The organism is Duganella sp. (assembly GCF_039595735.1).
GTDB lineage: Bacteria > Pseudomonadota > Gammaproteobacteria > Burkholderiales > Burkholderiaceae_D > Rugamonas.
Genome location: NZ_JBCNLB010000013.1, coordinates 115,343 through 161,362 on the forward strand (window position 1 = coordinate 115,343; position 46,020 = coordinate 161,362).

The 46,020-nt window shown below is 63.8% G+C and carries 38 protein-coding genes (1 of these 38 running past the window's edge); 16 read left to right on the forward strand and 22 right to left on the reverse strand.

What is annotated here, in order from left to right; translation table 11 throughout:
* On the reverse strand, positions 1-93 hold the start of the coding sequence (kduI, locus tag ABDW57_RS19920) for a 5-dehydro-4-deoxy-D-glucuronate isomerase (protein ID WP_343731922.1). 756 nt of this gene lie to the left of the window's left edge; only the first 93 of its 849 coding nucleotides appear in the window; the start codon lies at positions 91-93; its stop codon lies beyond the left edge, outside the window.
* Positions 94-303: 210 nt separating this feature from the next.
* Between kduI and ABDW57_RS19925 the strand changes: the two genes are divergently transcribed.
* The gene (locus ABDW57_RS19925; RefSeq protein ID WP_343731923.1) at positions 304-1,371 is read left to right on the forward strand and encodes a LacI family DNA-binding transcriptional regulator; all 1,068 of its coding nucleotides are present in this window, start codon (positions 304-306) and stop codon (positions 1,369-1,371) included.
* A 171-nt stretch (positions 1,372-1,542) separates the two neighbouring features.
* On the opposite strand, the gene ABDW57_RS19930 is transcribed toward ABDW57_RS19925, so the two are convergent.
* Positions 1,543-2,520, reverse strand: a complete 978-nt coding sequence (locus tag ABDW57_RS19930; RefSeq protein ID WP_343731924.1) for a DJ-1/PfpI family protein — start codon at positions 2,518-2,520, stop codon at positions 1,543-1,545.
* A gap of 133 nt (positions 2,521-2,653) precedes the next feature.
* On the opposite strand from ABDW57_RS19930, the gene ABDW57_RS19935 reads away from it, so the two are divergent.
* Positions 2,654-3,760: an S-(hydroxymethyl)glutathione dehydrogenase/class III alcohol dehydrogenase gene (locus ABDW57_RS19935; protein WP_343731925.1), complete on the forward strand. Its 1,107-nt coding sequence runs from the start codon at positions 2,654-2,656 to the stop codon at positions 3,758-3,760.
* A 10-nt stretch (positions 3,761-3,770) separates the two neighbouring features.
* Here ABDW57_RS19935 and ABDW57_RS19940 read toward each other — a convergent pair whose 3' ends face one another.
* Complete coding sequence (locus ABDW57_RS19940) at positions 3,771-4,109, reverse strand: hypothetical protein (protein ID WP_343731926.1); 339 nt, start codon at positions 4,107-4,109, stop codon at positions 3,771-3,773.
* A 112-nt stretch (positions 4,110-4,221) separates the two neighbouring features.
* Here ABDW57_RS19940 and ABDW57_RS19945 point away from each other — a divergent pair, with 112 nt between their 5' ends.
* Both ABDW57_RS19945 and ABDW57_RS19950 read left to right on the forward strand, forming a co-directional pair.
* On the forward strand, positions 4,222-4,728 hold the full coding sequence (locus tag ABDW57_RS19945) for a hypothetical protein (protein WP_343731927.1): 507 nt from the start codon (positions 4,222-4,224) through the stop codon (positions 4,726-4,728).
* Positions 4,728-5,000: a hypothetical protein gene (locus tag ABDW57_RS19950; RefSeq protein ID WP_343731928.1), complete on the forward strand. Its 273-nt coding sequence runs from the start codon at positions 4,728-4,730 to the stop codon at positions 4,998-5,000. The genes ABDW57_RS19945 and ABDW57_RS19950 overlap by 1 nt, the downstream gene beginning before the upstream one ends.
* Here ABDW57_RS19950 and ABDW57_RS19955 read toward each other — a convergent pair.
* The gene (locus ABDW57_RS19955; protein ID WP_343731929.1) at positions 4,997-5,656 is read right to left on the reverse strand and encodes a DUF2459 domain-containing protein; all 660 of its coding nucleotides are present in this window, start codon (positions 5,654-5,656) and stop codon (positions 4,997-4,999) included. The genes ABDW57_RS19950 and ABDW57_RS19955 overlap by 4 nt on opposite strands.
* Positions 5,657-5,695: 39 nt before the next feature.
* Positions 5,696-7,696, reverse strand: a complete 2,001-nt coding sequence (locus tag ABDW57_RS19960; protein ID WP_343731930.1) for a glycoside hydrolase 43 family protein — start codon at positions 7,694-7,696, stop codon at positions 5,696-5,698.
* A 337-nt stretch (positions 7,697-8,033) separates the two neighbouring features.
* Here ABDW57_RS19960 and ABDW57_RS19965 point away from each other — a divergent pair, with 337 nt between their 5' ends.
* On the forward strand, positions 8,034-11,186 hold the full coding sequence (locus tag ABDW57_RS19965) for a TonB-dependent receptor (RefSeq protein ID WP_343731931.1): 3,153 nt from the start codon (positions 8,034-8,036) through the stop codon (positions 11,184-11,186).
* Here the strand turns inward: ABDW57_RS19965 and galB are convergent.
* On the reverse strand, positions 11,183-13,843 hold the full coding sequence (galB, locus tag ABDW57_RS19970) for a beta-galactosidase GalB (protein ID WP_343731932.1): 2,661 nt from the start codon (positions 13,841-13,843) through the stop codon (positions 11,183-11,185). The genes ABDW57_RS19965 and galB overlap by 4 nt on opposite strands.
* Positions 13,844-13,932: 89 nt before the next feature.
* Between galB and ABDW57_RS19975 the strand changes: the two genes are divergently transcribed.
* The gene (locus ABDW57_RS19975) at positions 13,933-14,928 is read left to right on the forward strand and encodes a LacI family DNA-binding transcriptional regulator (RefSeq protein WP_343731933.1); all 996 of its coding nucleotides are present in this window, start codon (positions 13,933-13,935) and stop codon (positions 14,926-14,928) included.
* On the opposite strand, the gene ABDW57_RS19980 is transcribed toward ABDW57_RS19975, so the two are convergent.
* The 5 genes from ABDW57_RS19980 to ABDW57_RS20000 all read right to left on the reverse strand — a co-directional run bounded on the left by ABDW57_RS19980 (position 14,925) and on the right by ABDW57_RS20000 (position 23,341).
* Entirely contained in the window at positions 14,925-16,451 is a 1,527-nt protein-coding gene (locus ABDW57_RS19980; protein WP_343731934.1) for a cryptochrome/photolyase family protein, read from the reverse strand. The genes ABDW57_RS19975 and ABDW57_RS19980 overlap by 4 nt on opposite strands.
* A gap of 20 nt (positions 16,452-16,471) precedes the next feature.
* Entirely contained in the window at positions 16,472-18,619 is a 2,148-nt protein-coding gene (locus ABDW57_RS19985) for a TonB-dependent receptor (RefSeq protein ID WP_343731935.1), read from the reverse strand.
* 62 nt (positions 18,620-18,681) lie between these two features.
* Positions 18,682-19,956, reverse strand: coding sequence for a M20/M25/M40 family metallo-hydrolase (locus ABDW57_RS19990; RefSeq protein ID WP_343731936.1), 1,275 nt, complete (start codon positions 19,954-19,956; stop codon positions 18,682-18,684).
* Positions 19,953-22,181, reverse strand: a complete 2,229-nt coding sequence (locus ABDW57_RS19995) for an ATP-binding protein (RefSeq protein ID WP_343731937.1) — start codon at positions 22,179-22,181, stop codon at positions 19,953-19,955. Before ABDW57_RS19995 ends, ABDW57_RS19990 begins: the two co-directional genes overlap by 4 nt.
* Positions 22,182-22,189: 8 nt before the next feature.
* Positions 22,190-23,341: an aminotransferase class I/II-fold pyridoxal phosphate-dependent enzyme gene (locus tag ABDW57_RS20000; protein WP_343731938.1), complete on the reverse strand. Its 1,152-nt coding sequence runs from the start codon at positions 23,339-23,341 to the stop codon at positions 22,190-22,192.
* A 115-nt stretch (positions 23,342-23,456) separates the two neighbouring features.
* Between ABDW57_RS20000 and ABDW57_RS20005 the strand changes: the two genes are divergently transcribed.
* Positions 23,457-24,620, forward strand: coding sequence for a branched-chain amino acid ABC transporter substrate-binding protein (locus ABDW57_RS20005; RefSeq protein WP_343731939.1), 1,164 nt, complete (start codon positions 23,457-23,459; stop codon positions 24,618-24,620).
* 39 nt (positions 24,621-24,659) lie between these two features.
* Here the strand turns inward: ABDW57_RS20005 and ABDW57_RS20010 are convergent, their stop codons facing one another.
* Positions 24,660-26,918: an outer membrane beta-barrel family protein gene (locus ABDW57_RS20010; RefSeq protein WP_343731940.1), complete on the reverse strand. Its 2,259-nt coding sequence runs from the start codon at positions 26,916-26,918 to the stop codon at positions 24,660-24,662.
* Between the two features lie 116 nt (positions 26,919-27,034).
* Between ABDW57_RS20010 and ABDW57_RS20015 the strand changes: the two genes are divergently transcribed.
* The 5 genes from ABDW57_RS20015 (at position 27,035) to ABDW57_RS20035 (ending at position 30,713) form a co-directional block, all read left to right on the forward strand.
* Entirely contained in the window at positions 27,035-27,424 is a 390-nt protein-coding gene (locus ABDW57_RS20015) for an OsmC family protein (RefSeq protein WP_343731941.1), read from the forward strand.
* A 103-nt stretch (positions 27,425-27,527) separates the two neighbouring features.
* Positions 27,528-27,818 carry a DUF6036 family nucleotidyltransferase gene (locus tag ABDW57_RS20020; RefSeq protein WP_343731942.1) on the forward strand — a complete coding sequence of 97 codons (291 nt, stop codon included), beginning with the start codon at positions 27,528-27,530 and terminating at the stop codon, positions 27,816-27,818.
* A gap of 4 nt (positions 27,819-27,822) precedes the next feature.
* On the forward strand, positions 27,823-28,182 hold the full coding sequence (locus ABDW57_RS20025) for a hypothetical protein (protein ID WP_343731943.1): 360 nt from the start codon (positions 27,823-27,825) through the stop codon (positions 28,180-28,182).
* 90 nt (positions 28,183-28,272) lie between these two features.
* Positions 28,273-29,313: a choice-of-anchor J domain-containing protein gene (locus ABDW57_RS20030; RefSeq protein ID WP_343731944.1), complete on the forward strand. Its 1,041-nt coding sequence runs from the start codon at positions 28,273-28,275 to the stop codon at positions 29,311-29,313.
* Positions 29,310-30,713 (forward strand): PA domain-containing protein, encoded by a 1,404-nt coding sequence (locus ABDW57_RS20035; protein ID WP_343731945.1) that lies wholly within the window; start codon positions 29,310-29,312, stop codon positions 30,711-30,713. The genes ABDW57_RS20030 and ABDW57_RS20035 overlap by 4 nt, the downstream gene beginning before the upstream one ends.
* A 16-nt stretch (positions 30,714-30,729) precedes the next feature.
* Here ABDW57_RS20035 and ABDW57_RS20040 read toward each other — a convergent pair whose 3' ends face one another.
* On the reverse strand, positions 30,730-31,065 hold the full coding sequence (locus ABDW57_RS20040; protein ID WP_343731946.1) for a PilZ domain-containing protein: 336 nt from the start codon (positions 31,063-31,065) through the stop codon (positions 30,730-30,732).
* Positions 31,066-31,174: 109 nt separating this feature from the next.
* Between ABDW57_RS20040 and ABDW57_RS20045 the strand changes: the two genes are divergently transcribed.
* The gene (locus ABDW57_RS20045) at positions 31,175-32,503 is read left to right on the forward strand and encodes an ATP-dependent DNA helicase RecQ (protein WP_343731947.1); all 1,329 of its coding nucleotides are present in this window, start codon (positions 31,175-31,177) and stop codon (positions 32,501-32,503) included.
* Here ABDW57_RS20045 and ABDW57_RS20050 read toward each other — a convergent pair.
* Positions 32,408-33,550, reverse strand: coding sequence for an esterase-like activity of phytase family protein (locus ABDW57_RS20050; RefSeq protein ID WP_343731948.1), 1,143 nt, complete (start codon positions 33,548-33,550; stop codon positions 32,408-32,410). The two genes, ABDW57_RS20045 and ABDW57_RS20050, sit on opposite strands and share 96 nt — an antisense overlap.
* A gap of 17 nt (positions 33,551-33,567) precedes the next feature.
* Positions 33,568-33,993 carry a transcriptional repressor gene (locus tag ABDW57_RS20055; protein ID WP_343731949.1) on the reverse strand — a complete coding sequence of 142 codons (426 nt, stop codon included), beginning with the start codon at positions 33,991-33,993 and terminating at the stop codon, positions 33,568-33,570.
* 100 nt (positions 33,994-34,093) lie between these two features.
* On the opposite strand from ABDW57_RS20055, the gene ABDW57_RS20060 reads away from it, so the two are divergent.
* Positions 34,094-34,366, forward strand: a complete 273-nt coding sequence (locus tag ABDW57_RS20060) for a hypothetical protein (RefSeq protein ID WP_343731950.1) — start codon at positions 34,094-34,096, stop codon at positions 34,364-34,366.
* Positions 34,367-34,460: 94 nt separating this feature from the next.
* Entirely contained in the window at positions 34,461-36,404 is a 1,944-nt protein-coding gene (locus ABDW57_RS20065; RefSeq protein ID WP_343731951.1) for a TonB-dependent receptor, read from the forward strand.
* On the opposite strand, the gene ABDW57_RS20070 is transcribed toward ABDW57_RS20065, so the two are convergent.
* From ABDW57_RS20070 to ABDW57_RS20095, 6 genes are all read right to left on the reverse strand, one after another.
* Complete coding sequence (locus ABDW57_RS20070; protein ID WP_343731952.1) at positions 36,401-37,108, reverse strand: ABC transporter ATP-binding protein; 708 nt, start codon at positions 37,106-37,108, stop codon at positions 36,401-36,403. The two genes, ABDW57_RS20065 and ABDW57_RS20070, sit on opposite strands and share 4 nt — an antisense overlap.
* Positions 37,105-38,040, reverse strand: a complete 936-nt coding sequence (locus ABDW57_RS20075; protein ID WP_343731953.1) for an ABC transporter permease — start codon at positions 38,038-38,040, stop codon at positions 37,105-37,107. The genes ABDW57_RS20070 and ABDW57_RS20075 overlap by 4 nt, the downstream gene beginning before the upstream one ends.
* Before the next feature lie 11 nt (positions 38,041-38,051).
* On the reverse strand, positions 38,052-39,038 hold the full coding sequence (locus tag ABDW57_RS20080; protein WP_343731954.1) for an aliphatic sulfonate ABC transporter substrate-binding protein: 987 nt from the start codon (positions 39,036-39,038) through the stop codon (positions 38,052-38,054).
* Between the two features lie 94 nt (positions 39,039-39,132).
* Complete coding sequence (gene hmpA, locus ABDW57_RS20085; RefSeq protein ID WP_343731955.1) at positions 39,133-40,314, reverse strand: NO-inducible flavohemoprotein; 1,182 nt, start codon at positions 40,312-40,314, stop codon at positions 39,133-39,135.
* Between the two features lie 100 nt (positions 40,315-40,414).
* Positions 40,415-42,664, reverse strand: a complete 2,250-nt coding sequence (locus ABDW57_RS20090; RefSeq protein ID WP_343731956.1) for a TonB-dependent receptor — start codon at positions 42,662-42,664, stop codon at positions 40,415-40,417.
* A gap of 69 nt (positions 42,665-42,733) precedes the next feature.
* Positions 42,734-43,093 (reverse strand): DUF2946 domain-containing protein, encoded by a 360-nt coding sequence (locus tag ABDW57_RS20095; RefSeq protein WP_343731957.1) that lies wholly within the window; start codon positions 43,091-43,093, stop codon positions 42,734-42,736.
* A gap of 92 nt (positions 43,094-43,185) precedes the next feature.
* Here ABDW57_RS20095 and ABDW57_RS20100 point away from each other — a divergent pair, with 92 nt between their 5' ends.
* Complete coding sequence (locus tag ABDW57_RS20100) at positions 43,186-45,240, forward strand: TonB-dependent siderophore receptor (protein WP_343731958.1); 2,055 nt, start codon at positions 43,186-43,188, stop codon at positions 45,238-45,240.
* A 40-nt stretch (positions 45,241-45,280) separates the two neighbouring features.
* Here ABDW57_RS20100 and ABDW57_RS20105 read toward each other — a convergent pair whose 3' ends face one another.
* Positions 45,281-45,892: a hypothetical protein gene (locus tag ABDW57_RS20105; RefSeq protein ID WP_343731959.1), complete on the reverse strand. Its 612-nt coding sequence runs from the start codon at positions 45,890-45,892 to the stop codon at positions 45,281-45,283.
* Between the last annotated feature and the right edge of the window lie 128 nt (positions 45,893-46,020).

Below are 46,020 nucleotides of genomic sequence, written 5' to 3' on the forward strand. Positions count from 1 at the left end.
CAGGCCGGTGACGAGGTAACGCTCGCGCAGATCGTCGTTGCTGGCCTGCGCCATCATGTCGGGATGCGTGGCGTAGTAGGTTTTGTCAAACATGGAAGCGTCTCCGTGATTTGTTATCGATCACATTCTAACAGAACTTATTCGCGAAAAGCAAAGCGCTTTGTGTTGCGTGCCCTTTAGGTAAAGATGTAGGAAAACTTCACGTTTTTTTGCCGAGTGGCGCCATCTAGGGTAGGATGGCAAAAAATTTAATCGATAACATGGCGTGTTTCGCGCAGAGCACAGCCATTGGAGAGCTTAACAATGCCACGAGTTCCGAACAACAAGAGCGCGCCGGAGGAGCCACTGCGGCCGGCCTCCAGCGTCACCCTGTACGATGTTGCCGAGCGCGCCAAGGTGTCGGGGATGACGGTGTCGCGCGTCATCAACGGCAACGCCCACGTCAGCGACAAGACGCGCGAAAAAGTGATGCGCGCGATTGATGAATTGGGCTACAAGGTCAACGTCGCCGCCCGCGCCGCCCGCGTTGGCACGCTGCGGGTTGGTCTGTTGTACAGCAACCCGAGCGCGGCCTTCCTGAGTGCCTTTCTGGTTGGCGCCATGGGCCAATGCAACCGCAGCGGCGCGGAACTGATACTGGAACATTGCGTCGATCTGAAATCCCAGCGCAAGGCGATCGAGCGTCTGATCAGCGTGGGTGCGGACGGCATCCTGGTGCCGCCGCCGTTATGCGACTCGCGCTCCGCGCTCAAACACCTGAAAGAAATCGGCATGCCGACGGTGGCGGTGGCGACTGCGAAACCTTCACCGCAGGCTTCGGCCGTGCGCATCGACGACTATGACGGTGCGCGCGCGATGACGAAGTACCTGCTGTCGGAAGGGCACACCGACATCGCCTTCATCAAGGGCGACCCTGAGCACACCCCGGCGCAATTGCGCTACCAGGCCTTCATCGACACCATGCGCGAAGCGGGCCTGCAAGTGCCGGCCGAGCGCATTGCCCAGGGCATGTTCACCTATCGATCCGGCCTGCTGGCGGCGCGCGAGCTGCTGGGCCAGAAAACCCGCCCGAGCGCCATCTTCGCCAGCAATGACGACATGGCCGCCGCCGCCATCGCCGTCGCCCATGGCCTGCACTTGCAGGTGCCGGAAGATGTGGCCATCGCCGGCTTCGACGATACGCCGGTGGCCGTCACGGTCTGGCCGGAGCTGACCACCATCCACCAGCCGATTGCCGAGATGGGCCGGGCGGCGGTGGAACTGGTGATCGATCACGTCAAGGAGCGCCGCGCCGGCCACGACGTCCCGCCCAAGCATCAGCTGATGCCGTACCGCCTGGAAGTACGCGAATCCACTGCGGCCACCGAGTAGGCCAGGGATTGCAGTGTTGACATTGAAAATCGCTGTGCTAGAATTGACTTAGTTATCGATAACAATGCGATTTTTCCAGTGGCGCATGTGGTGTCGGTAACAGTCTCCCGTATGGAGTTCCTCATTCCATGTGGTTAAGCCGAGGCGGCCGACGGGCCACTCGGCATTTTTTTAGTCCACGCCAGTGGTGGCGAAACGTTCGCGGTACAGCCTGGGCGTGATGCCCAGTTTTTTCATGAAGACGCGGCGCATATGGACTTCATCGCTGAAGCCGGCGCGGGCGGCCACGGTTTTCAGTGGCAGCGCCAGATCGGCCAGCAGGGCGGTGCCGCGTTCGAAACGGCATTGTTCAATGAATTCCTGCGTACTCAGGCCCACTTCCTGCTGAAACACGCGGGTGAAGTGGCGCTCGCTCATCATGGCTTTTTGCGCCAGTTGCGCCACCGTCAGGCGCTGATGCAGGTTATCCAGTATCCAGTTTTGCAGCGCGCGGATGTTGGGGCGGGTGGTGCGTTCGCTCAGCAGATGGGCGCTGAATTGCGACTGGCCGCCGGGCCGCTTGAGGAATACCACCATCTCGGTTGCCACTTCCAGCGCCAGCTCGCGGCCATAGTCTTCTTCCACCAGTGCCAGCGCCAGGTCGATGCCGGCGGTGACGCCAGCCGAGGTCCAGACATTCTCGCAGCGGACGAAAATGGCGTCCGCATCGACCTCGATCGCGGGGTATTCAGCCTGCAGGCGTGCGGCCACGCTCCAGTGGGTGGCGGCGCGCTTGCCATCGAGGACGCCGGCGGCGGCCAGGAAGAAGGCGCCGGAACACAGCGCGGTCAGGCGTGCGATGCGCGCCGCCACCGCGGCAACCCAGTCGGTGATGGCGGCGCTTTCGATCAACGCTGCCTGGATGTGGCGCGCGCCAACGATGATAGCGTTGTCGGGCAGGGACAAGGTGCTCAGGGCCTTGGTGGCGTCCAGCGACATCAGGGTATCGGACTGCACCGGCCCGGTCTTGTGCGAGGCGATGCGCACGTCGTAGCCGCTGCCTTTGCCGCGCCGCTGCAAGTGCAGATTGGCGTATTCAAACACCGACATCGGGCCGACCGCTTCCATCGCTTTGAATCCGGGATAGACCACGATATCGACTGTTTTCATGAGGTGTGCGGGCAGGGCAGGGAAAAATCCGGCCATTATTGTATCAATTCCAGCCATTCTCTGCCGGCTGTGGCCACGCGGCGCGCGCGCGTGGCCACAATGGCGGCTTTCATTGCTACCGGAATCTGACACCATGAAAACCAAAGCCGCAGTTGCATGGCGCGCCGGCGCGCCGCTGACCATCGAGGAAGTTGACCTGCAAGGCCCGCGCGCGGGCGAGGTGCTGGTCGAACTGAAGGCCACCGGCATCTGCCACACCGATTACTACACCCTGTCCGGCGCCGATCCGGAAGGTTTGTTCCCGGCGATTCTGGGCCATGAAGGCGCTGGCGTGGTGGTCGACGTCGGCCCCGGCGTCACCACGCTGAGGAAAGACGACCACGTGATTCCGCTGTACACGCCGGAATGCCGCCAGTGCAAATTCTGCCTGTCGCGCAAGACCAATCTGTGCCAGGCGATACGCGCCACCCAGGGCAAAGGCCTGATGCCGGACGCCACCAGCCGCTTCTCGCTCGACGGCAAACCGCTGTTCCATTACATGGGCACGTCGACCTTCTCGAACTATATTGTGGTGCCCGAAATCGCGCTGGCCAGGATCCGTCCGGACGCGCCGTTCGATAAAGTTTGCTACATCGGTTGCGGCGTGACCACCGGCGTCGGCGCGGTGCTGTTCTCGGCCAAGGTGGAAGCGGGCGCCAACGTGGTGGTGTTCGGCCTGGGCGGCATAGGCCTGAACGTCATCCAGGCGGCCAGAATGGTGGGCGCCGACAAGATCATCGGCATCGACATCAACCCGGCGCGCCAGGAAATCGGCCGCAAATTCGGCATGACCCATTTCATCAACCCGAACGAGGTCGAGAACGTGGTGGACGCGATCGTGCAGCTGACCGACGGCGGCGCCGACTACAGCTTCGAGTGCGTCGGCAACACCACCCTGATGCGCCAGGCGCTGGAGTGCACGCACAAGGGCTGGGGCCAGTCCTTCATCATCGGCGTGGCGGCGGCCGGCCAGGAAATCTCGACCCGTCCGTTCCAGCTGGTGACGGGACGCGAGTGGAAGGGGTCGGCGTTCGGCGGTGCCCGCGGACGCACTGACGTACCCAAAATCGTCGACTGGTACATGGAAGGCAAGTTGAATATCGACGACCTGATCACGCACCGCCTCAAGCTGGAAGACATCAATGAAGGCTTCGACCTGATGAAGCGCGGCGAGTCGATCCGCTCGGTGGTGCTGTACTAAGCTGCGCGGCTCAGACCAGCCAGGCTGGCAGTTGCCCCAGATGGTTGGCGACCGCGCTGCGGCGCTTGCCGTCTGGCCCGAGGCCAAAGCAGTCGATCGCGTTCTGGTAGAACAACCGGTCCAGCCCCATGCCGGCCAGCGCATGGGCGACTTGCTCCGGATAGCGCTGCCACTGGCCGTCGACCACGTTCATGAACCAGTCGGAACCGTACATGATGCGTTGGTTGAAGGCAGCGGCATCGCCAAAGCGCGCAGCCGCTTGCGCCAGCCGGACCACCGGTTTGCAGGCGTCGAGGTCCTGGCCGCACTTGCGCAGACCATCCCATTTGCCAACATCGCCATAGATCACGTATAGCCTGCTTCACAATCTCGACTACTTCGCCGTCTGACTTGATGTCCGCCAGCGGATTGTAAGCGACCAGCGACAGCAGGGAGCCGTTCGACAGCTGCGAGATGCGGCGGTGTACCGCCACCTGATCCCGCAACGTCGAACGGGTTGCATCATAGGGGATATTGAAATCGACCATGGCGTCAAACACGGCGTTCACGCCGGGCATGCCTTGCTGGTAGGTCTTGAGGTTCACCCAGCGGTCATTGTGCCTGCAGGCGATAAAACTCAGCAGGCGTGCCCCCAGGCTGATGCGCTTGCCATCGTTTTCTTGCAGGTTCCGCAGTGCGCTGTCGGCCTGCTGGCGGGTGTACTATCGAGCGGTGCCAGATTGGCGCTGATTTGCTCCAGTTCTTTCAGTTCGTCGCCAGCGGTCAATGTCTTATTGCTGATGCTGCGTATCGCCGGCTTCAACAGCCTCAGCAGATTAGCGACGGGGCCGACCTCGTGGCCGATGGAGTCTCGGCGGGCGGAAAAATGCGTACTTTGTCACCGCGGCGCAAACATTGCGAGTTGGGCGGACAGGGCATACAATTGCGGCCGTCGGGTTTTTTACGCCCCTATCGAACAAGGAAAATAATGAGTCTGCCGCAATACATCACGATCAATGGAACCGCTTATGCATCGGAAAACCTGAGCGCAGCCGCCAAAGAACAGGCGTTGAATGTGCAAGTGGTGGATGCGGAACTGGCGCGCCTGCAGCAGCGGATCGCGATCGCCCAGACCGCGCGCAACGCCTACTCGGCGGCGTTGATCGAAGCCGTAAAAGGCAAGGACAAGACCGCCGCGGCGGACAAGCCGAAGAAGGCACGCGCGCCGCGCAAGCCCAAGGCCGCCGCCGCTGCCGCTTAAGCAGCCGGCTGCTGCTGGAGCCGGGAAATGCGCTGCGCCTGCTCAAACACGGCGCGCGCTGTCAGGTTGAAGCCGGACACCGGCATCCCGGCCGCCCGCAACGCTCCCACCACCCAGGAATTGCAGTTGTTGAACAGACTGTAGCTGCCGGTCGCCTGATAAAAGCGGTCCGGATTGTCGGGCTGCTGGCTCAGGTTGATGGGCTTGCCGTCCGGCGCGGCAGCGATGCTGCGGTCGATGTATTCAATCAGTTGCTGATACCCGCGCTCCGTCAGGGCAAGCGCGACGACGTCGTTCGCCTGGGCGCCCAGCGGCGGATTGGTGTCGCGCGCCCCCAGCTGCAGCGCCGGGAAGTCGGACGCCACCAGCGCCTTGACCGCCTTGGACAGGGGCGGATGGTCCATCACAAAATACTCGCCGTCGCCCCAGCCCACCAGCACGTATTTGTGGCCGCGAAAATCCGCGCCCAGCTTGCTGCTGCGTGCCAGCATGGACGGGCCGTCAAACAGCAAGGCCGTATGCCAGCCGTATTGCACCACATAGAGCGTATGCGGCGTGGCTTGCGTCGGCAGGTCGGCGCGGGACGGCAGGCCGGCACAGCCGCTCAGAAGAACGGCTGACAGGAAAATGGCAAGCTGCTGGATGACCGATCGCATTGGATGTGGTGGCGGGCTCAGGTGGCAAAGTCCGCGATTTTACAATGCCGACCAGTTGAAGCGCACGCCATCGCTGCCGTCCGGAATCGGGCCGGGGCTGTCGGCGATCAGGGCGCCGCTTTGCGGATGGACGCGCAGGTAGAAATTGGTTTGCAGCGACATCAGCAGCAGCTCGCCGGTGGGCGTTTCCATCCATTGGAAGGCCTGGGCCAGGCCTGGACGGACGGTCTGAAGCGAAGCGCTACCATCTGCGCCGATGCTGAGGTAGCTGTCGCCCGCCTGCAGCGCCACCCGGCCCAGGCTGAGATCGCGCACCGTGAAGTTCAGCGGCTGTGCGGCCGCGCGGCCGGCGGCAGCTTTCAACTGGATCGCGCGCTCGTACGGGATGGGCCGCATCAGGCCGCGCGGGTAGGGCTGGTTGATGTCGATGCTGTCGAAATCGGCGGCGCCGCCATTCTGCTTGCCGGTGTTGTAGTTGAACAGGGCGTAGCGCACGCCCTGGAAGGTGGTCAGCTGGAAGATCATGGTGAACTCGGCGCCGATCGGCTGGAAGTTCTGGCCATCGATGGAATAGCTGAAGCGCGCCTTCTCTTTCAGGAAGTCGCACTCGGCGCGCAGCCACAGCCGGGTGGCGGTAATCGGAATGCGCACGGTCTGGTTGCGTGCCTGGTCGAACAAGGCCAGCGACAGCTTGCTGTCCTTGCGCTCCACACCCAGCGTGGCGTAGGGCAGGTTAAGCAGGGCCAGGCCGGCGACGTCGTTGTCCAGCAGGCCCGCCACGTCCAGCGCCACCGTCGGCGTCGAGAGCGGACCGATGGCGCGCTGGGTCAGCGTGTTGCGCGCGTCCCAGAACGAGGTGGCCGGCATGGCGCGCAGGCGCAGGAAGCCGGGCCGCTCGTTGAGCGACCAGCGGTCCTCCACCGGCACGTGGTTCCATTGCCAGATCGGCTTGAGCGCCGCGTCGGAGAAGTCGTCGCTGCGTTCAAACGGCACTTTGATCGGCTGCCGCTCGGCGGTGCGCGGCTTGACCCAGGTACGTGGATTGCGTCCCAGGTTGCCGGGCAGGCCGAAATACGGCCAGCCATCTTTCCACGTCACCGGCGCCAGGCTGAGCAGACGGCCTACCGAGTTATAGTCCATCATCGAAAAACCCCACCATTCGCCCGCCTCGGTCAGCACAATGCCGCCTTGATGCATGGCGGTGCCGTCGCGCGAAGCCGGATTGGGCGGACTGACTTCAAACGGGTACTGCTTGTTCTGCAGGCGGTAACCGCGCACCAGGCCAAAGCCTTCATCCTTGCTGATCGCCTGATTGACTTCATACGGGCCATACACATGGTCGGCGCGCGCGGCCGGCATGCGGAAGCCGCCCGCATAGTTGGCGCTCAGGATGTAGTACTTGCCGGCGATCTTGTAGAAGTGCGCGCCTTCACCCATGCCGTCGGTCTTGGCGAACAGGACTTTCTCGGTGCCGGGCACGATGTCAAGCAGGTCGTCGGTCAGCTGGGCGATATGCATGTCCTGGTGGCCCCAGACCGCGTATGCCTTGCCGTCGTCGTCAAACAGCACCGACAGGTCGTGCAGGCTGCGCTTCATTTCCCAGTGCGTCCACGGCCCGCGCGGGTTGATGGCGGAATAGATCTGCGTGGCGCGGCCATTCACATTGGTGAAGATGTAGAACACGCCGTTGCGGTAGCGCAGGCTGGGCGCCCAGATGCCCTGGCCATAAATGTTCTTGCCGCCTTCCAGCCGGTAGGCCGGGCCAAGGTCGAGCCGCTCCGCGGCGTAGCTGAGGAGCTCCCAGTTGACCAGGTCTTTCGAGCGCAGCACCGGCAGGCCGGGCATGGCGTGCATGGTGGTGCCGGTCAGGTAGAACCAGTCGTTGACGCGGATGATGTCCGGGTCGGAGAACTCGTCATAGAACAAGGGATTGGTGAAAGTGCCGTTGCCGTTGTCCGGGGTCCAGGTGGTGGGCTTCTGGGCCTGGGCGGGCGCGGACAGCAGGGCTGCAAGCAGGGCGAAGTAAACGGCTGGTTTCATCGGATCTCCGTGGTTTTTTGATTCGCGCCACCATAAAAAAGAAAAAATTATTTATCCAATAATTTTTTTGTCGCTGCTGATATTCAAACGGTTATCGGCAGAGTGACGGAATGTTTCCTAGCGTATCTGGAATGACTTCATTTGGGCTGTTTTTTGTAGCGACACCGCAACGAAACAATGTTTGCGCAACCAAAAGCGACAAAAAGCATGTGTTTTTATAACAACGGTGACGGTTGACATGTTTTTTTAGTGAGCACACCATGAAATGGTTGCGCTAGTCATTTTGAAGTTCCCATACCAAAAAGCGGCACATGAGGCCGCAAAACAGGAGACAACTATGAGTAGAAATACAACCGGCGCCGTGGCTTGCCGCCTCGGCTCCAGCAACGCTATTTTCATCACCACCATCCTGGCCGGCTCCATCATCAGCGCCTTTGCCCATGCGGCCGAGCCGCCGGCGCCGGAAAACGCCGGCGAGCAGCAGACCGTGGTGCCGGTGGTCACCGTGGCCGGCTACCGCAGTTCGCTGGCTTTGTCAGCCAATGAGAAGCGCGAGAACATTGGTCTGAGCGATACCGTGTTTTCCGAAGACATGGGCAAATTCCCCGATCCGAACATTGCCGATGCACTGGCGCGGGTGCCCGGCGTGACCGTGCGCCGCGCCGAGATCGACGGCGAGGGCCTCAACATCTCCATCCGCGGCATGGGACCGGCCTTCACGCGCGTGCTGCTGAACGGCGCGCCGATGGCGTCGGCGTCGGCCGGCAGCTGGGGCGGCTCGATCAGTGCCAACCGCGAAGTGGACATGGACTTCCTGCCGTCGGAACTGTTCCGCAGCGCCAGCGTGTACAAGAGCCAGCAGGCCAGCCTGATCGAAGGCGGCATTGCCGGCACGGTGAACATGCGCAGCGTGCGGCCGTTCGACAAGAACGGCTTCCGCACCGCGTTCACCCTGAGCGGCAACTACCGCGAGCAGAACGGCAAGACCGGCACCACCGGCTCGGGCCTGATCAGCAATACCTGGAACAGCAGCACCTGGGGCAGGTTCGGCATCCTGGGCGGGGTGGCGTTCGGCCACACCAAGTACAAGACCGACGGCTTCCAGTCGGTCGATATGCGCAACTTCCAGCTGAAGCCCTTCCAGGTCAACAGCAGCGACAAGGCCAACGCCACCGGCGGCGGCTCGCAGTCGACCCCGGACACCGTGCCTTCCGGCCTGGCGCTGGCCAACTTGCCGGAATACGCGCGCTCCATCCTGGTGCCCGGCAAGCAGATTGACCGCGCCATGCTGCTGGCGCTGAATCCTGGCGCCACCATCCAGCAGATCGACAACGCGCTGATGGCGCGCCTGGGCCGCCACCTGGTCTATGAAGGCGAACGCAAACGCGCCGGTGAAGTCATCAGCATGCAGTGGCAGCCGAACGACAAGTGGGATCTGTACCTGGACCTGGTGGCGGCGCAAAAGAACAATGAGATGATTTATCAGGCCATGAATGCGGGCACGCGCGCCAACACCGTGATCCCGATCGGCATGGAGTTCGACCGCAGCGATTGCACCATCGGCTGCGTGCTGACCAAGGCCACGTTCGCGAACACCTTCTGGTCGCTGGAGTTCCGGCCGATGGAGGAGAAAACCAAATTCCACAGCGTGAATCCGGGTTTTGAATTCCGCCCGAGCGACAAGTGGACCATCGACGGCCATTTCAACGCCACCCGCAGTACCTTCTACCGCGACATGCCAACCGTGCTGCTGGCCACCATGTCGCCCAATTCGGTCATCTCGTACGAGAACAAGACCGCCGGGCAGTCGCCGGTGTACAGCGCCAACCTGGATATCAACGATCCAAAGAACTTCGGCTGGTATCAGGCCGGGCAGGGCTTGTCCGGCCTGCGCATGGATCTGTACGAGCGCACCAACACCACCAAGGGAACGCGCCTGAACGTCAACTGGGGCGACACCGATTTCAGCATCAAGGCCGGCGGCGCCTACGACGACATCGAACGCCGCTACCGCAGTTACGGCGTGGCCGACGCCTGGATGAACGTCGCTTGCGGGAACAACGTCAACGTGCGCTTCTTTGCGCCCAATCCGCAAATCCGTTCACCGAACTGCGATGGCCGCAGTGTGCCGGGACCGGTAACCGATGCCGCCACCGCCTACCCGGGCTATGGCACCGGGGCCACCGCCGGCGCCACCACGCCGCTGGCCTATCTCGGCTCGGTGGTGCCCAATGCAGCAGTGCCGGATTACGCGCACGCCTCCGGCCAGGGTTTCATCACGGTGGACTGGCCGAAGTTCGCGCAGGCCACGGACTATCAGTACTTCCGCGACAACATCTACAAAGGCTTCAACAACGGCAGCGGCGGATATATCCGCGAGAAGGTGACCGGCTTGTACACCGAGGTGAACGGCCGCACCAAGCTGTTCGGCGGCACCTTCCGCTACAACGCCGGCATCCGTTATGCGCGCACCCGGCAGACCATCGGTGCATTGAGCTCCGTGGCCGATCCGCGCAACGCCTCGCTGGGTGCGGGCGGCCTGTATGACAACCTTGGCGTGTGGGCTTATGAAACCACGACCTACAGCAACACGCTGCCATCGGCCACGCTGGCGTACAACATCACGCCGTCGCTGATTGCGCGCGCATCGGGCTCCAAGTCGCTGACGCGGGCCAACCCGGCCGATCTGCGCCAGACCATGCTGACCCTGGGCGACCAGGGCGCGCGCCAGGGCAATGTGACCAATCCGAAGCTGAAGCCTTTCGAGGCCAACAACCTCGATCTGGGTCTGGAGTACTACCTGACGCGTGAGGCCTACATCTCGGCCAGCGCCTTCGCCAAGGACATCATCAGCCGCCCGGGCCAGCGCATCACCACCTACACGCTGGCGCAGCTGGATGGGATGTTTGGCACCATCGGGCTGACGCCGGCGCAGCAGGAGTCGGTCAACGCCAGCGGTGGCCGCGACAAGCACCTGGTCGAGATCACCGAGCCATTCAATATCGACACCAAGCTGAAAGTGCGCGGGCTGGAACTGACCTGGCAGCAGCCGCTGGACATGCTGCCGGTGAAAGGCTTCGGCTTTGCCGCCAACTTCACCTATGCCAAGCAGACCGACGACGCGCCCAACGCACCGCCGGTGGCCGGCGTCCCGCCGCGCACCAACAACCTGACGCTGTACTATGAGCGCAATGGTCTCAACGTGCGGGTGGCGCGCCAGTACACGGCCGGCCACGTAGTCAACACCAGCACCGGCCTGAATGTGCCGGGCGGCGCCTACGCCTACACCACGGCGCGCTCACAGGTCGATCTGTCGGTGGGGATGAACCTCAAGCAGATGTTCAACTTCGCCTACAACACCGACCTCACGCTCAGCGTGTGGAACGCCAACAAGGCGATCAGCCAGACCTATACGCAGTTCAGCAACGCGGTGTTTGACGAGTACAAGCCGGGCGCCAGCTACACGCTGTCGCTCCGGACTTCGTTCTAACGGCCTTGCAGCGTCACGGTGGCGGGCCGCAGTCCTTCAGCGGTGGCCCGCACCGTGATCGCGCCGCGTTGTCCCGGCCTGGCGCGCACGATGGCCAGGCACAGGCCATTGAAGGCGGCGCGCTCCGGCGATTTGAACGACTCCAGGTTGGCCGGATCGCCGTTGTCGGTCGCCACCAGCTCACCCGGACCTTCCACCGTGAAGCGGATGCGCTGGTCGGCGCGCGGCGCGGTGACGCCGTTGGCGTCCGTCACGCGCACGGTGATGAAGGACAGGTCGCGGCCGTCGGCGGTGATGGTGCTGCGGTCGGCGCTGGCCTGCAACGCGGCTGGCGCCTGCGCCGTTTTCACCGAGGAGCGCGCCCATTCCTTGCCGTCCTTGTAGGCGATCACGCTGATTTCGCCCGGTTCGTAAACCACGTAATCCCAGCGCAGGCGGTATTCGTAGGGCGCCTTCTTGCGGCGGCCTTGCGATTTGCCGTTGACGAACAGCTCCGCTTCATCGCCGGAGGTGAACAGGTGCACCGGCGTGACTTCGCCCACGCGCTCCGGCCAGGTCCAATGCGGCAGCAGATGCGCCAGCGGCAGGTCGGGACGCCAGCGCGACTGGTACAGGTAGTAGCGGTCTTTCGGGAAGCCGGCCAGGTCGATGATGCCCGAGTAGGAACTGCGCGCGCCGTAGTAAGGTGTCGGCTCGCCCAGGTAATCCCAGCCGGTCCAGACAAATTCTCCGGCCACGTAAGGGTTCTGGTCCTGCGCCGCCCACGAGCGATCGGCCGAGCTGCCGAAATCGGCGGCAAACAATTCGTAGGCGCTGACTTGCTGGCGTTTCGGATCGCCGCCGACGCCCGGACGCACCGGCGCGCTGTTCACGCCCGGCACCGGGAACTGGTACTCGCCGCGGCTGCTCAAGGCGGACGCGCTTTCGCTCGACAGGATCATCTTGTCGGGGAATTTCTGGTGGAAGCCCGGGAACTGGCCAGGCAGGCTGCGGATGCCCGCACCCTGGTAATTCAGGCTGATGACGTCCACCGTGGCCGGCAAGGCCATGTCCGGCTTGGCGTAGTTCATGGCGCCGGTGATAGGGCGGGTCGGATCTTCCTCGCGCGCGATGTTCACCAGTCTGGTGCCGATCGCGGCGCCGGCTTCGCCGGTGTATTGTTCGCCCACCTCGTTCCCCACGCTCCACATGATGATGGATGGGTGGTTGCGGTCGCGCCGCAGCATGGCGCGCAGGTCCTGCTCGTGCCAGTCCGGGAAGATCAGGTGGAAGTCGAGCGGGGTTTTCTTGCGTTCCCACGAGTCGAACACTTCGTCCATCACCAGAATGCCCATGCGGTCGGTCAGTTCCAGCAGTTCCGGCGCCGGCGGGTTGTGGCTCATGCGGACCGCGTTGGCGCCCATTTCCTGCAGCATCTGCAACTGGCGTTCGGCGGCGCGCACGTTGAAGGCCGCGCCCAGCGCGCCCAGGTCGTGGTGGTTATTGACGCCATTGATCATGATCTTCTCGCCGTTGACGAACAGGCCATGGTCGGGATCGAAGCGCAGCGAGCGGATGCCGAACGGCGTTTCGTAGGTGTCCACCACCTTGCCATTGCGGCTGACGGTGGTCACGGCCACGTAGCGGTGCGGGCGCTGTTGCGGCGGCGGTCCCCACAGGCGCGGTTGCGCGATGCGCGCGCTGGCGTTGATGGTGGCGTTGCCGCGCGCAGCCACACTGACGCGTTGCGCCGGCAAGGTGGCGACGGCGGCGCCGGTGCGCTTGCCGTCTTCACCCAGCAGGTACAGCTGCGTGCCGACTTCCAGGGCTGCGGCGTCCTTGCCGTCGTTATCGACGGTGACCGCCAACTCCACCGTGGCCGCTTCACGCGAGACTTCCGGCGTGCGCACCACCGTGCCCCAGTGCGCCACATGCACCGGGTCGTTCACGCTCAGCCACACATTGCGGTACAAGCCGGCGCCGGGATACCAGCGCGCCGATTCGGCCGGATTATCGAGGCGGATCGCCAACTGGTTGCTGCCGCCCGGCGTCAGGTAAGGCGTGAGATCGAGGCGGAAACCGTTGTAGCCATAAGGCCAGCCGCCCACCAGCCGCCCGTTGAGCCACACGCTGGCGTGCGACATGGCGCCGTCGATGTCGAGGAAGACGGACTTGCCTTTGTCGCGCGCCGGAATGTCCAGCTTTTTGCGGTACCATACCGGCCCCCAGGTGGTCAGGCGCCCCATGCCGCCATACGGACCGGTGGCAAGGAAAGGACCTTCGATGGCCCAGTCGTGCGGCAGGGTGACGCTGCGCCACGAGCGGTCATCAAAGTCCGCGCGCAGCAGCGGCGGCGAAACGGCCGGCTCGGCGGCGGGGCGTTGCGCGCGCCTGGCCGGATCGGCCACGAAGGCATTGCCGCTCGGGAGTATCCAGGGCTTGAGCAGGCCCTCGGCGGGGCGTTGAACCTTTTCCGCCTCGTCAGGCCGGGCGTCGGCTACCTTGCCGTCGGCGCTTTGCCTGATTTCCGGACGCACGTCATATTGCAGCAGCGGGCCATAGCCCTCCGGATCGCCGCGCTGGAAGCGCCAGCCGTCGTTGAGGGACTGGCGTTCGGCCAGCGCAGAGAGGGGAAGCAGGGCAAGGCCCAGCAGGCCGGCGCCAATCAAGCGGTGCATAAAGTCTCCTTTTAATTCCAATAATGATAGCGCAACCATTTTGGTTTGTCAGTTAGAATGATTTCGCTATCAATATCACGAGAGAAAAGATGCCAGCTACCCCCGTCACACTGATCGATGTCGCCAAGTCGGCCGGCGTTTCCCCGATTACCGTGTCGCGTGCCTTGAACGAGCCGCACCTGGTGCGCCCGGCAACCCTGGCCAAGGTGCAGGAAGCGGTGAAACGGACCGGTTACGTCAAGAACATGCTGGCCGGCGGCCTCGCTTCCAGCCGCAGCAAGCTGGTGGCGCTGGTGCTGCCGACCATTTCCACCCAAACCTTTGCCGACATGGTGCAGGGCGCAACCGATCGCCTCACCGCGGCCGGCTATCAGCTGCTGCTGGGTATTGTGGGGTATGAGACCTGGCGTGAAGAGATGCTGGTGGAGACGGTGCTGAGCCGGCGGCCGGACGGCGTGATCCTCACCGGCTCGCTGCACACCGACAGCACGCGTCAGCGCCTGCTGCAGATCGGCACGCCGGTGGTGGAGACCTGGGACATGACCCCGCATCCGATCGACATGGTGATCGGCTTCTCGCACGAGGAAGTGGGCCACTCCTGCGCCGCGCATCTGCTGGAGCAGGGCTACCGGAATTTCGGCATGCTGACCGCGAACGATCCGCGCGCCGGCCAGCGTAACCAGGGCTTCCAGGTGGCGCTGGCGCGGCAGGGCATCAACGTGGTGGCCTCGCATACGGTGCAGGCGCCGGGCGGCCTGCCGCAAGGGCGGCTGGGCGCGGTGGCGCTGCTGGATCAGCATCCGCAGCTGGACGCCATCTTCTGCAGCTCGGATACGCTGGCGCACGGCGCGCTGATTGAAGCGCAAAGCCGCGGCCTGCGCGTGCCGGAGGACCTGGCGATCATGGGCTTTGGCGACCTGAATTTTTCCGCTTACACCAATCCGCCGCTGTCCACCGTCAAGGTGGATGGCGCCAAGATCGGCGCCATGGCGGCGCAGGCCTTGCTGGACCGCTTGAATGGCGACGAAGCGGCCGAGCGCATCGTCAACACCGGTTTTGAGCTGATCCAGCGCGGCAGCACTTAAAGCTCCGCCAGCCGGTGGCGCAGGTCGGCGGCGCGTTCGCGCAGCGCAGTCAGGGCGCCATCGTCCATACGGCGCAACTGCTGATACACCACGCCGAGGCGCTGGTTGCCGGCCAGCCGGTCGCGATTGCGGTCGAAGAAATCCCAGTACAGGGCGTTATACGGGCAGGCGCGCTGGCCCACACGGGCCTTTTTATCGTAGTGGCAGCCCTTGCAGTAATCGCTCATGCGGTCGATATAGGCGGCGCTGGAGACATAAGGCTTGGTGGCCAGCAGGCCGCCGTCCGCGAACTGGCTCATGCCCAGCGTGTTGGGCAGCTCGACCCACTCGAAGGCGTCGATGTAAATGCCGAGATACCAGTGATGCAGCTCCTGTGGCGACAGCCCCGCCAGCAGCGCGAAATTCCCGATTACCATCAGCCGGTTGATATGGTGGCTGTGCGCATGCTGCAGGGACTGGCCGATGGCCGCAGCCACGCAGCGCATGCGGGTCTGTCCATCCCAGAACCATGGCGGCAATGGCGCGTGATGGTCGAAGGCGTTCAGCTTGTCATAGCCCGGCATGCGGTGCCAGTAGACGCCGCGTACATATTCGCGCCAGCCCAGGATCTGCCGGATGTAACCTTCGGCAGATGCCAGCGGCACGGCACCGTCGCGATATGCGGCCTCCACGCGCTCCACCACCGTGCGCGGCGACAGCATCTTGACGTTCATCGCAAACGACAGCAGGGAGTGGAACAGCCGCCAGGCCTTGGCGCTCATTGCATCCTGGAAGCGGCCGAAGTGGGGCAGCGCCTGTTCCACGAAGCGCTCCAGTTGCTGCAAGGCTTCCTGCTGGTTGAGCGGCCAGCCGAATTGCGCCGCATTCGGCTCGCCAAAACTGTTGGCGCCGGAAGCCTGGATGGTTTGCCACAGCGCGCTGTGATCGTGGCGGCCGCGCAGGTCGGCCGGCTCCCACGGGATGCCGTTCCATGCCTCGCGGTTGTCGTGATCGAAGTTCCACTGCCCGCCGGCCGGCTTGCCGGTGTCGGACATCAGCACGCCGTGGCGCGTGCGCATGCGCCGGTAGAACTGTTCCATCAGCCAGTGCTCGCGCCCGGAGAAGAGTTGGGCCGCCTCGTCGCGCGCGGTGTAGAAATGCTCGGTGTCCTCCATCCCGGATGGCATGGGGAGGGCGGCCGCGTAGGCGGCCAGTTGCTGGTCCAGCCGCCACTCATCCGGCGCCTGCCAGGCGAATTCGCAGGCGCCGTGATGGGCCAGCAGGAAATCGAGATTGCCGGGCACCGTCTGGCGGTTGTCCGGATCGTCAATGGCGAGATAGTGCACGCGGTGGCCAGCTGCGCCCAGGTGCCGCGCGAATTCGCGCATGGCCGCGAAGATGGCGATGATCTTTTGCGCGTGGTGCAGCACATAGTCGGTCTCCTGGCGCACTTCCATCATGACGTAGACCACGTCATCGTGCGGCCGGGAGAACCAGCTGTGCTGCGGATTTAATTGGTCCCCGAGTATTAGTCTAAGCTTCATCGGGGCGAGTGTACTACGGATCAGAATTCGGTGGTGGCGGTCAGCCCGAAGGTACGCGGCGCGCCCGGCACCAGGTAGCCGGCGCCTTGCGCGCCGCCCGCCGAAGCCCAGTAACTCCGGTTGGCCAGGTTGTCGACACGGGCGCGCAGGATCACGCTGTGATCAGCCACTTTGATATCGTAGCGCAGGCTGGCATCGAGACGGTTCCACGCTGGCAGGCTTTGCGTATTGGCGGCGTTCACCGCTTGCGCGGCCGTGTACAGCGCCCGCGCCGACAGGCTCAAACCGCGCACGCCAGGCACGTCCCAGTCCACGCCGAGATTGGCTTGCGTGTCTGGCACACCGATGACGTCCTTGCCGTCCGTCAGGCCGCCGGCGGTGCGCTGCTGAGTGGCGTCCAGCAGCGTGAAACCGCCCAATACGCGCAGGCCGCGCAGCGGTTCGCCGTAGGTCGAGACTTCCAGCCCGCGGTTGCGCTGTTCGCCGTCGATGCCAAACACCTTGGTCGCGGGATTGAGCACGCCCAGCGGCTGGCTGGTGGTGAACAGGGCGGCGCTGGCGCCGTAACGGCCGCCGTCATATTTCACGCCTGCCTCCTTCTGCACCGATTTGTATGGCGCAAAAATCTGGCCGACATTGACGGCGGTCGACCCGGCAACCGCGCCTTGCTGCAGGTTTTCAACACGGTTGGCGTACAGCGAGACCTGCGGCGTCAGTTTGTAGACCATGGCGGCGATCGGCGTGTTGGCGCTTTCGCTGTAATACGCGCTTTGCTTGTTGGTGTTGTAGGCGTAGCCGATCTGTTTGATGTTCTGATGGCGCACGCCCACCGTCAGCAAGACGGTGTCGTTGAGGAAGCCCATGCTGTCAACCGCCGCCTGGCTCACCAGCGTCACGTTGTTGGTGGTGCGCGGGTCGGCCAGGTTGTTGCCGAAGGTGGTCAGGACCGGCAAGGCCAGCGCCGTCGGCTGGTACAGCGTGGTGTTCTGGTAAGCGGAAGTGGCGTAGGCGTTGCGTGAATCGAGGTCGAAGCCAGTGGTGGTCAGGGCCAGCTTGTGGCTCACCGGGCCTGTGCGCAGCGCGGCGCGCAGTCCGAGTTCGCCGGTCTTGATGTGATCTTCGCGCGCGTTGTCGAAGCGGCGGATCTGGCCTGCGCCGCTGGCGCTGGACAGGTTCAATGTGCTGGCCAGACGGTTCAGCTCATGCCCGCGACGGCCGCCGAACGAGGCCCATGCCACCACGTCCTTGCTGATGTCCCATTCGCCGCGCAAGGTGCCGAAGACATCGCGCTCACTGGAGTAGTCCCATGGCTGGCCGTAGTTGGCCGCGGCGTCCGGCGCCGCCGGGACAGCCAGGCCGACGGCCACGTTGACGGCCGGGCGCGCGCCACGCAGCTTGCTGTCCTGCCAACCCAGATCAGCCGAGAGACGGAAGCCGCGCCCGCGATAATCCGCGCCGACGGCCGCCAGTTGGACTTCGCGCTGTTCGTTGTCGATGCCGGTGCCGCCCTTGCGCTGCGCGGCGTTGATGCGGATGCCGATGCGGTTTTCAGCGCCGAAGCGGCGCGCGATGTCGGTGGCCAGGTAGGTTTGCCTGCCAGTTTGCAGGCCGGCCGAGACCTCGGTCAGATCCTGGTTCGGCGCGCGTTTCGGCAGCAGGTTGATGGCGCCGCCGGTGCCCGCGCCGGACGGCGAGGCGCCATTCAGGAAGGTGTTCGCGCCGCGGAATACTTCCACCCGTTCCAGCAGTTCGGCCGCGATGTACTGGCGCGGCAGCACGCCGTTCAAGCCGTTGTAGGCCAAATCGTCGGAGTTGAGCGGGAAGCCGCGTATCACATACAGCTCCTGATAGTTGCCGAAGCCGCGCGCCACGCGCACGCCCGGATCGCTTTGCAGCACGTCCGCCACGCTGCGCGCCTGCTGATCCTGAATGAATTGCTGGGTGAAATTGGTGCTGTTGAATGGCGTGTCCATGACGTCCATGGTGCCCAGCAGGCCGACGCGGCCGCCCTTGGCAACCTGGCCGCCGGCATAGGTTTTCGACAGGCCGGCCGCCGAGGCGTCGGCGCTGGCGCTGACGACCACGGTCTGCACCGCGGTGTCAGTGGTTTGCGCGAAAGCGGGCAGGGAGTAAAGCGAGGACAGGACGAGAACAGGAAGACGGCGCATAGATCAATATAGAGATGAGAATGATTGCTATTATCATCTATATTGAGGCCGCTGGGCTCTGCCTAAAGTAAGGGAGCGGTCACGCCGCGCACGCCCACCAGTCCGAGCAGGGTCAACATGACGTTCTGCGGCGCGGTGTGCGCATTCTGTGCCGACCACCACTCCAGCTTTTCGGAATGATAGCCGCCCGAACTGCCGCCGCCGGACATGGTGATGGCCGGGATGCCAAGGCTCATCGGCAGGTTGGCGTCGGTGGAGTGTGCGCTGTCCAGCAGCGCTGGCCGGCCTTGCACCGTGGCCGCCGCCAGCGCGGTCTTGACGATCAGCGCGTCCCTGGCCATCTGGCCCGCCGGGCGGTCTCCGATCAGCGCCACCTCGGCGGTGATGGCCTTGCTGTTCCAGCGCTGGTTGGTCTCGGTCACGGCCTGCTGGATGGCGTCCTTGATCTGCTGTTCCACCTTGGCCAGCAGCGGCGCGTCGGCCGAGCGGATATCGATCAGCATCGACGCTTCCGCCGAAATGCTGTTCACCGATTGCCCGCCTTGCACCACGCCGACGTTGAAGGTCACTTTGGGCTGCGCCGGCACGCGGATCTCGTCGATGCGCGCGATGGCGCGGCCGGCCGCATGAATGGCCGACGGCAGGCCAAAACCCTCGTAACTATGGCCGCCCGGTCCGCGCATGGTGACCTTGAAGCGCCGGCTGCCGGTGCCGATGTAGGTAACCGGATCGCCGGCCGTGCCCAGCGCCGGCTCCAGGCCGATGAAAGCCTTGATGTCCTTGCGCTGGCTGAACAAATACTTCACGCCTTTCAGGTCGCCCAGGCCTTCTTCTCCAACGTTGGCGACAAACAGCACATCGCCTTCGGTTTGCACACGCGCGTCGCGCAGCGCCGCCGCGATGGTCAGCATGGCGGCCAGCGAGCGGCCGTTATCGGCAATGCCAGGCGCGTAGTAGCGCCCGTCCTTCTCGCGCACCGTGAGATCGGTAGCGGCCGGGTAGACCGTATCGAGGTGCGCGGCCAGCACCACGGTTGGACCCTTGCCGCTGCCCTTGTAGCTTCCCAGCACATTGCCGGCACCGTCGATGTGCACATCCGCCAGGCCGGCCGCCTTCAGGCGCTCGGCATAATCGCGGGCGCGCGTGGCTTCGGCAAAGGTTGGCGCCGGGATGGCGTTGATGGCCAGCGTGTTGGCAGTGGTGGTGGCTTCGTTCTTCTCGATGTAAGCCAGCGCCTGTTTTACCGGGGCCTGCGCCGCAAGGCGGGCGATTTCCTGTTCCTGGGCGTGTGCGGGCAAGGCGGCCGCGATGGCAAGGCAGACTGACAAATGCTTCATGGTGCTCCATTGGTTGAGGGGAGTCCGGCGATCAGCGCCGTCAGCGCATCCACGTTCACCGGCTTGACAAAGTAATGATCGAAGCCGGCGGCGCGGGCCTGCTCGCGGTCTTCGCGCCGGCCATAGCCGGTAACCGCCACCAGTGTGGCGCGTTCGGTTTGCGGCAGGGCGCGCAGCCCGCGCGCCAGATCGTAGCCGTTGATGTCGGGCAGGCCGATATCGAGCAGGCAAAGCTCAGGCGACTGCGACTGCGCCAGTTCCAGCGCCTTCAGCGCGCTGTGGGCCACGCAGACATGGTGGCCGCCGGCCTCCAGCAGCAGTTGCAGCGTTTGCGCGGCATCGACGTTGTCGTCCACCACCAGCACCTGCATCTTGCGTGCTGGCTTCGCCGCGGCGGCCGGGCGCGCATTGGATACCGGCTGATGCTGCGGGGCGGCGGGCAGGGTGATGGTGAAGGTGCTGCCTTTTTGCTCGCCTTCGCTTTCCACGGCCACGGCGCCGCCGTGCAGTTCGACCAGCGACTTGACCAGCGCCAGACCGAGTCCCAGCCCGCCTTGCGAACGATCCGAGTTGCGGTCGGCCTGCGCAAACAGCTCAAACACATGGCTGCGCAGCTCCGGCGACATGCCGATGCCGTTGTCGCTGACGATCAGCTTGACGTTGCTGCCCTCGGCGCGCGCGCTCAGTTTGATGGCGCCGCCGGCCGGCGTGTACTTGGCGGCGTTGTTCAGCACATTCACCAGCACTTGCACCAGCCGTTTGTGGTCGCCGGTCACGACCAGCGGGAACGGTGGCAGCTCCACATCGAAACGATGCTCGCGCGACTTCAGCAGTGGCTCGGCCTGTTCCACCGCGTCCGCCACGATGCGCGCCACGTCCAGCGGCACCCGCGTCAGCGTTACCAGCCCGCGCGTGACGCGGGAAACGTCCAGCAGGTCGTCCACCAGCCGAGTCATGTGATGCACCTGGCGCACGATGATGCCGGCGGTGCGCTGCACGGCCGCTTCGGTGGCGTGCCCGCTTTGCAGCAGCTGCGCGCCGGCGCTGATCGGGGCCAACGGGTTGCGCAGCTCGTGCGCCAGCATGGCCAGGAATTCGTCCTTGCGGCGGTCGGCCTCGCGCAACTGCCTTTCGGCTTTCAGGTGCTGCAGTTCTTTTTCCTGCAGTGCCTCGGCCATGGCATCCAGCGCACGCGCCAGTTCGCTGATTTCCTCCTTGCCGTAGACGATGCCGCTGCGCGCCTCCAGCGTGCCCGAGGCGATGCTGTTGGCGGTATTGGCCAGCCGCTTTACGCGGCGCAGCACCAGTACGTCGCCCACGAACCATGCGGCCAGCAGGGCCAGGCCGATGGTCGCGGCCAGCGCCAGCAGGTCGAGCGTCTGGTCATGGCGGGCGTTGGCCGTGATTTCACTGAGCGGGATGCCGATGGTAACGGTGTAGTCGGACAAACCGTTATTGCCCACGCGGGCGAAGCGGTGCAGGCGCTCCACGCCGTCCGGCCCCACCAGCATCACAGGCTTCCCCGGTTCGGCCGCCATGGCGTTGCGCATTTCCGGCGACACTTGTTTGCCAAACCACTGTTCCGGATTGGGCTTGCGCGAAATGATCTTGCCCTCGGAGTCGGCGGTCAGCAGCAGCGAGCCGGGCGAGAGCTGGATGTCGGCGACAAAGCGATCAAGCCTGGTCAGGTCGAGCGCCGCAAACACCACGGCCTTGACGCGCTGGTCCTCGTCCAGCACCGGGTAGGTGAGGTTGACGGTATGCTTCTGGATCACGCGGCCGAAGATGTAGCCGCCGGCGACAAAGCGGCGCAGATGCACGGCGCGGCGAAAGTGCGAGCGGTCGGCCAGGTTGACCGGGGTCTTGGACGGCACGGCGCTGCAGGTGACGTCGCCGTTCAGCTGGATCAGCCCGAAGTTGACGTAGTCCGGGTTCAGACGCTGGATGTTGGCCAGCAGGCGGCTGCAGTGTGCCTGATCGCCCATCAGGTCGGGGATGCTGGCGAGGTCGCGCAGGATCTGGCGCGCGCCGGCCAGCGACTGCGCCTCGTTGGCCGCGGCCAGGTTGGTCAGGCGCTGCAGGTTATCCTCCGCCACTTCCACCGCGTGCGCCCGTTCGCGCGCGCCATTGATGAAGGTCATGATCGCGATCGGCGCGATCGCCAGCATGACCAGCAGCAGCAGGCGGCTGCGCAGGGTATTCAGCTGGAAAAGCAGAAAGGCCATGCGCGCGGTCAGGCCGTTTGACCGTAGTGGTTGCCGAAGCTGATCAGCGCCTGCACCCCGCGGCGCAGCGTTGCCACGTCGTCGCAGATGTAGCCGATGCGGATGTGGCCCGGCACGCCGAGCGCCTCGCCCGGCATCAGCGCCACCCCGCAACGGCTCAGCAGCTGCTCGCTGAAGCGGATGCTGTCCATGGTCAGCCGGGAGATGTCGCCCCACAGGTAAGGGCCGGATGCCGGGCGGCGCATGGTCAGCCAGGGCAGGCCGGCCACCAGATCCAGCACCAGGTCGCGCCGTTCACGGTACTCGTCCAGCATGGCCGCCGGCTCGCCGCTTTCCAGCGCGGCCGCCAGCGCCAGCTGGGACAGCATCGGCGCCGCGGCGGTGATCGGACCTTGCAGCGTTTCCATTGCCGTCACCAGCGGCGCCGGCGCCACCGCAAAGCCGGCGCGCCAGCCCATCATGGCGTGGCTTTGCGAGACCGAATACAGGGTGACGATGCCGAGTTCCTGCCAGTCGCCGCGCGCGGCCAGGCTGGTGTGGCGGCCTTCGAAGATCAACTGGTCATAGCTTTCGTCGACAATCGCGCGGGTGCCGGTGCGCCGCAGCCAGGCGGCAATGCGCTCCACCTCGGCCGCGCTCAGCACCGCGCCGGTCGGGTTGTGCGGATTGTTGATGATGAGGATGCGCGCCGGCGGCAGGCTGTCGAGCACCTGGTCGGTGATCTCGGCCGGCAGATCCACCAGCACCGGCTGCAGCTCCAGCAGCTTGCAAGTGGCCACATAGGCCGGCCAGTGCGGCTTGAAAATCAACACGGCGTCGCCCGGATCGGCCATGGCATACAGCGCCTGGTACAAGGCCTGCTTGGCGCCGTTGGTGACCAGGATCTCGTCCGGCGTGGCGGGAATGCGGTTTCTGGCGGCTACGTAATTGGCCAGGCGCGCGCGGATGCGGGCGTCGCCGCCGACAGCGGTGTAGGGCAGGGTAGTTTGCTGCAAGCCCTGGCGCACCGCCTCCAGCGCCGCCGGCGGCGCCGGAAAATGCGAGATCGCGATGGAGAAATCAATCACTGCTTCGCCGCGCGCTTTCATGGCGTCCACCCTGCCGTGCATGGCGGTGGTGGCCAAGGGCTGGGAGCGGGCAATGCGACGCGAGATGTTCATGCTGATTCTCTCCGGGAAAGATTTATTCTACTTCAATTGGCGAAGCTGGGAGAGGCCGGCCGGGCAATCGTGCGATGCCTCTGGTATCCTATTGCTCTTGACTAACGAGGGTTTTATGCAGTTCGCAACAAAAACAGTCTGCCGCGCGTTAGCGCTGGCCTTTATCGGCGCTGCGGGCGCCGCCACCGCGCAAGCGGAAGACATCATCAAGATCGGCCACGTGGCCGCCACCTCCGGCCCGATCGCCCACCTGGGCAAGGATAATGAAAACGGCGCGCGCATGGCGGTGGAGGAATTGAATGCCAAGGGTGTGCTGATCGGCGGCAAGAAATACAAGATTGTGCTGCTGGCCGAGGACGATGCCGGCGATCCGAAGCAGGCCACCACGGTGGCGCAAAAGCTGGTGGACGCCAAGGTGCAGGGCGTGATCGGCCACGAGACCTCGGGCACCACGATTCCCGCCTCGCGCATGTATTACGATGCCGGCATTCCGCAGATTACGCCGTCGGCCAGCTCGCCGCAGTACACGCGCCAGCGCTACAACACCACCTTCCGCAACATCGCCAACGATGAGCAGCTCGGCCCGGCGCTGGCGCGTTACGCCATGCAGAACATGCAGGCCAAGCGCATAGCCGTGGTGGACGACCGCACGGCTTATGGCAAAGGGTTGGCCGATGAGTTCAGCAAGACCGTCAAGCGCAGCGGCGCCGCCGCTGGCGCCGCCATCGTCTCGACCCAGTACACCAACGACAAGGCCACCGACATGACCGCCATCCTGACCGCCATCAAGGCTACCAGGCCGGATATGGTGTTCTTCGGCGGCATGGACGCGGTGGCGGCGCCGATGCTGCGCCAGATGAAGCAGCTGGGTTTCCCGGTCAAGTTCATGGGCGGCGACGGCATGTGCTCGGACTCGGTGCCGCGCCTGGCTGGTGACGGCATGAGCGACGGCCAGGTGATCTGCGCCGAGGCGGGCGGCGTCGAGCCGTCGCAGGAAAAAGGCATGGCCGATTTCCGCGCGGCGTACAAGAAGAAGTACGGCATCGAGGTGCAGACCTATGCGCCGTACACCTACGATGCGCTGATGACCATGGTGGCGGCGATGCAGAGGGCCGGTTCGCCGGATCCGGCCAAATACCTGCCGGTGCTGGCCAAGATCCAGTACAAGGGCGTGACCGGCAATATCGCGTTTGACGCGCGCGGTGACGTCAAGGACGGCGTGCTGACCATCTTCACCTTCAAGGGCGGCAAGCGCCAGAAGCTGACCGTGATGAAGTAATCAAAAACGCCCGATGACAGATCGGGCGTTTTGTTTTGATCAGACGCCGGGCGGCGGGCCGCCTGCGCCAGGGCCGCCTGGCCCGCCCGGGCCGCCGGGACGCGGGCCCCAGCCGCCGCCTTCCTCCTTGTCGCCGGACGAGCTGGCACCGCCAAAGCGGTATGACAGGCCGAGATAAAACACCCGGCCGTCAAAGCGGCGGGTGCTGGTCTCGCGCAGCGTGGCGCTGTTGATGACCGTCTCCATCTTGTTGGTGTTGAACAGGTCGGTCACGTTGGCCACCATGGTCAGTTGCGGCGTCACCGTATGGCGCCAGCTCAGGTTGACCGTGTGATTGGGGGAGCGATAGCCCTGGCCGGACAGGGTCTTGCCCATCATTTGCAGCGCCAGCTGGATCTGGTTGGCGGCATCATATTGATAATTCAGGCGCGCGCGGCCGCTCAGGGAGTTGGCGGTGCGCGTCACCAGCACGCCGGTGTCGTCATAGAAGCTTTGCTGCGCGCGTGCCAGGTTGCCGCTGGTGTTGAGCGTCAGCGCTGGCGTCAGTTTGCCGCTGACGGTGAATTCCAGGCCGCTGGCATGGCTGCCTTCGCCGTTGGCCTTGGTGGTCAGCAGCACGTTGGGCGCGATGAAGTAGCGGTAGTCGACGATGGCGTCGGTGTCGCGGCGGTAGTAGCCGCGCAGATTGGTTTCCAGGCCGCCGAACTTGGTCTCGTAGCCGATTTCAAACGAGTCGGTCTTGGTCGGCTTCAGGTTCGGGTTGCCCGAGGAGACGTTGAATTCGTCACGGTAGGTGATGTAGGGATTCAGGTCGTTGGCGTTCGGGCGGCGGATCCGGCGCGCGTAGGCGAAGCGGATGTTGGCGGTGTCGGTTGCCTTGTAGGTGGCGAAGAAGCTCGGAATGTAATTGATGTAGTGATTGTCGGCCTTGACGCCGCCGGTGATCTGGTCGATGTCCATGTCGGTGTACTCGGCGCGCAGACCGGCCAGCGCGCCCCAGCGCTCGTTCAGGCGCATCTGGTAGGTGCTGTACAGGGCGTACACGGTTTCGTCCAGCTCGTAGGCATTGGTGCGGCCGTTGTTGACGGTGGCCGTGCCGGTCACCGGATCGATGTCGGTGTACAGCGTATCAAAGCTGGTCTTGTTGGTGGCCACCTTGTAACCGGCCTTGGCGGTGCCGCCCCACAGCGGACGCTCGTAGTCGCCGGTGAAGTCAACGATGCGGGTGCTGTTCTGGTTGTGCTGGTTGGCGCGCGTGTCGGGCGTCAGCGGCAGGGTGTAATCGTTGTTGTAGACGCTGACGTTGTCGTTTTCCGAGGCCGACACGCGCAGGTCGATCTTCAGCGTCTCGCCCGGCAGTTCGCCCTTGTGGTCGTAGCGGCCGCCCCAGGCGAAGTTCTTGCTGTCGCCGGTGCGCACGGTGCTGCGCACATAGTCGCTGGCCGGCGTCAGGCTGGTGGCGCCGTTGATGTAATGGTCGCTGCCGCGCTGGTCGTTGGTGCGGCTGTTGTAATTGGCGCTGGCGGTCAGGGTGTCGGTCTGGTTGAGGTTGTAGCTGACCTGGCCGTTCACGGCCGCCATGTCGTTCAGGCCGCGGCCGGACGATTGCTGGCTGCTGTGCACGAACTGGCCGCTGGCGGGATCGAGGCGGTCGCGGGTGACCTCGGCCACCGAGTTGCGGCCGTCATGGCGCACGTTGGCGCTGCCCTGGAAGCCCCATGGGCCCTCGTTGTAGGTGCCGTTGACCGCGCTGTTGTAGCGGCCGGCAGTGCCGGCGTTGCCGTTGACAGTGGCGAAGCCGCCCGGCTTGCGGTTGCGGCGCATCACCAGGTTCAGGATCGGGCCGCCGCCGGCTTCGTTGCCGAACTGCGCGCCGGGGTTGTTGATCACTTCCACCGATTCAATATCGTCGGCGGCCATGGCTTGCAGGGCCGGGCCGCGGTTTTCCCCTTGCAGCATGGCGGACGGCTTGCCGTCCACCATGATCTGGACATTGCTGCTGCCGCGCAGGGTGACGGTGCCGTCGGGGTCGACGTTGACCGACGGGACATTGTTGAGCGCATCGGCGGCGGTGCCGTTGGTGCTGGACACATCGGACTTCACATCGTAGACCTGGCGGTCGATGCGGTTGGTGGGACGCTCTGCGGAAACAGTTACCTCTGGAACGACCGGGACGGCTTCCTTGGCCTTGGTGGTCGTGGCTGGCTTGGCGGCTGGCTTTTCGGGAGTGGTGGTTTGGGCGTAAGCGGGCAGAATAGCGCTGCCGGTCAGGCAGCAGGTAAGCAGTATCTTTTGCATGGTTTCGACGGCACACCGTCATGGTACGGTAGAGTTGCCATTATATCAGTGCGTTTCAGGGCAGATCAGCGCATTTACGCTTCTTTACTTAAGCTTTACATAGGGAGAAACACAGCATGGCACGTGGCAGCGCGCACATTGGACGCGACACTTACAGCACCCGCATCGAGGTCGGCGGCCACGCCCTGACCGGCGATGAACCGGCCCGCAACGGCGGCCGCAACACCGGCCCGGCGCCGTATGACTACCTGCTGGCTGGGCTGGGCGCCTGCACCGCCATCACGCTGCGCATGTACGCCGATCGCAAGCAATGGCCGGTGGAGGCGGTGGATGTCGACCTGCACCTGAGCCATGGCGACGACGGCGCCATGCTGATTCGCCGCTCCCTGGCGATCAGCGGCGCGCTGGATGACGCACAGAAGTCCCGCATGGCGGAAATCGCCGAGAAAACCCCCGTCACGCTCACCCTGAAAGCCGGCCTGCGCATCGCCACCACGCTGGTTTGAGCTGGATCAATGCGTCGGCTGCTCAGCGGCAGAACATGATCTCGCGCGTCCCATGCGGCGGGAAGTCATGTGCAATCCTTTACCGAAGCCATTTTCAGGCTGATTGACGATCTTGAAGCAGGATAGGGCAACGCAGTTGGAGCGAGACCAAGCATCGCCGCTGACGATTTGGCTGCCAAGTCCGGTGGATGTGGCGATTTCCAGGCTCGGCCGGTTATCGACGGTCGATGTTGCGGATATTTTGGTATTGCTGGAGGATCCCGCTGCTTCATGGAATGAGTTTGAGCGGTTGGCAACCGAGGCTTCGCAATACTATGTCGGCAGAGACTTGGCTGGCACGATCGCTTACGTGAAACTCCAATGGCAAAGGCGGAGGGAAGCTGTCGCCAGCTGACGAAATGTTGAGTGAGATCGCGCAGCAGGGTCTGCACGGTGTCGATCGCGAATATATTATTTATCTTGCGAAAGCGATCTGGTACTACGATTTGCGCCCCGGTCTGGGCGAGCTTGAAGGGCCGTTTCGTAATGATGTCGGCTATTTTGCCGACTCATTGGGGCATTTCAGCGTGCTCTCGCGCCAACAAAAGCATGCACTGCGCGATCCGTTGCAGGCACACAAGCCGGCGGCGCCTTGCAATGACCGGGACCTCAACGATCCGCTTGCGCGGGAGTGGCATTCCAGTTGCGACATCATGCCGTTTCTTGCGGACATTCTTCAGTTTCAGACACGTCATTACCAAGCCGGCTGGCCGCGCTAGATTTTTATCTTCTTCAGGGAACTTCGTTTCGGCGGCGTGGGTCTAACCACAGCAAGTTGAGCCGTGTGACGCTACCCTTGGGGGGATGATATGAACCTGATCAAACGCCTGGCAGGACTGCTTGCAGTCGCCGCCAGCTGCTCTGCCGTTGCCGCGCCTTTGTTGTCGGAAGGCTTTAATGATGTTGCCGCGCTGCCTGCCGATGGCTGGGCGTTCATCAACAACAGCTCGCCGCCCGGCAGCACCGGCTGGTTTCAGGGGAATCCGGCATTCTTTGCCGCCGCCGACGGGCCGGCCGGTTCCTACGTCGCCGCCAACTTCAACAATGCCGCGTTTGGCGGCGCCGTCAGCAACTGGCTGCTGACGCCGGAACTGCTGCTGGTCAATGGCGAGTCGCTGAACTTCTCCCTGCGCCTGCTGGGCGAGGGCTTGCTCGACCGGGTGGAAGTGTATGTCAGCAGCGCCGGCGCCAGCACCAATGTCGGCGCCGACTTCTCGCTGCTGGCCGCGTTTGAATCGCCCGCTGGCACCGGCTGGCTGGACCGCCGCCTGGCGCTCAGCGGCCTGGCTGCGCCCGCCAGCGGCCGTTACGCCTTCCGTTACGTGGTCGATGACACCAGCCTCAACGGCAATTACGTCGGCATCGACAGCGTCAGCGTCAACGCCATTCCGGAACCCGGCACCGTGGCGCTGGTGTTCCTGGGCGCACTGGCACTGGTGGCGCCACGCCGTCTGCGCCAGTCGCGCGGGCTGTGGCTGTTGGCCGGCGGACTGGCGGCCGGCACTGCGGCGGCGCAGGCGGGGCCAGATGGCCTGATGCGCTTTCCGCACGTGCAGGTGGTCAGCCAGCCGGCAGCGCCGGCGGCCCCGGGGCCGGGCGGCTTCATGGCGTACAAGGATCCGGTGACCGGCCAGCTGACCGGCCCCAATCCCGAGCAGGCCGCGCTGCTGACCGCCGCCGCCCGCGCGCCGACGCCGCTGCTGCGGCAGACGCCTCCGGCGCCGCGTCCGGCTCATGGCGGCATCAGTCTGATGCTGGACGAGCGGCAGGCACGCTACGCCGTGGTGCGCAAGGCGCCCGACGGCAGCGTTCATGAGAGCTGCGAACCGGCGCCGGGAGGCCTGAAATGAAAATCCTGCTGACCGCCATCGCCGCCATGCTGATATCATCCGTCAGCTGGGCAGCCGCCACCATCACCATCGTCAACGGCGACCCGCCGGGCATGGGCTTCAACGACCCCACGCCGGTCGCGCCGGTCGGCGGCAACACCGGCACCACGCTCGGCGCGCAGCGCCTGAACGCGTTCCAGGCTGCCGCCAGCAAGTGGGGCGAGACGCTGGACAGCCAAGTGCCGATCCGCGTGCTGGCCACCTGGGACGCCTTGCCCTGCACTGAAACAGCGGCCGTGCTGGGCAGCGCCGGCGCGCTGGAAGTGTTTGCCGATTTCCCGCAAGCGCCGCAGCGCCACGCCTGGTTCAGCAAGGCCGAGAGCAACAAGCTGCTGGGCTTTGACGCCGACCCCGCCACGCCAGACATCCGCGCCCGCTTCAACGTCAATCTGGGCCAGCCCGGCTGCTTCACCGGCTCGCCGTTCTATCTGGGGCTGGACAACAACCACGGCCCGAATACCGACCTGGTCACCGTGCTGCTGCATGAATTTGCGCACGGTCTCGGCTTTCAGACCTATACCGACGACCAGACCGGCGAGCTGCTGGCCGGCATCCCCAGCATCTGGGACTACTTCCTGCTCGATACCAGCACCGGCAAGGTGTGGAAAGACATGAGCAATGCCGAGCGCGCGGCGTCGGCAGTCAAGTCGGGCAAGCTGGTGTGGAACGGCGTGCAGGTCACCAATGCCGCGCAGGTCGTGCTGCAGGCCGGCACACCCATCCTCACCATCCTGGCGCCGCCCGAGGTGGCCGGCGTGCTCCAGGTCGGCACCGCCGCGTTTGGCCCGCCACTGGCCACGCCGGGCCTGACTGGCGAGGTGATGCCTGTGGTGGATACGCCGCCCGACCTGGGCCTGGCTTGCGTGCCGCTGTCTGCCGTCAACGCGCTGGCGGTCAAGGGCAAGATCGCGCTGGTGGACCGCGGCCTGTGCACCTTTGTCATCAAGGTCCACAACCTGCAGGATGCCGGCGCCATCGGCGTGATCGTGATGGACAATGTGGACGGCGCGCCGCCGCCGGGCCTGGGCGGGGCCGACCCCGGCATTCACATCCCGGCGGTGCGCATCACGCTGGAGGACGGGCTGGCGCTCAAGCGCGCGCTGGCGCGGCGCACGCGCAGCCATTCCGGCTTGTTTGCCAACCTGGGCGTCAACCTGGCGGTGCGCGCCGGCACCGATGCGCTGGGCCGGGTGCTGATGTATGCGCCGCGGCCCAACCAGCCCGGCTCCTCGGTCTCGCACTACGACACCAGCGCCACGCCCAACCAGTTGATGGAGCCGGCCATCAATGCCGACCTGAAGCACGAAGTCAAGCCGCCTTACGACCTGACTTTTCCGCTGTTGAAGGATATCGGCTGGTAGCCGGGGCGGCGCCGGCTCAGGCCGGCGCCGTGGTGACGTATTCGAAAATGCGCTCGGCCACTTCGTCCGAGATGGTCAGGAAGCGCGCGCCGTTGCGGTAGCGGCCGTGCGTGCCGATGGCGGCGCTGTGCACCACGGTCAGCGTGATGTCGTTGCGCAGGGCGCTGCCGGGGAAGCTGAAATGCAGCACGAACTGGGCGCCGGTGGGCATGGGACGGTCACTGACAAAGGCCACGCCCATGCGCGCGATATCGATGATCTGCACGGGAAGGGCGTTTTGTCCATGGTTGTCAGTGATGTAGGCGTCGACCTGCAGCAGGCGCCGTACATGCTCTCGTCTCGGGTCGATCATTATTGGGGATGGCCGCTGAAAGCGTTAGTATGACAGATTCGCCAGTCAAGCCGCTAGGGCCGTGCGCTGCCGTACATACCGCTGTTGTGTTGTTTGCTACGTTGGCGGCATGACTACCTCACCTCATAAACAAATCGACCGCCTGCTGCGCAAGGTGTTCGGCATCGAATCGCTGCGCGATGGCCAGCGGCGTGTGATCGACAGCGTGCTGGGCGGCCGCGACACCCTGGCCGTGATGCCCACCGGCAGCGGCAAATCGCTGTGCTACCAGTTGCCGGCGCGCCTGCTCAAGGGCTTGACCGTGGTGGTCTCGCCCCTGATTTCGCTGATGAAGGACCAGGCCGAAAAGCTGGAGGAGGCCGGCATCGCCAGCGCCGCCCAGGTCAACAGCAGCCTGTCGCGCAGCGACGAGCAGGAAGCCCTGCAGGCGATTGAAAACGCTGGCAAGGACATTGTGTTCTGCACCCCCGAACGGCTGGCCACAGCCGAATTCCAGCTATTGCTGCAGCAAACCGGAGTGGCCTTGCTGGTGATCGATGAGGCCCATTGCATCTCGCAATGGGGGCACGACTTCCGGCCGGCCTACCTGGAAATCGGCGCCGCGCTGGCTGCCCTGGGCCAGCCGCAGGTGCTGGCCCTGACCGCCACCGCCACCGATGACGTGATCGACGATATCCGCGCCCAGTTGGGGCGTCCCGCCATGCGGGTGGTCAACACCGGCATCTACCGGCCCAACCTGCAATACCGCGTGCGCCAGGTGACTAACCCGGACGAAAAAAACGCCACGCTGCTGGAACTGGTGCGCAACACGCCAGGCGTGGGCATCGTCTACGCCGCCACCGTCAAGGCGGCCAAGGAGGCTTACCAGATGCTGCTGGAGGCCGGCGAAAGCGTCACCCTCTATCACGGCCGCCTGAAGGCCGCCGAACGCAGCGAAAACCAGGAGTTGTTCATGAGCGGCGAGCGCCGCGTGATGGTGGCCACCAACGCCTTTGGCATGGGCATCGACAAGAGCGATACGCGCTTTGTCATCCACCTGCAGGTGCCGGGCAATCTGGAAGCCTACTACCAGGAATCCGGGCGCGCCGGCCGCGATGGCGAAGACGCCGAATGCACGCTGCTGTACTACCACGACGACACGCGCCTGCAGAAGTTCTTCCTCATGAAAAGCAAGGCGCCCGACGAAAAGCATGAACTCGACCGCGAAAAACTGGAGCGCATGATCGCCTACGCCCAGAGCGGCTTTTGCCGCTGGAAGCTGCTGCTGGACTACTTTGGCGATCCGGTGCCGGGCTTTGAGCGCTGCTGCCGCTGCGACAATTGCCTGTCGCCGCCGGTCATCTCAGGGGAGGACGTCGAACAGCAGCAGCTGGGTGACTTGCGTCTTGCTGAAGTTGTCGTCGGAGATCAGCACCAGGCTGGCGTGGCCGTTGGCTAGGCGCGGGCCGAAAGCCATGCCTTCCAGGTTGTCGACGATCGGCAGCTTCAGGTCGCCGATATCCAGCACCAGCCGCTTCTTCACCAGCTGATAGCCGGCGCCTTTCAGCGTGGCCAGATGCTGCACATCGCTGGCGCCCGCAGTGTCAATTTCGTAGATGCGCACATAGTCCTTGTACGAGCCGTCGTCCGCCTGCACGCCGGAACGTTCCATCACCAGCATGCGCGTTTCGCTCAGCGACAGGATTTCCGAGATGCCGTTGTCGGCGTACTTGCCCTTGCCGGGCGCGGCCGGAATCGCCTCCAGCGGATAGGCGTACTGGCCCAGCACCTTGCCGTCGCGGGCAAAGTGGGTGATGCGGTTGACCGCACCCTGGGTCGGCGTCGGCTCCGGCCCATCCTGGTACATCGGGCCCTCCAGCGCCACCCACAGGGTGCGGCCATCCGGCGTGAAGCTGAAGCCCTCGAAACTCTGGTTATTGCGCGGGCCGGACGTGTGCTCCTTCGATACCGTGAACAGCGGCGGCAGCGGCAGGGTGTATTGATAGCGGCCGTCCGGCGCGGCGCGGCGGATAAACGGGTCCAGCGACAGCGCCACATCGCCCTCGCTGCCGTACCAGATGCTGCCGTCGTGCGGGTCGACCCGCAGCGTTTCCAGGTCCGGCACCACGCCGTTGCTGCGCTTGGATTCCTCGCGCGAAGGATAGGGCGTGCCGTCCGGCTGCAGGAAGGTGCTGACGCCGGTCAGCTGCACCGATTGGAACGACTGCGCATCGTAGGCCAGCCTGGCGCGATAGTAGCGCGCCGGATTGAACTGCGAACGGTCGTCGCTGATCATCACCCATTCATCCCTGGCGGCGTCGTAGTCGATGCCCGACAGGCCGCCGACCATGGTGCCGTTGAACTGCAGGCGCCATGGCAGGCGCTGTTCACCGATGAAGCGCAGGCCGGATACCGTCAGGTCCGGGTTGGCCGCTTGCTGCGGCGTGAATGGGGCGCAGGCGGCAACGGCCAGCGCGCAGGCGAGGGTGATGAGCGTCTTTTTCATGGACGCGCATCATACCATCAGTTGCTGCTGCATTTCGGACAAGTGCCCTTGATGAGAAAGTCGATTTCCTGCGTATGAAAGCCTTCCGGCAGCTTGATCTTGCGCGGCAGCGAAACGTCGGTAAAGCAGGTCACCTGTTCGCACTTGGTGCATTGGAAGTGCGCGTGCTCGTGGGCGTGGTGGCCGGCGCCCGCGCTGAAGCGCCATACCTGGTCGGCGCCGGGGATGCGGTGGATCAGTTCATGCTCGGTCAGCCATTCCAGCACGCGGTACAGCGTGACCGGGTCCAGCTCCGCGTGCGCCTGCTGGGCGAGATGGGACTGGATCTCGTGATGAGTCAGCGATTTGTCCTGCGTGAGCAAAAAATCAAGCACCATCACGCGCTGGCGGGTCACGCGCGCGCCGGTCGAGCGGATTTGAGATTCGGCGATAGAGGTTTGCATCCCGCCATCTTATCACGCTAGAATACCGGCCATGATTCGCCGCCTGCCCATCGTTCATGTGTTGCTCGCGCTTCTGCTGCTCCTGACGCAGCAGATCGGGGTGACGCACGCCTATACCCACTGGAGCGGCGCCGAGCAGCAAAATGTCCAGCTGACTGACGAGGACCAGGCCGAGCACCGCAAGCGTGTGGCGGTCCACAAGGTCTGCTCGGAGTGCGTGTCGGTGGCGCAGATGGGCGCCGCCATCACCAGCTCTCCGCTCACGCTGGCCATCTCCACCCTCAGCACCGGCCCGGTCACCATCCAGGCCACGCTGGCCGCCTGCCAGCGCACCACCTGCGTCTTCCAGTCCCGCGCTCCCCCTCTGGCCTGACACCCAAAATCCGTTCCCAGTTTTGAGTTTTTCGCTGCAGTGCGCCGCAAGGGCGCGCTGCGCGAGCTGTCATCTATTTTGCTAGAGGTTTTACATGAATATTCAACGCACGCTGCTGGCCAGCGCGATCCTGTCCGCTTATTCGCTCGCTTTCGCCCAAACGGCCGTGGTGCCGCAAGTGGTGGTGACGGCCAACCCGTTCGGCAATACCGCCAACGACCAGATCCTGACCCCGGCCAAGGTGCTGGCCGGCGATGAGCTGCGCGACAAATCCGGCAGCTCGCTGGGCGAGACGCTGTCGCAGGAACTGGGCGTGTCGGCATCGGCGTTTGGCGCCGGTGCTTCGCGCCCCATCATCCGCGGCCTGGAAGGCGCGCGCGTCAAGATGCTGGAAAACGGCATGGCAGTCTCCGACGTCTCCGGCCTGTCCAACGACCACGCGGTGGCGGCGGAAGGGGCGACCGCGCAGCAGATCGAGATCCTGCGCGGCCCGGCCGCGCTGCTGTATGGCTCGGGCGCGATCGGTGGCCTGGTCAACGTGGTGAATGAGCGCATCCCGACGGCGCTGGAGCCCAGGCTCACCGGCCAGATGGAAGCGCGCGGCAGCACGGTCGACAGCGGCCGTAACGTCTCCGGCACGCTGGACGGCGCGGTCGACAAGCTGGCCTGGCACATCGACGGCAACCTGCGCAACGCCGACGACTACAACACGCCAGTCGGCCGCCTGGCGCATTCGGACACGCGCTCGCGCACCGGCGGCATCGGCGGCTCTTACATTGATAACTGGGGCTTCGTTGGCGTATCGGCCTCGCGTCTGTCGAATGTGTATGGCATTCCCAGCGCAGAAGGCTCAAAGATCGACCAGAAGCAGAACCGTTTCGATATCGACAGCCTGGTGAAGTCGCCGTTCGAGGGCTTCGAAACCTTCAAGTTCAAGGCCGGCTACACCGACTACAAGCACGCTGAAATTGGCGAAGACGGCGCACCGGAAGTGCTGTTCAAGAACCACTCGCTGGAAACCCGCTTCGAACTGACCCACAAGCCGGTGGCGGGCTGGCACGGCACCTTTGGCGTGCAGACCGAGAACACCAACTTCTCCGCACTGAGCGCGCAGGGCGGCCCGGACACCGTGCCGGTCACGCATTCCACCTCCAACGCCGTCTTCCTGGTGGAGGAAACCGAGTTTGGCCCGGTCAAGTTCAACGCCGGCGGTCGCGTGGAGCGCGTCAAGCGCGAACCGGTGACTGGCATGAACCGCTCGTTCAACCTGCAGTCGGCATCGGTGGGCGGCCAGTGGCCGTTCGTGCAGGGCTATGCGCTGGGCGCGACTTTCTCGTACGCGCAACGTGCGCCGTCGACGGAGGAGCTGTATTCCAGCGGCCCGCACGACGCCACTGTCACCTTCGACATCGGCAATGCCGATTTCAAGAAGGAGACCTCACGCAATATCGAGATCAACCTTCAGAAGACCACCGGGCTGGTACGCTGGAAGGCCAACGTGTTCCGCAACAAGGTCAGTGATTTCATCTATGGTCACATCACCGGCAACCTGCTGGATGAAGAGGGCAATCCGGGTGACGAGCTGCGCGAACGTATTTTCGAACAGGCCGACGCCACCATCCAGGGCGCGGAAGCGGAACTGGAATACAACCCGACCGGCGCCGGATGGTCGGGCCGCGTGTTTGCCGACACCTCGCACGGCAAACTGGAACGCGGCGGCAATCTGCCGCTGCAACCGGCCACCCGCGTCGGCGTCAGCACGGCGTACAAGATGGGCAACTGGCGCGCTGGTTTGTCGCTGGTGCACGCGCAGTCTCAGGATCGTCTGGCTTCGTTTGAGACCACCGACACCCCGGGCTACAACCAGCTGAACGCCAACCTGTCTTACACGCAGAAAGTGGGCGATTACGATCTGACCTGGTTCCTGCTGGCGAAGAACCTCACCAACGAAGAGATTCGCGTATCGACCTCGGTATTGAAGGATATCGCGCCGCTGCCAGGCCGTAACGTGGTGTTTGGCGTGCGCGCCAAGTTCTAAACGTGCAGGCTGTCGAGGATGGCGGCCTTTAACTGGGCCGCCTCCACGTCGCCGCGCTTGCGCGGTGCCGGACCGGGATGGAACTCGGTCAGGCCGCCATCCAGCAGGACGATGCGGTCGCTCAGATAGAGCGCTTCGTCGATATCGTGCGTGACCAGCAGCACAGTGAGCTTGTGCTGAAAGGCGACCTTCAGCAACAGGTCCTGCAGCTTCATGCGGGTGAAAGCATCGACCGCGGAGAAAGGTTCGTCGAGCAGCAGCACGCGTGGCTGCGTGAACAGGCCGCGCGCGATGGCGGCCCGTTGCGCCTGTCCGCCGGAGAGCTGTTTGGGCAGCGCGTTTGCATGCTCTTGCAGGCCGACTTCGGCCAGCAGGCGCATGACCAGTCTTTGCGAAGCCAGCGCGTTGTCGCTGTCGAAGGCGACGTTTTCCGCCACCGTCAGCCATGGAAACAGGCGCGGCTCCTGGAAGATGAAGCCGATGTCGCTGCTTACGCCTTTCAGTGGCGCGCCGTCGAGTTTTATCTGTCCCTTGAAGCTGCGATCCAGGCCCGAGGCGATGGACAGCAGGCTGCTTTTGCCGCAGCCGCTGGCGCCGATCAGGCTGACCATCTCACCTTCCTGCAGCTGCAGGCTGACATCGCGCAGGACAGTGCGGGCGCCGTAGCGTTTTTCTTCAACGTGAATATCGAGTGCAATGCTCATGCGTAGCTGTCGCGCCATGCGAGGCTGCGTTTTTCAATGACGGCCATCAGCGTGTCGCTGATCTTGCCGAGGATGGCCAGCAGGAAGATGGCCGCCAGCACGATGTCGGCGCGGCTGGTTTCGCGGCCGTCCGATAAAAGATAACCGAGGCCCTTGCTGGCGGCGATCAGTTCTGCCGCCACCATGAACATCCAGGCGAGGCTGAGGCCATTGCGCAAGCCAGTCAGGATGGCCGGCAGGGCGGCAGGCAGCAGCACACGCTTTGTCAGGGCGATATTGGACAGGCGATAGAGCCGTGCGACTTCAATCAGTTTGCGGTCGACACCGCGGATGCCGGAGGCCACGCCCATGTAGATGGGGAAGAAGGCGCCAATGGCGATCAGGACGATTTTTGGCGCCTCGTCGATGCCGAGCCAGAGCAGCAACAGCGGCACCCAGGCCAGTGAAGGGATGGCGCGCAGGGCCTGGAAAGTGGGATCGAGGATGGCTTCAGCGTGACGGCTCAAGCCGACCGTGGCGCCAAGCAGGATGGCCAGCAGCGCGCCGCCCGCAAAGCCGGCCGCCACGCGCACGGTGCTGGCGCCGATGTGGCTGAGCAGACCCCGCGTGCCGAGATCGCGCAGCGTGTCGAGTATTTGCGTCGGCGCGGGCAGCAGGTTGGAAGGAAGCAGCCCGCCGCGCACAGAGAATTCGATCGCCAGCAACGCCGCCACCGGCAGCAGCAACGCAAGCAAAGCACCCCGCGCTCGCTCGCCAGCAGCCCTGCGCACGGCAGCCGCGATTCTGACCTGCGCCGCCTGCGCGGCCGACGCCAGCTCCGCCGCATCCGCAGCCGACGGTGCATCCAGCTGCACATCATCGCGCCGGGGCGCGCCTTCGCGTCGGCGCTCTGGCAGAGTGGCGGGCGGCTGGACCGCCAGTTGGCTGCGCATGGCGATCGTTCCTACGCGCGGGCGATGTAGGGTTGGGCGAAGCGGGTATCGACCAGCTCCGCGATGGCGCGGTGCAGATCCGCGTCGGCCTTCACCAGCGACTCATCTTTCAGAATCGGCGCGGCCACCTGCAGGGCCTTCACATGCTCGCTGCCCGGCTGTGGATTGCTGAAATCACTGCGCAACTTCACCTGCAGCAGCGCCACCGGCAATGACACCTTGGCCTCCTCAGACAGAATCCTGGCGGCCTCGCCAGGATTCGCCCGTATCCAGGCCCGCGCTCTCTCGTACGCCTTGATCACACGCGCCACTTCCGCCGGCCGCGCGGCCAGGAAGTCTTCGCGCACATTCAGGAAGCCATACGTATTGAATGCCACATTCCGGTATATCAGCTTCGAGCCGGATTCCAGCTCACTTGCGGCCATGTGCGGATCGAGGCCCGCCCACGCATCCACCTTGCCTTGCTCCAGCGCTGCGCGTCCATCCGCATGCTGCAAACTTACATGCTCGATGTCGCTGCGCTTCAGGCCAGCCGTCTGCAAAGAGCGCAGCAGGAACAGATAGGGATCGGTACCCTTGGTGGCCGCCACCTTCTTGCCCTTCAAATCTGCCACGGTGCGGATATTTGAATCCTTGCGCACGACAAGCGCCGTCCATTCGGGGCGCGAAAAAATATACGGCGTCTTGATCGGATTGCCGTTCGCCTTGGCCAGCAAGGCGGCCAGGCCGGCGGAAGAACCGATATCGATGCTGTTCGCGTTCAGATACTCCAGCGCGCGATTGCTGCCGGCACTGAGCACCCAGCGCACCTGCACGCCGTCAGCCTTGAATTCTTCTTCCAGCCATCCGAAGCGCTTCAGCACCAGACTGGCGGGCGAATAATAAGCGTAGTCGAGCCGCAGCTCCTTCAATGGTGCGGCGACGGCCAGCGAGACAGGCGAAAAGCCGGCAACGGCGGCACTGCCGGCCGCCAGTTTCAACAGAGTTCTGCGCTTCATGTTTTCCTTGAGTGATGCGTGGATGCTTCAAGTATTGCATCCACGCCCACCCGAGTACACGAAGAAATCCAGCTTTACATAGTTGAAAATCGCATCAAGCCAAAGCTTCGGCAGGACCGAAGAACTCATAGTAAGTCTGCGACTGCGGCACGCCCAATTCCGCCAGATGCGACTTGATGGCCTTCATGAACGGCGTAGGACCCAGGAAGTAGGCCTCCAGATCGCGCGTCACTGGCAACCACTTGGCCAGATGTTGCGGATTCAGATAGCCGGTGGCGTCAGGCTGCGGCGCCTCCACATCGGCGGTCTCGTAGCAGTAGAAGCGTTGCAGCTGCGGGTGCTTGGCCGCCAGCGCATCGATATGATCGCGGAAGGCGTGCACACCGGCGTGGCGCGCCGCGTGAATAAAGTGCACCGGGCGATTGCTGGTCAGCGCCGCCGTCAGCATCGCCAGCGTTGGCGTGATGCCCACGCCGCCGCTGATCAGCACCAGCGGCTTGTCGCTGTCGGACAGCACAAAGTCGCCAGCCGGCGGGAACACATCGATACTGTCGCCCACATTCACCTGATCGTGCAGGTAGTTCGACACCAGGCCGCCATCTTCGCGCTTGACGCTGATGCGATAGTTGACGCCATTGGCCGCTGCGGACAGCGAATACTGACGGCGCTGTTCGTTGCCGTTCACCTTCACGCTCAGGCCTATGTACTGGCCAGGCTTGTGCGCAACAACCTTGCCGCCATCGGCCGGCTCCAGCACGAAGGAGGTAATCTCGTCGCTTTCCACCGTCTTCGAAACCACGTTGAAGGTGCGGGCGCCGCGCCAGCCGCCTTCGGCCTGTTCGTTCTGTTTATAGATGCCTTCTTCCGCGCCGATCAGAATATCGGCCAACTGACCGTAAGCCGCGGCCCAGGCTTCAATCACTGCGTCAGTCGCCACTTCTTCGCCCAGCACCTCGCGGATCGCTTTCAGCAGCGAAGCGCCGACGATAGGGTAGTGCTCCGGCTGGATTTGCAGCGAGACGTGCTTGTTGATGATGGTGTTGACCAGCGGGCCGAGATTTTCCAGCTTCTCGATATTCTTCGCATACATCAGCACCGCGTTGGCCAGCGCGCGTTGCTGCGTGCCTTCGGTCTGATTCGCCTGATTGAACAGCGACTTCACCTCCGGATAGTCGCGGAACATGGTCTGGTAGAAGTGGCGCGTCAGGGCTTCGCCGCCTTGTTCAAGAATAGGAACAGTGGCAGTGATGATGGCTTTGTGTTCGGTGCTCAGCATGATGTTCTCTCGGTCTCTATGAAGTTTCGACGTAAAGAAGTATATCATATGAATGTTAAAAATGCGCAGAGCGCCGCCAGAATGTTTGGCGGCGCCTGGATTACAGGTCGAACTTCAGCTCAGCGACGTAGGTGCGTTGCGGGTATGGGTGGAAATTCCAATATTGGTAGTTATTCAGGTTATCCACGCCCAGCGCCAGGCTCCATTGCCGATTGATGCGATAGTGCAGTCGGGCATCCGCCGTGAAGTATTTGCTGGAGCCTTGGTAGGCAAAGCCGTTGATGTCTGAGTTATCCAAAGTCGAATACTGCTTGCCGCTGTAGCGCGCCGCCAGCGTAAGGGAGAGCTTGTCGTCGAAGGCGTAGCTGGCGACACCGGTGGCACGCCATTCCGGGATGCGCGGCTGCCATTTGCCGACGCTGCCCGGGGCCTTGTCATTGCGGATGATCTTTGAATCGGTCCACGTTACACTGGAACTCAGGTCCAGTCCCAACACTTTGGCTGCGTAGGAGACTTCCAGACCCTTGGTGCGGATCAGATTCACGTTCTGGATATTGGTCACCATCGGCAGCACCAGCACGTTGGTTTGCGAATACAGCGCGTCCGTGGTGCGTTCGCCAAAGGCAGTCAGGCGCAGATAGCCGTCGGCCAGCTTGCGCTCACCGGTCAGCTCCGTGGTCCACGATTTTTCCGGCTTCAGATTGGGATCATTGTTGCTCAGCTGCCCGGCTGCATTGACCCCACCCTGATACAGCTCGGACACCGTCGGCATGCGCACCGCGCGGCCCAGCGACGCTTTCAGCATCCAGTCTTCGCTGGCCTGGTAGGCCAATGCAGCCTTGGGCGAAATGTAGTTCTCGCTGCGTTCCGCGTGCCGTGCGACGGCTGTGGCGTTGGCAGTCACGCCATCGTGCGCATGCCAGTGCTCAAGGCGTGCACCCAGCACCGTCTTCCATTTCGGCGCGAACTTCCAGGTGTTCTGCGCATACAGGCTGTTGATCTCGGTCTTGCCGGCGAAGCGCGAAGTCGGATTGCCGACCGCCGCACTGTCGATCCAGTTATCAGTCGGGGTCTCCGTGTTGCTTAACTTGTAGGCTTCGCGCTGATAGCCGAATTCCGCGAGGTGTGCGGCAGTTGGGCGCCACACGCCTTTGGCGGCAAACGTACTCCAACCGGTGCCGCCCTGATTCACCAGCCGTCCGTTGCCGCCATTGAGTGCCGCCGGCAGCGCGATGGTAGCGGCGCGCAGTTGATCCTTGTCGTAGTCATACAAGCTGGCAGCGACTTCCCAATCGAATACACCCCTGGTGTTGGTCTTTACGGTCAAGCCGTGCATGAAGTGCTGCAGGTCTTCGTTGGACAGATTGAAATCGGTCTGGCCCAGCGTATAGCTGCGGCCATTGATATTGATTGCGCCGCTGTAGACCGGCTTGCCGTTCGCATCGCGCAGATAAGAATTCGGGCGGCCCTCAGAATCATTGCGCCACAGGCCAAAGGTATAAGTGGCGCGCATGGTCGGTGAGAAGTCGTAGGCCAGCTTGGCCTTCAGCTGATCCTGCACCGTGTGGTACTGCGTGGCCGCGCCCAGCAGATACCACGGATTGTTGGTGCGGTCGACGTCAGCCACGGCGCCGGTCACCGGTGTGCCGGCGGCGCCCACAGCGCCAGCGCTGACCAGGCGCGTAGGGAAGGTCAGCGGCTGACCCTCGCTGTCGGTGCGGCTCATATCGATGAACCAGGACCAGGCGCCATTGCGGTCGCCCAGCGCGAAGTTGCCTTGCCGGCCGTCGTACTTGTCGCTGCTGCCATAGAGCTTGAACGGCTGATGCGTGAGCGTCAGCTTGGCGTGCGCTTCAAACGCGGCCGGCATGCGTGTGACGTAATCGACCACCGCGCCAACCGAATTGCCGCCATACGCCGCGGAGAAGGGGCCATACAGCACATCAACGCGCTCGATTTCCTCCGGGCTGACCATGCCCCAGCGCGGCGCAAAGGTCGCGCCGTTGCCGAGATAATTGGACAGCAGGATGCCGTCCGCATACACCATCGAACGCGCGCTGTTGCCGGTGCCAGATGCGCGCGTGGACAGCACGGCGTGATTGTAGTCGCCGATATAGCGCTTGCGCACCAGGAGGCTGGGCAGGTATTTGAGCGCATCCTCGGCATCGGTGGCATTGATATCACGTTCGATGTCTTCGCGGGAGATGCTTTCGATCGTGGTTGGAATCTGGATCGGCAGCGAAGTAGGGCGGGTGCCTACGATGTTGACGGTGTGAGGTGCTTCTTCAGCATAGGCGGTGGCAAAGACGGCCAGCAGCGCCAATGCCAGTGGAGACATAGTGGTTTTCATTGTATTCCTGATGATGCATATGGATGGCCGCAGCCCACGCACATGCGGACTGCGGAATAAAGCGAACGATCAGGAAAGGGCGGGAGGCCCGCGCGGACTGGCGGCGCTCCAGGTATGAAGCGGTTGCGGTGCCGTGTAAAACAGCGGCGGATAGAAATCGTGGCCACCGATGACGGCAAAGCCGGTCAGGGCGGGCGGCTCCAGTGCGGGGGCACCGCCGGAGGTGGCGCAATAGGGGCAATGCTCCATGCCGTGCATGGTGTTGGTCGGCGCCTTCTTGCCAGGGCCGTCGACCGAGCACATTTCCGCCAGCACGCTGGAAGTGGACGCGGCCAGCGCATGCGATACCGTCGGCGCGAGCGCGGCAAACAGGACGGCCAGCATGGCAATCCATAAATGCAGGGTCTGGCGTCGAAGCGTCTTAAGCATTCGTCAATTATAGACCATGCCGGAGATCCGTTGGAAATTGCGAATGAGAAGTGTTATCATTCGCAACATTTCAAATACTCATCGTTCTTCACATGCCTGAATTCAAACTGACTGCATTGGCTGCAGCTGTATCCGTCTTGCTGGCTCCGGCCGCGCAAGCCCAACAAACCGACGAACCGCCGATGGAAACCATCCAGGTGTCGGGCAGCTGGCTGGGGTCAGGCCTGCAAAACAGCGTGAAGAATTTTGCCGGCGCGCGCACCGTGGTGGACAAGGAAAGCATTGCCGAGAGCGGCGCTGCCAACATTGGCGACGTATTGCGGCGCATTCCGGGCGTACAGGCCAGCGACAATTCCGGCACGGCCGGCAGCGCCATCTCCCTGAACATCGGTGTGCGCGGCCTGACCGGGCGGTATTCGCCGCGCTCGACCGTGCTGCTGGACGGCATTCCGCTGGCGGTGGCGCCATACGGCCAGCCGCAGCTGTCGTTTGCGCCGGTCAGCCTGAACAATATCGAATCGATCGACGTGGTGCGCGGTGGCGGCGCGGTGCGCTACGGCCCGCAAAACGTCGGCGGCATCATCAACTTCCGCAGCCGTGACATTCCCCAAGGCGAGGGGCTGAGCGGCGACGCCACCGTCCGCTACAACGACTTTGGCCAGGGCGGCAGCAACCGCCAGTACAGCGCCTTCGTCGGCGGCACCGCCAGCAACGGTTTCGGCCTGGCGCTGATGTATTCGGGCATGGAAGGCACCGAATGGCGCGCCGGCAGCGACGAGCGCGTTAACGACGTCGCCGTGAAATTCCGCTATCCGCTCAATGCCAGCAGCGAGGTGTACGGCAAAGTCTCGTACTACGACGTGCTGTCGCGCACGCCGGGCGGCCTGACCGTGGCGCAATACAACGCCGATCCATTCCAGAACACCCGCCCGACCGACTTCTGGAGCGGCGACCGCAAAGGCGTGGACGTGGGCTACCTGAACACCATTTCGGCCACGCAGGAATTTGAAATCAAGGCCTACTACAACGAAAGCTTCCGCCAGAGTTCCCTGATCAACGCCGCCAGGACCCAGCTCACCTGGCAGCCGCGCAACTACCAGGTGACCGGCATCGAGCCGCGCTACACCCAGCGTTTCAACGCTGGCGGCATGACGCACGACGTCACAGTGGGCTACCGCTACCTTCGCGAGCGCGGCGACGACAACAGCTTCGTCCAGAATGTCGCTACGGGCGTGAACGGCGCCACCACCACCTTCATCAACAGCACCGATGCGCACGCGGCGTATGTCGACGACCGCATCGCGCTGGGTGCCTGGCGCATCACACCGGGCGTGCGCTACGAGAGAATCTCCTCGACGCGCGACGATGTCGCGGCCAAGTCCAACTTCGAGTCCGACAACAACAAAGCCCTGCCATCGCTGAACGTGGCCTACCTGGTCAACCGTGCGCTGACCGTGTTTGCCAACTACACCACCTCGTTTGGCGCGGTGCAAAACACCCAGTTGAACTCGCAAACACCGTCCAATCCGCTCAAACCGGAACTGGCCAAGACCGCCGAAGTGGGTGCGCGCTGGAAAACCGCCGCGCTGAGCGCGGAAGTGACCGCCTTCAAACTGAAGTTCGACAACCAGATCGCGCAAGTGCCTGGCATCGTGCCGGCGACATTCCAGAACATCGGCGCGACCAGGCATGACGGCATCGAAACTGCGGTCGACTACAGCTTTGACGAAGCCAGCGCGCTGGCGGGCCTGAACGTCTTTGCCAACTACACCTACACCAAAGCCATTCAGGAATCGGGCGCCACGGCCGGGCTGGACGTGCCGTTCTACTCGCGCAATACCGACACCGTTGGCGCGCGCTACCGCGTCGGCGCCTGGACTGCCAACCTGTCCACCACGCACCAGACCAGGCAATACTCCGACACCGCCAACACGGTAGTGGAAGCGGCCAATGGCGGCGTCGGTGTGATTCCTGGTTTCCGCGTCTGGAACGCCCAACTGTCCTGGAAACAGCGGGCTTACGAAGTGGCGGCCGGCATCAACAACCTGTCGGACAAGCGCTACTACACCCGCAACGTCGACGGCAACGCTGGCCGCATGACCGCCGCCCCGCGCACCGCCTACCTCCAGCTCCGCCTCACCTATTAAACTCCGGGGTCAGGTCCGCCATTTCTACACGAGCCCAGCTTTAGCTGCTGTATTTTCTGGCGGCTCGGCTGGCTGTTGCAAGTGACACACCAAAATGGCGGGCGATTTCGGTGAGTGTATAGGCGTTGGTGCGGTAGGCTTCTGCTATTGCGACGTCCCGGTCGGGGAACTTTTCTTGGTAGGCAAGCAGGGGAAGTGCCAGGGCGCTGCGTTGCGTCCGCGTTGTCCCGTCGCTGCTGGTTGATCGCGTCGGCGCTTGAAAGTGCTGAATGTACTGCTCGCTTCCCAAGATTAGCTGGCGGTAAGTGTTTTCCAAAGGACTGTTCCCGCCAATGCCTGCCAGGACGAAGCGGCGGTAGGCCTCTTGGGCGGTATGGGCTTCATTGCCGAATTTCGACAGCAGCCAGCTCACTTCCAGCCAGGCTGGAAGAGAAATGGCTGTCGATGTCAGATTAAAACTGCTCCAATGCCACTGACCAGGATGGTCGACCATACCGGCCCGGATGGGATTCAAGACAATGTAGCGCGCCACTTCCAGCAAATAGCTCTCCTTGTCCACGAGTATGGCTTTGTAGCGCCCTTGGAATACGTGACCCACTAACGCATGGCGGCGATTGAAATACTGAGAATACACGCCGTTTAGCTGGCGCATGGATTGTGTCCCCAGGTGTGGTGTATGAGATGTGATTCTCAAGGGGCTGGGTCCCCGATCAGTTAATCACGGCGGAGAGCCGTGCGGTCTGATTGTCGCTCAAGCTCTGCAATCCTTCAAGCTGCATG

Excerpts from the sequence above, each read along its gene's own strand:
- ABDW57_RS19925 (WP_343731923.1), top strand. The coding sequence starts at position 304 with ATGCCACGAGTTCCGAACAACAAGAGCGCGCCGGAGGAGCCACTGCGG.
- ABDW57_RS19930 (WP_343731924.1), bottom strand. The coding sequence starts at position 2,520 with ATGAAAACAGTCGATATCGTGGTCTATCCCGGATTCAAAGCGATGGAA.
- ABDW57_RS19935 (WP_343731925.1), top strand. The coding sequence starts at position 2,654 with ATGAAAACCAAAGCCGCAGTTGCATGGCGCGCCGGCGCGCCGCTGACC.
- ABDW57_RS19950 (WP_343731928.1), top strand. The coding sequence starts at position 4,728 with ATGAGTCTGCCGCAATACATCACGATCAATGGAACCGCTTATGCATCG.
- ABDW57_RS19955 (WP_343731929.1), bottom strand. The coding sequence starts at position 5,656 with ATGCGATCGGTCATCCAGCAGCTTGCCATTTTCCTGTCAGCCGTTCTT.
- ABDW57_RS19960 (WP_343731930.1), bottom strand. The coding sequence starts at position 7,696 with ATGAAACCAGCCGTTTACTTCGCCCTGCTTGCAGCCCTGCTGTCCGCG.
- ABDW57_RS19965 (WP_343731931.1), top strand. The coding sequence starts at position 8,034 with ATGAGTAGAAATACAACCGGCGCCGTGGCTTGCCGCCTCGGCTCCAGC.
- galB (WP_343731932.1), bottom strand. The coding sequence starts at position 13,843 with ATGCACCGCTTGATTGGCGCCGGCCTGCTGGGCCTTGCCCTGCTTCCC.
- ABDW57_RS19975 (WP_343731933.1), top strand. The coding sequence starts at position 13,933 with ATGCCAGCTACCCCCGTCACACTGATCGATGTCGCCAAGTCGGCCGGC.
- ABDW57_RS19980 (WP_343731934.1), bottom strand. The coding sequence starts at position 16,451 with ATGAAGCTTAGACTAATACTCGGGGACCAATTAAATCCGCAGCACAGC.
- ABDW57_RS19985 (WP_343731935.1), bottom strand. The coding sequence starts at position 18,619 with ATGCGCCGTCTTCCTGTTCTCGTCCTGTCCTCGCTTTACTCCCTGCCC.
- ABDW57_RS19990 (WP_343731936.1), bottom strand. The coding sequence starts at position 19,956 with ATGAAGCATTTGTCAGTCTGCCTTGCCATCGCGGCCGCCTTGCCCGCA.
- ABDW57_RS19995 (WP_343731937.1), bottom strand. The coding sequence starts at position 22,181 with ATGGCCTTTCTGCTTTTCCAGCTGAATACCCTGCGCAGCCGCCTGCTG.
- ABDW57_RS20000 (WP_343731938.1), bottom strand. The coding sequence starts at position 23,341 with ATGAACATCTCGCGTCGCATTGCCCGCTCCCAGCCCTTGGCCACCACC.
- ABDW57_RS20005 (WP_343731939.1), top strand. The coding sequence starts at position 23,457 with ATGCAGTTCGCAACAAAAACAGTCTGCCGCGCGTTAGCGCTGGCCTTT.
- ABDW57_RS20010 (WP_343731940.1), bottom strand. The coding sequence starts at position 26,918 with ATGCAAAAGATACTGCTTACCTGCTGCCTGACCGGCAGCGCTATTCTG.
- ABDW57_RS20015 (WP_343731941.1), top strand. The coding sequence starts at position 27,035 with ATGGCACGTGGCAGCGCGCACATTGGACGCGACACTTACAGCACCCGC.
- ABDW57_RS20025 (WP_343731943.1), top strand. The coding sequence starts at position 27,823 with ATGTTGAGTGAGATCGCGCAGCAGGGTCTGCACGGTGTCGATCGCGAA.
- ABDW57_RS20030 (WP_343731944.1), top strand. The coding sequence starts at position 28,273 with ATGAACCTGATCAAACGCCTGGCAGGACTGCTTGCAGTCGCCGCCAGC.
- ABDW57_RS20035 (WP_343731945.1), top strand. The coding sequence starts at position 29,310 with ATGAAAATCCTGCTGACCGCCATCGCCGCCATGCTGATATCATCCGTC.
- ABDW57_RS20040 (WP_343731946.1), bottom strand. The coding sequence starts at position 31,065 with ATGATCGACCCGAGACGAGAGCATGTACGGCGCCTGCTGCAGGTCGAC.
- ABDW57_RS20045 (WP_343731947.1), top strand. The coding sequence starts at position 31,175 with ATGACTACCTCACCTCATAAACAAATCGACCGCCTGCTGCGCAAGGTG.
- ABDW57_RS20050 (WP_343731948.1), bottom strand. The coding sequence starts at position 33,550 with ATGAAAAAGACGCTCATCACCCTCGCCTGCGCGCTGGCCGTTGCCGCC.
- ABDW57_RS20055 (WP_343731949.1), bottom strand. The coding sequence starts at position 33,993 with ATGCAAACCTCTATCGCCGAATCTCAAATCCGCTCGACCGGCGCGCGC.
- ABDW57_RS20065 (WP_343731951.1), top strand. The coding sequence starts at position 34,461 with ATGAATATTCAACGCACGCTGCTGGCCAGCGCGATCCTGTCCGCTTAT.
- ABDW57_RS20070 (WP_343731952.1), bottom strand. The coding sequence starts at position 37,108 with ATGAGCATTGCACTCGATATTCACGTTGAAGAAAAACGCTACGGCGCC.
- ABDW57_RS20075 (WP_343731953.1), bottom strand. The coding sequence starts at position 38,040 with ATGCGCAGCCAACTGGCGGTCCAGCCGCCCGCCACTCTGCCAGAGCGC.
- ABDW57_RS20080 (WP_343731954.1), bottom strand. The coding sequence starts at position 39,038 with ATGAAGCGCAGAACTCTGTTGAAACTGGCGGCCGGCAGTGCCGCCGTT.
- hmpA (WP_343731955.1), bottom strand. The coding sequence starts at position 40,314 with ATGCTGAGCACCGAACACAAAGCCATCATCACTGCCACTGTTCCTATT.
- ABDW57_RS20090 (WP_343731956.1), bottom strand. The coding sequence starts at position 42,664 with ATGAAAACCACTATGTCTCCACTGGCATTGGCGCTGCTGGCCGTCTTT.
- ABDW57_RS20095 (WP_343731957.1), bottom strand. The coding sequence starts at position 43,093 with ATGCTTAAGACGCTTCGACGCCAGACCCTGCATTTATGGATTGCCATG.
- ABDW57_RS20100 (WP_343731958.1), top strand. The coding sequence starts at position 43,186 with ATGCCTGAATTCAAACTGACTGCATTGGCTGCAGCTGTATCCGTCTTG.
- ABDW57_RS20105 (WP_343731959.1), bottom strand. The coding sequence starts at position 45,892 with ATGCGCCAGCTAAACGGCGTGTATTCTCAGTATTTCAATCGCCGCCAT.